The sequence below is a fragment of the Oceanobacillus damuensis genome (assembly GCF_001618145.1).
Taxonomy (GTDB): domain Bacteria; phylum Bacillota; class Bacilli; order Bacillales; family Amphibacillaceae; genus Oceanobacillus; species Oceanobacillus damuensis.
Genome location: NZ_LQNF01000026.1, coordinates 1 through 57671 on the forward strand (window position 1 = coordinate 1; position 57671 = coordinate 57671).

The window sequence follows — 57671 nt, forward strand, 5'->3', positions numbered from 1 at the left end:
GTTGCTTAATAAAACTCCAACTATTGGGGGTCACACCAAAAGCGCAGTGTATTTCCCCGAGCGGTCGCCGAGGTATCTCGCTTCCATTATTCGTGCCAACGTTCTAACACTAATAGTAGTTACGTCGCATTTTATGCAACAATAAAAAGCGGTAAATAACCGAAAAGAATTGGTGTCCAGTTATACCCAGTTAGCTAACAGTTTATCCAAGATCAAGCAGTATATCTCCCCCCCAGAAAGCTTATTTAACATTCTCCTTTTGATGAGTCTAATACCGAACACGTTACAGAGGTGGGAAATTATTATCTCACTCTTTTTTGATCAGAAATGATTCCAAGCTGTTACAATACCCTCCTCCCCCTTTTCTATTCCACCACTATCGGAAACAGCCGCAAATCTCCCATACACGCTAACTAGGAATTTCTTCCTATGAATGATTCACTAATAAGAATCAGAAGAAATGAGAACCACTGGTGATACACTTTTCAAGCCTGCTGCCTCAAAATAAGTATTAGACAATTCCAAAAAAACCAATGGGAGGTATGTAAAATGAAAAAGGCGTTTTTTCAAAGGGAAAAGGTGCCGGCTAAAACATTTCCGCCATATGAAACATCCAATATGGAACATAGTAATGAAAAAAGAAGCCATTTAAGAGATAGAAATATCCGGAAATTTACATCTCCGGCAAGACAACAAAAGGAATATTTAAATAAGATTAACCATTTAACACATTATGATTATTTAACGGATCTTCCAAATAGGTCATTCTTTAATGAAAAACTTGCTTCCCTGATTGAAGAAGATGAGGATTCTGGAAATGGTTTCTCAATTCTATTTATGGATTTGGACCGGTTCAGAGTTATCAATAATTCACTCGGAGACAAGGTCGGCAACCTATTATTAAGACAAATCAGCCAAAGAATAAATACATTCCTGAACTCCACATCCTTCCTGGCAAGAATCGATGGAGATGAGTTCGGCATTATACTTAAGGGTCATAATGAAGATACGAAATACCCTATTACCATTGCCAAGGCAATAAAAGCATCATTTGATGAACCATTTGTTGTTGATGGTCAGCAGCTGTTCATTACTGTAAGTATAGGGATTAGCTGTTTTCCAACACATGGAAATACTGCCGAAGAATTGACGAAGAATGCTGCCATTGCACTTTATACAGCTAAAGAAGATGGAAAGAACGCTTATATACTTTATTCACCTTCAATTAATGCAAGTTCACTTCATCTGTATTCGCTCGAGGGTGATTTAAGAAATTCCATTAAACATAATGAATTAGCGCTTCACTATCAGCCTAGAGTTGAAACAGCGTCCGGAAAAATAATCAGTGCAGAAGCTCTCATCCGCTGGGAGCACCCAATTCACGGTCTGATACAACCAAATCGGTTTATTCCATTCGCCGAAGAAACTGGTTTTATTAATGAAATTACGGATTGGGTTCTGAAACAGGCTTGTCTGCATTTAAAACAGTGGAAAAAGGAAAACATTTCTGTCGTTCCAATTTCAATTAATATCACTGCACAAAGGTTCCTGAAAGACGATTGGAAAGATATATTTACATCCATCCTACTAGAAACAAATACAGACCCTGCTTTAATTGAGTTGGAAATAACGGAAACAACCATGATCAAATATGAAAAAACAGCAGAATCATCCCTGCAATTTCTTAAAGAACTAGGCTTCAAGATTGCGTTGGATGATTTTGGAACAGGTTTTTCGTCACTTTCTTATATTAATAAGTTCCCAATCGATACGGTAAAAATCGACCGGTCCTTCACAAGAAATATCAACAAATCTGAAAGTACCGATGTAATTATTAAAACGCTTATTTTTATGACGAAGGGATTAAATATGAACCTGGTTGCAGAAGGCGTGGAAACCACGGAACAGTTAAAATTCTTAAGACAGCAGGAGTGCCAGGAAATCCAAGGTTATTTATTCAGTAAACCAGTGCCTGCTGATACGTACCGATCCCTTTTAAAAAAACCTATTCTGGAAATTGCAGCAACTGATGAAAAAACAGAAACTAAAGGAAGAAGAAAGCATTTTAGAATTCCTTTGAAATTCCCTTCCCGCGCGCAAATGACAATGACATCTTTGAAAGGAAGAAAAATGGATTTCAAAAATACAGAAGTATTAATTGAAGATATTGGTCCAGGCGGTCTAAAGTTTCTGTCAAAGATGCACTTACCTGTAAGACCTGACAATGTCTACCAATTTAATACAAAAATTATGAATCATAATATTTGCCTAGATGGAAAAATTGTCTGGAAGGAAGAATTAAATGGGGTTTTTGCATATGGACTTAACTTTTCTATCGAAGAAAAAGATAGAGAACATTTAATAAAGCTTTTAAATCAGTTCTTAATTCAATTACGTAAAACTCCCTTTGTTCCGAATTCTAATATAATTAAAAGTGATAGATTTGCCTATCTGAAAAATATGTAGTGTTTTGTTTAACCTGTATAAAGTTGAATTCAACAAAAATATAGTCCCTTTTTCCCATTGGATATGATAATCTAGAAATATGTCGAAATTATATCTTTTGGGAGAGAGGAATCCATTATGAGCATGAGCAAAGAGAAAAAAATAAATATACTCCTGGTAGATGACCGACCGGAAAATCTATTAGCTATCGAAGCTACCATCGAAAAAGATGAATACAATATAGTCAAATCTTCGTCTGGCGAGGAAGCACTTAAATATCTATTAAAAAATAATGTTGCATTAATATTGCTGGATGTCCAGATGCCTGGCATAGACGGGTTCAGTACTGCCAAAATCATTAAAACCCGCGAAAAAACCAAAAATATACCAATCTTGTTCATCACTGCTAACAACATGGAGTCTGAACATGTTTTTATGGGTTATTCATTGGGAGCAATGGATTATATATTAAAACCAGTAGACCCTATGATTCTAAAAGCAAAAGTGGAAGGTTTTGTCGGAATTCATAAGATGGAACAACAGCTTATTGAACAGGCTAATACACTGCTTGAAAAAACAGATGAGCTGAAAAGGGCTAACATAGAACTTTCCGAAACCACCTCCAAACTTCGTGTGTCGGAAGCTTTGGCCAATGTAATCAATGAGACCTCTCTCGATTCCATGTTTATATTGGATAAGTATGGATCAATTATCAAAACAAATCCATCCGTAAATAAAATGTTTTCCTATAGTAATCTGGAGCTGAAAGAAAAGAATATATTGACTTTATTCACGCACGAAGAGTCAAGAGAATATATGGAAAATATTTTATTGTCAGTCAAACATTTTGATACAATCTCCGGTTTCGAGAATCCGAAAGAAATTTATGTCACAAGGAAAAACGGTACGACGTTCATGGCAAATATTCAAATTGGCATAAAATCTGTCCAGGGTACTTTTCTTCTGGCATGTACGATCCGTGATATTACGGAGCAAAAGGAAAATGAAGGATTAATTGAGCATATGGCATACCATGACAGTTTAACAGAATTGCACAATAGAAGATCGTTTCATTTGCAATTAACCAAGCACTTATCACAGGCAAGAGAATTAAATACCCCATTGAGTGTTCTGTTTTTGGACATGGATCGTTTCAAATACATAAATGATTCCCTGGGCCATCAGATAGGTGACCAGGTCCTGCTGGAAATTTCAAAACGACTGACCTCAAGCGTCAGAAATGGGGATATAGTCTCCAGGGTTGGTGGAGATGAATTTAATATAATTTTGCCTAACACCAATCGGGAAGGCTCACTGGAAATTGCAGAGAAAATTATGGAAGCGATCCAACAGCCGGTAACAATTAATCATTATGAACTGTATATTACGACCAGTATAGGATTAAGCGTTTTTCCGTATGATGGGGAAGATAGTTCTGTACTGATTAAAAATGCAGCTACTGCATTATATCGGGCCAAAGAAAATGGAAAGAACAATTTTAATGTGTTTCATTCCGGAATGAATATGCAATCTTACCGTTCCTTTAACCTGCAGAATGATTTGCGGAAAGCTATCGAACAGGAAGAGTTTGAGATTTTCTATCAGCCCCGTGTAAATACGGAAACAGGCTCCGTAAACAGTGCAGAAGCATTGCTTCGTTGGAATCATCCAAACTGGGGCATTGTTTCACCAGGTGAATTTATTCCCTTGGCTGAAGAAACCGGACAAATTATTGAGATTGGTAATTGGGTGATCAAATCCGTGTGCAATCAAATTATTGACTGGAAAGAAAACCGAATAACCCCAGTCCGGATAGCCATTAATTTATCTGCCCAGCAATTTCTGCAGCATAATTTAGTTGAGAGCCTGCAGCAAATCATAGAGGAAAAAGAAATAGATCCCTCCTATCTGGAAATCGAAATTACTGAGTCTGCACTATTAAGAAACGAAGAAACTGCTGCTATTACCTTACGAAAAATAAGAGACATGGGAGTCCATATCAGTATCGATGATTTTGGAACAGGCTATTCTTCGTTACACTATTTAAATAGGCTGCCTGTCAATACGCTAAAGATTGATAAATCGTTTATTGATGGCGTATTTAATAAGACGGCAAAAGAACAATCCATCGTCACGATGATTATTTCATTGGCTAAAGCCTTGAATCTAACCGTTATAGCCGAAGGAGTTGAAACAGAAGAACAGTTCAATTTCATACGAAATCTCCATTGTGAAGAAATTCAAGGTTATTTATTCAGTCCCCCTGTTGAAGCCAGCAGATTTGTGGAGATTATAGAAATGGGAAGCTATCCATTAAATGAATCATCTGTCCCATCAAATATTGTTGCAATGCCCGTAAAGGAAGAACCGAAAAAACAAACCATTATAAAGACTGCTCTCGATCAGATTAGGGAACAATTTCTGATTTCCAGCAGGGAATTAGACGTTTTCGAACAGTTATTGGCAGGGCTAAGCAATAAAGAAATATCGGAAAATCTATTCATTAGTGAGCATACAGTAAAAAATCACATCTCGCGGATTTTTCAGAAGCTGCATGTTAATGATCGAGCGCAAGCGATGGCAATGGTCTATCAGATTTGTATTAATGAAGGAGAAAATATAGTCAGGTAGGCTTTAAATAATGACTTACCCATCTGGGAGGAAGAAATCTGTTGAAAATTAGAACAAAATTGTTACTTGTACTTAGCACATTGCCCGTTCTTCTAATTATTCTGATCGCTATTGGAAGATACCAAATTACTAATTTCAATGAAATTAATGATGCCTTGCAAAACAATTACGATCTTTCCGTCGTTTCCGAAGCAATTCATCGAGATATAAAAGATGAAGCGATCAGTTTACGAAACATTATTCTATTTACTGATGAAAACACGATTCAAAGTGAAATGGAAAAAATAGAAAGATATGATGAACAAATATCAGCAAATATTCAACTGCTGGGATCGACTGCTTATACGCAAGAGCAACAAGCTATCATTGAAGATCTATCAGATACCAATCTGGAATTCAATACCTATAAAGAACAGCTTATCGAGTCCATTAATGAAGGAAACCGGGAGGACGCCCTCGTATTAATGAACGAGAATTCTCTCGAAATCCAACAAGATTTCTTTGACTCCATTTCCCTGCTGACTGATACGTTTGAGTCAGATATGTTCACATCCTTGGATACGGCCAGAGAAGATTTTTCAAGAAATATTACTGTTGAATCAATTGTGTTAACGACCGTTGTTATTTTTATCATGATACTTATGTATAGAAGTATATGGTCACTCACATCAAGATTGAGCAAAGTTTCGCATGCCATGAGCAATATTGCAAATGGGCATAAAGATTTAGACACGAAAGTAGAAGTTATCTCCAATGATGAAATAGATGAAGTCGCCAAATCTTTTAATCAAATGTCCGAATCCTTAAAAGAACAAAGAAACAGAGAACAGGATCTGCTGTGGACAAAAACACATATTGCAGATATTACGACAAACTTAAGTGGTGCAAAAACGATAGAAACGCTCTCTGAAACATTCTTATCCAACCTGCTTCCACTCGTTGAAGGCAACCATGCTGTTTTTTATGTTAAGGAAGAAGAGGATGACAATCAGGACTCTATTTTTAAACTTCGCGCTTCCTATGCGTTTAAAGAGCGAAAACATATGACAACCCATTTTCGTGCGGGCGAAGGTCTAATCGGACAGGCAGTACTGGAGAAATCACCAATCATCTTATCGAAGGTTCCCGCCGATTATATAACCGTAAAATCCGGCCTGGGAGAAGCTCCCCCCTTAAATCTGTACGTGCTGCCAATCCTGTTTGAGGGAGATGTCAAAGGCGTTGTAGAAATTTCTTCATTCCAATCTTTTAATGATAATCAACGAGTTTTAATGGAAGAACTTATAAGTGATCTGGGCATTCTTCTTGAAAGTGTGATGGGAAGAATTAGACAGGCCAAACTGCTGGAAGAAACGCAGGTATTAATGGAAGAAATCCAAGCACAGTCAGAGGAATTACAATCACAGCAAGACGAATTAAAAGCAACGAATGAAGAATTGGAGCAACAAACAAATACCCTCCAGCGGTCAGAGGAAAAACTTCAGATTCAGCAGGAAGAACTGGAGCAAACAAATACAGAGCTGGAAGAAAAGGCTAAAAGTCTGGCAGAGCAGAATAAGATGTTTGTACAGAAGAACAATGAATTGGAAATCGCTCGTGCTAACCTTGAAGAGAAGGCTAAAGAACTGGCCATCAGTTCAAAATATAAATCTGAATTCCTGGCAAACATGTCTCATGAACTTCGAACTCCTTTAAACAGCATGCTCATACTGTCAAACCTATTATATGATAACAAGAATAAAAACTTATCCGAAAAACAAGTCAAATATGCAAAAACAATTAATTCTTCCGGAAAAGATTTATTAACGCTTATAAACGATATTTTGGATCTGTCCAAAATAGAATCTGGAAAAATGGATGTATACCCAAGCGAAGTACCCTTAGCAGCGTTGACTGAGTTTGTAGAGGCTAATTTCAGACCTGTTGCTAATGACAAAAATCTGCAATTCAACATTTCCATGGAAGATAATATGCCTGAGTTTATTTACAGTGATGAATTAAAAATTCAACAAGTATTGAAGAATCTATTGGCAAACGCCTTTAAATTTACAAAAGAGGGAAAAGTTACGCTTGAGATTGAAACGCATCACCGATCCGGCAAAAAACCTGGGGTCATATTCTCAGTAACTGATACAGGGATTGGCATATCGAGGGAGGACAAGAAGGTCATTTTCGACGCCTTCCAGCAAGCTGATGGGACAACGAGCCGCAAATTTGGCGGTACAGGTCTTGGTTTGTCAATCAGTAAAGAAATTGCTGCTCTCCTCGGCGGAACTATCACTGTAGAAAGTGAAGAAGAAATAGGAAGTACTTTCTCATTCTCTATCAGTGATTATGAAAAAGATACGTTAACTGACGTTACAGCATCTGTGACAGAAACAGCAGTGGCAGTTGAGAGCTCAGATAAAAGAAGTGATTCACCAATAATTACAATGAATGAACCTGTTTATACTGCCAGCAAGGAGATAAACGGCCATATTAAAAGACTGTTGCTTGTCGATGACGATTTGAATCAGCGGAACAGCCTGATGGAACTGGTCGGTGAAATGGATGTTATCATAAAAGCTGTGTCGACTGGAAAAGAGGCATTGGAAGAACTGAAAGGCAATCCATTTGATTTTATGATCTTAGACTTAGGTTTATCCGATACAACCGGTTTTGACTTATTGGATGAAATTATGGAGAATCAGGCATATGAAAACTTGAAGGTTTTTGTCTATACTGGCCGTGATTTGACGACGAAAGAAGAATATCACTTAAACCAGCATGCCCATACCATCATTATTAAAGATGAACAATCCCCACATCGGTTAAAAGAAGAGCTTGAGCTTCACTTAAACATTGAAGCGGACGATGACGATGTTCCGGAACAGCCGAGTGAAGAAGCGATCCAGGATTCAATAGCCCTTGATGGGAAGAAGGTACTTCTTGTAGATGATGATATTCGCAATGTATTTGCATTGACAAGTGCACTTGAACATTACGGAATGGATATTACCTTTGCTGAAAATGGAAGAGAAGGTCTTGAAGCATTACAAAGCAATCCAGATATTGATTTAGTTTTAATGGATATCATGATGCCTGAAATGGATGGATATGAAGCGATGCGCCGAATCCGGGAAATTCCTGCTTTTATCAACTTGCCTATTATCGTACTAACCGCAAAGGCAATGAATGAGGATCGTTTGAACTGTCTGGAAGCTGGTGCATCCGATTATATTGTCAAACCGGTCGATACTGATCAGCTTATCTCGTTAATCAAGGTTTGGTTGTTTCAGCAGGAAGGAATTGTTTTGGCATGACAAGGGAAACAGCTCCAAATTCTGCACGAAAGAGTTTAGAAGAAGTGGAAATTGAATTGTTTTTAAAGGGAATTTATGAGTGGTATGGATACGACTATAGAGAATATGCCTACAGTTCCATTAAAAGGAGAATATGGCACCGTGTGCATGCCGAAAAATCTGCAACGGTACTCAAACTTTTGGATAAAGTATTGCATGATCCGGAATGTTTTCAAAGACTGCTGGAGGATTTTTCAATTAATGTAACGGAAATGTTTCGGGACCCCCTGTTCTTCCTGCAATTCCGGGAAGAGGTCGTACCATTATTGCGTACGTACCCTTCTATCCGAATCTGGCATGCAGGTTGCTCAACAGGCGAGGAAGTTTATTCAATGGCAATATTACTTCATGAAGAAGGACTATATGACAAAACTAAAATATACGCGACAGATATCAATGCCAATGTGTTAAAAATTGCCAAAAATGGACAGTTTCCATTGGAAAACATGAAAAAATATACGAGTAATTACTTGCAGAGCGGGGGCAAAAAAGCCTTTTCCGAATATTATACCGTAACAAATCACGGTGTGAAGTTCCATCCTTTTCTCACTAAGAATGTAGTCTTTGCCCAGCACAATCTTGTTACAGACCGTTCATTTAATGAGTTTCATGTCATTTTATGCAGAAATGTTTTGATCTACTTCAATAAACCGCTACAGCAAAAAGTGCACGATCTCTTTTATGAGAGCTTGGGCAGGTTCGGGATTCTTGGTCTCGGGGATAAAGAGACAATATCGTTCACAGAGAAATCTGCCTGTTATAAAGAACTAAGCAGAAAGCAAAAGCTGTATCAAAAGTTAAAATAGGCAACTAAAAGAGTGACGTTCTGTTCTGACACACGTCACTCTTTTAATTAGGTAGCTTCCAAATTTAAAATGAACCTATCAGCTGAAGCATCGCAGGTCCCAACAGGATGATGAATAACGTAGGAAAGATGAATAATACCAATGGAAACATCATTTTTATAGGAGCTTTCATTGCAGCTTCCTCTGCCTTTTGCCTTCTATATTCTCTTATATCTTCTGTCTGGACGCGTAAAACAGAGACCATGCCAATACCAAGCTTTTCTGCTTGCACAATATTATAAATCAATGTTCTTAATTCTTCTGAGACGAGTCGTTCATTTATAGCATTCAATGCTTCTTTTCTTGTTTTTCCAAGACGCATTTCCTCAAGCGCAGCCTTAAATTCCTTGATCACTTCTCCATTTTTCTTGGAAACAACCTGACTTAACGCCGCATCAAATCCTAGTCCTGCCTCCAAACTTATTGTTAACAAATCAAGAATATCCGGCAACTCTTTCCCTGCAAGTTGGCTTCTTTTCTGAATTTTCTTTTTTAAGAATTGCTTCGGTAATAGTATTGCTGTACCTATGCCAAGTAATAAAATCAGTAGGATATATGTTGTCTGTAGGCCGGCGAGAAGTCCAATCGCCAAACCAAGTAAAGGCACACCGACGAGTAATACTGTCTGCACCATTTTAAATCCCACCGGACTCAGGCCAAATGGCTGACCGGCCTGCAAAAGCAAATGCTCAAGCTTGGATGCTTTTTCTTTTCCCAATCTTTTTGTATATTTTCGTTTAAACGAAATCCAGAAAGGCTTAACAATCCGCTGGTGGAAAGAAAGCTCTTCTTCCATATCTGGATGATTCGATGGTTTATTATTAATGAAATAAGCCTGAATTCTCTTTTGGATATGCCCTTTTCTTTCAGCCCGTATTCCGACTACACCGTAAGTCAACAAGCTGATAAACATAAAAAAACTAACATATAAAGCCATCAAATCACACCTCGATTGTCGTAATTTTTCGTATCATCACAAAGCCGATAATGCCGCCTATGACCCCGGCAATCAGCATACCTATTCCAATTGGATCCGTAAAAAGTGTTCCAATATAACCCGGGTTCATTAAATAAATAATAAATCCAAGTCCAACCGGCAACAGACTAATAATCACGCCGGATAGACGTCCTTGTGCAGTAAGTGTCTTAATCTGATTTTGAATTTTAGTTCGTTCCCGGATGGTGTCAACAATCTTATTCAATAGGAAAGCCAAGTTACCGCCAACTTGCCTTTGGATGATGATAGCCTCTACCATCAGCTCCAAATCTTCACTCGGTATTCTTTCCTTCCATTCCACCAGTGCATCCTCAAGGGAAGTGCCATATCGCATCTTTTTTAAAACAAGCTCGACTTCTTCCTTTATCGGTGAATAAGATTCCTCTGCGACCATCGTCAATGATTGCGGCAAGCTGAACCCTGCTCGTAAGGAACCGATCATCGAAGTAACCATCCCTGGCAATCCCATATTAAATTTCTTTATCCGCTTTATTTCTTTTGATTTCAGCCATACAGGAAGAGTTTTAAAACCTATAATAATACCTAGTAATGCGAAAAGTAAATTGCCTGTTAATAAATGGAAGAGTCCGCCAGTGAATACTGCTGCCAGCCACTGAAAGGCAATGAATTCTTCTGGTTTGACAGGAATTGCCGCAACACTCAGCTTTTGTTCGAGATTCTTTTTCTTCTTGCTCTGCTTTTTATTTTTCATTAAAAGCTGGGATAATTTATTATTCATTTCCTTGAGCACTTGTTTAATGGGTGTTTTTTTCTTTGTTACTTCCTCGTTATGTTCCTTTTGTGAATGCCTCATCTGACTAACGGCAATAAGAAAAGTGAAAATCGTTGCAAACATGGTGATCAATATAACGTACATCATACTATTTCCACCTTTTCCGTAAAGATCGAGGAAGGAAGATGAATCCCTTCGTTTTCCATTCGCTCATAAAATTTCGGCCGGATTCCTGTTGGTACAAGCTTGCCGATGATTTTTCCATTGTGATCAAGACCGGATTGCTTGAATTTGAAGATGTCCTGGAGCACGATAATATCTCCTTCAAGTCCTTGCACTTCCGTAATATTCGTTATCCGACGAGTGCCATCCTTCAGTCTTGACTGCTGGATAATCAAGTCCAATGCCCCTGCAATCTGTTCACGGATTGCTTTTACAGGCAATTCCATCCCAGCCATCAGGACCATCGTTTCAAGTCGGGCTACCATATCTCTTGGGCTGTTCGAGTGTCCGGTTGCAAGTGATCCATCGTGTCCGGTATTCATTGCCTGCAGCATGTCCAATGCTTCTCCGCCACGAACCTCCCCTATTACAATCCGGTCTGGTCGCATACGAAGCGAGTTTCTCACGAGATCACGAATCGAAATCGATCCTTTTCCTTCGATATTGGGAGGTCTTGTTTCGAGCGAAACGACGTGCTCCTGTCCGAGCTGAAGTTCAGCTGCATCCTCAATCGTCACGATTCGGTCTTTATTGGAAATAAATGAGGAAAGCACATTCAATGTGGTCGTTTTACCAGAACCCGTTCCCCCACTTACAAAAATATTCAATTTCGCTTCCACACTTGCTTTAATGAAATCGGCCATCTCTTCTGTCAGCGTACCGAAACGGACCAAGTCATGGATGGTGAAAGGATCTTTGGAAAATTTCCGGATGGTAATTGTCGGTCCATTTAATGCCAGTGGAGGTATGATTGCATTCACCCGTGATCCATCCATTAACCGGGCATCCACCATTGGACTGCTCTCATCGATTCTTCTGCCAAGCGGAGCTACAATTTTTTCCAGTACTGCCATTACATGATCATTGTCACGAAACTGTATAGCTGTAAGGGAAAGTTTCCCGTTACGCTCCGCATATACCTGCTTCGGTCCATTGACCATTACCTCTGACACATCATCATCCAGTAGCAGTGGATTGATAGGTCCATAACCTGTAAGATCGTTTTTAATTTCTTCTTTAAGAATTTTCCAATCCTTGACATCCTTGATGCCTTCATTGTCGTTTAGAATTTCAGTAATGATGGAATCGAGATCGGCAACGATTTCTCCTACTTCCTCATCATTACGTTCTTTTACGATATACTTGAATATGAGATTTTTTAATTCTGTAAAGTCCTCGGAAGGTTCTTGTGGGTAGAATAGCTCGGTTACAGGAGAAGAAACCTCTGCCGATATGATTTCTTCTTTTTGACTTATTTCCTCTTTTGGAGTACTGTCAGTTGTTTGTTCCTTCATGTTTTCCTGACTTTTTGACTGAATTCTGGCTAGTAAACTCATTCCTTATCCTCCTTGGCCTGTTTCCTTTAATCGTAAGCTTTGAAAAAAACCTGTTTTGTCTTTTGGTTTTGTCTTTTTATTTAAATTAAGGAATTGGGAAGCAGCTTTTTTTAGTTCCTTGGAGAATGCTGCTTTCGGATGGGTTGTTACAAAAGGCTGTCCCACGTCCAGTGAATGATCGATTTGCTTATCTGTAAAAGGCAAATAGATCGCTTTTTCCATGCTTGTCAGTTCTGGTATTTCTTTTTGGCTAATCATCGTTTGTGCTGTGAATTTATTGATTAATATATGGGTTTTATCTTTCAACCCCAGTAACTCAAGGGTTTCAATCATCAGCTTGGAATTTTTTAGTGCCGCCATTCCTGGTGTGCTGACTACTAAAATTAAATCTGCTGTTTCCATCAGTTGGATATTTAAATCATTTAACCCTGCTTGTGTTTCTATTAATAAAAATTGCGTTTCTTCCTGCAGTTTTTCACTGATCGAAATAAGAAAATCCGTAGTAATCAATTCGGCATACTCCGGTCGGTCCGGAGCTGGTAATACGTTCACACCTGATTCATGATTCATTGTATAGAAAAGAATATTCTCTATATCCTTACGTTCCGCCGCATCTTTCAGAGTACGCGTTGGGTGAAGATCAAACGCCATGGCAATATCTCCAAATTGAAGGTCTGCATCAAGGACACGAACGTTTAAATTTTCCTTTGCCAAAAGTGCTGCAAGATTGACTGTTATCGTTGTTCTGCCAACTCCACCTACAGCACTGCAAACTAAAATTCGTTTGATGTCATGTGTCTCTGTCATACTAATCCCTCCGTATTTCTACTCCTGTTCGCCTTTTATAATTCGGCTGCTGATCCAGCCTTTTTGTTCATCCGTTGTCTCTATCTCTAGCCAGATACGGCCATCCTCATCCGTTTCCTGGTTACCCAAAAGAGAAAGTGTCGTTTCTTCCTTCACAATTTCTATTGGGTCAGCCTTAAGGCTCGGAGACTTTCGGATAACGGATTCAACTGGAAGCGTCACAACTTTACCATTCGTTGGCGAAGCTTTTTCTTCCGTTTCTATTTCTTCTATTTCTTCTGCTTCTTCTATTCCTTCATTTAAATCCGATTTGCTGTAGAGAGCCAGATGCAGTTCACCATGAGCTCTTGCGTTAATCAGCTTTACCGTATCCTCCTGGTTCAATTCCAGAGTGACAGATTGATACAAAACTGGTTCCGCACCTTCAGCTTTTTTCTCGGTCATCCGCTCACCAACAGCAAGCACATGGACTTTTTCCAGGATCATTTCCGTTTCCAGATTTTCACCAGAGGTCAAAACGACATCCACGAAGTCCTCTGGCTGAATAAGGTTTGAAATACCTGTCACATAAGTTACTTCAGTAGAAACCGCTCTGTACCCCTCATTAATCTTGCGGGATATCACTTCTGCTTCTTCTTCTTTTTTCTGCATCCGATGATTCATCAGAATTTCACCCTGTTTGATATCAGTTATTGTGTACTGATGAAGTACGTTGTTGATATCTTTCACCATTTCCGGGTGTATTTGTTCCAGCGGTATTTCTTTTACCGTAATCTGTTCCTGTAAAATCTGCTGATCCTTTGGTATATCTGCAGCGGCTATAACAACTTCCGCCATTTCTATCTCTGGACCCGTTGCGCTCGTTTCCGTCGCCTGATTATTGATAAACATAAAAAATAAGAATGTTGTTATGACCCCTGATAGGATGGCCAGAAGGAGTACCTTTTTTGGTTTCATCTAAAACACCTACTCTACTAATTTAATTGCATATGCACCACGGTCTGAAGGACTGTTTTCACCTGTAATTCCTGTTCCAGTGCGTTTTATAAATATACCTTTAACTGAGTCATCATTATTACTCATTGGCTGGTTTATATAAAAGTAAGCAAACCCTGTAATTTCGACACTTTTCATTTGATTTGTAGTCTTCTCATGTGGCTTATAGACAACAACGAGCATCACTCTTGTACAATCTCTGCCCTCATAGTCACCATCTGGATATGGGCAGTTGGAAATTCGGTAGTTTATTCCGTCCCTTGTTGGGCCAGCTATATTCCCTGTTTGTGTATTTACAATGTCTCCAACTTTTAAAGGTTCATCGAAACCATTAATCAGCGTTTCCCCATAGGTTTTTGCTCCTGGTCCATCCAATGCAAGAACACCGAAGTTCCCGATCACGGAATCACCATCATCCACCTTCAATTCATAGATTTGTCCAAATACAAGATTTACAGATTCATCGATGCCAAGGGGGACAGCACCTTTCGCTTCTCCCATCGGATTTAGGCCCGCCTTTGCATCTGCCTTGATTGGTACAGTGTCGATGCCAAATAAAGTGGCAAAGAAAAGCGGCACATCTTTTGCAAGTTCTACATGCAGTTGACTGTCTGTTTCAATATTCACCTGTGACAGACTGTCCGTTTCATCATGTGATTCCAGTATTTTACTAACTACTTCATTTACATTAGCTTCTGAATTTACAATTTCCTGTGCACCTGACAATGCTGCTGCATTTGCCGTTTTCTGAAGGTGGCTTTTTGATACATATATATTGCCGCCATCAATCACAAGACCGACCATGGAAATGATCGCCCCCATTGCAAGTGCGATAAGAATAATAGCATTTCCATCTTCGTTTTTCTTTAATTTTTTATAAAAAGAATTCATCTGTTCACCTCATTCAACCCGGATGGTAGAATCTGTTCGTAAGGTATATGGAATGGCAGCCTCTCCAAGTACGTTCATAAATTCCTCTGGATAACTTAATGTGACAGTTATATAGTCGCCGGCCTTACGTGTACTATCCTCAGGAGTTATCGTTACTTGCAGCTTCGATTCCTCTCCATGAAACTGATTCATCGCATAAATCCGGATTTCCTCATCACTTTGACCCAAACCACCAATTCTGACCGATTCCTGAGCAACCATTTCAAGGTGCAAATGTGTATACAGTATCCTTCCAAAATCGAATATTAGTACCAATAACATTAATAAAATTGGTAGAATCAAAGCGAATTCTACCAATGATTGACCGTCTTGCTTCCTGATCATAGGAAGCTCCCGCCTTGTAAGAACAATCCGAGAAATGCTCCTCCAACAATGGCTACACCGTATGGATAGGTTGCAGTCAATGCCCCTTTTGTTATGACTCCTTGAACCTTATTTCCACCTTTGAGGCTTGAAAAATAGTAAGCAAGAGATTTAAACATGTTACCGCGGAATAAAATGATTAAAACGGCCATCAGGCCACCTATAATTGCTATATATAAAAATGACTGGAAGACAAATGCTCCACCCTTCATCGCACCAATCAACGCAAGCAGCTTCACATCTCCTGCTCCCATACCGCCCATAAAATAAGGAATAAGCAATAATCCAAAACCTATCAAAAAACCAATGAAAGAATGGCTAAGTGCTTCCAAGCCGCCTGTTGTAAACTGGTAGATAAACGTAATTAATAATGCGGGATAAATCACTTTGTTGTAGATCATTCTATTTTTAATATCCGTAATTAAGCAAATTAGTAATATTATAATAAGGAAGATATTAATCATCTGGTCCATCCTTTCATTCGTTGTTTGATATTTTGTAAAAGGACCCTATTAAATAGGGTCCTAACTTCTTTAACTGTTACACTGTAGGTTCAGTTGTATTGGCACCAGGTAATTCTTTGCGTAAATTCTCAAATAATCCTTTGAGATCGCCGCCTAAAAATCCTAATACTCCAATAATCGCTACAGCTATCAATCCCAAAATCAACCCGTACTCAGTCATTCCTTGACCTTTTTCTTCTATAAATAATCCTTTGATTTTGTTTAACATTAAAATCTCTCCTTTTAAATTGATTTAAACGGTAGTCTATTAACTAATAAATATTAAGTCTTGTTAAAAGATTAGTAGCTTTATCCATGTTAAATTTAAGTAGCTGGTTGTTAATTTACTGTTCCAGCACCAGGTAATTCAGTACGTAAATTTTCAAATAGTGCTTTGAGATCGCCGCCTAAAAATCCCAATACTCCAATAATTGCCACAGCTATCAATCCTAAAATCAACCCATACTCAGTCATCCCTTGGCCTTTTTCTTCTATAAATAATCCTTTGATTTTGTTTAACATTCAAAATCTCTCCTTTTAATATATATTATTTTTTAATTTGACTTTGTTATAAAACCTGGTCAGCTAAGTCTACCTTTTGTCCAACTACGGTAGAGGTGTTTCGAATCGTACCGGCTGGAAGCTCAATGACTGATTTTACGTTCATAAATTTCTTACCTATTTTTCCCGGCTCCAGGTATTCCTCGATCCCCACGATCTCTTTTTCTTTATTAAGATAGATAATATCAATACTGTATTTCATAAAAAACGTATGAATCGCTGTACAAGGAGATATATGAAGGGCTTCGTTTTCCGGCATGCTCTCCGTGAGCATCAATCCTTTAAACCGAGACCAGAATGTATAGGCTCCTTTTACACGTTCAGCAATCGCTTCATCTGTATCTATATTTACCAGTTTGATTTTCAGCACCTCCTGCTCATTTTTGAATTTGGTGTAACTTGTTGACCAACTTACAATCCCTATTATGCATTGCTGGAGCAATAAAAAATATCCCCCACCGTTCCTGTTATTCATTGGCAGTTTTTAATAGGAATGCATTCCTATTCCTACCGTTTAGTAATCGTTTGATAGGAACAACTGAAAATGAGAGTATAAGAAAAACCCCTCATTCCTGAGAGGTTTAACTAGAGTGATATTTTAACTGATATACTTTGGAAATAGCATGGGCACGGTCAGGCACATCAAGCTTTTGAAAAATCTTCGTCACATGGTTTTTTACCGTATGCCCGCTAATGTATAGCTCCTGGGCAATTTCCTTGTTATTGAGCCCCTGAATGACAAGATCAAGCACCTCTTGCTCCCTCGGGGACAGATCCATTTCCTTGATTGTACTTGTCACAGAATCAATCTTCCGTTCTGTTGAAATTCCATCCAAATCGATTTCTTCTTCAATAACCCGACTATCCATAACGAATGATATAAACGCTTGAACGGTTTCATTACCAATAATCTCCTTAGGTATTGCCTCAATCGAATCACTCCGACTATACATCATTGCCAATGCAAATACCTGTCCTCCGACACTTGCCTCTTCCCAAAGTAATGGACTGCCTTCCACTAATGCTTTGCCTTCTTTGACAATCAAATCGATCCTTTTTTCTGGAAAGGTTTCCCGGATGAATTCCGGCGTATAGCATGATAATTGACATGCATAAATGATTTCCTTTATTACCGCTGCATCCAAGCCGAGATTCATAGCATACTTGCCAGCAAGATTCGCGGTATTTTCCGCTTCGGCATACGCTTCTTTGTCGAATTGTGCGATTGCCCGAGAAAGCATGTTAACTTGATTCTCCTCATATTGCTCTTCTTCTTTGCCGGCCAGCTGCAGTGAAGCTCCGCCCATAATTGAAAGCGTCTCTAAATAGTTGATATGTTCCTGGAGCTGCGCTTCCGATTGATTGGACAAGCCAACACAGAGTATTCCAACTGCCTGTCCCCTGTTAAACAGCGGACATTCAACCACACGATCTCCATCTTCCGTTACTTGGACCGTTGGCGTTTGCGGTTCACGAGAATTTCCGTCAAAAAAGCGTTTTGCCACGTCTTTTGCATACTCTCCAATACTGTCTGGAGCCTTCCCTCGGGATATCAGCTTCACTTTATCATTTTGGATATCTTTTAAAATAAGGCAAGAAAAAGTGCCTTCAACTAAATTAAGACCAATATCCACTAAGATATAAACGATTCTTTTTAGATCTGGAGCTGCCACCATCAGTTTAGATATTTCAATCAGTGATGATAACCGTCGGAGCTGATTGTCGTTCTCACTTTGCAGATGATGGATGACCGAATGAGCTTCCAGCATAATCGCCAATGTCTTCACTAATTCCAATTCACTACTTGAAAAACCGTCCTTATTGATATTTCCGCCAAACAATAATTTCGTTGAACCATCATGCTGCTTCATCGGGTAGCAAAGAAGTGATTTGGGCTTGAATTGATGCCTTTTAAAAAAGATCGATCTTGGATCCTTATCAATATTCTCCCAGAAATCAAATTCACCCGTTAACAGCACCCTTCCTAAAAAACCTTCCCCTGGAGAGAATTGAGCCCCCTGAAAAGCGTCTATTCCATCCCCAATCACTTCGGTTACCACATAGGAATTTTCCTGTTCTTCTGCCAGACCGAGAAATTCAAATACCTGTTTATGCTGGAAAAAATCATGTAATAAATGGGTGATATTTCGATCCCTTTCCTGCACGCCCTGATGAAACAGTTCATTTTGTAAGGCGGAAAGAGAACTGTCGGTCTTTTCCGAAAGCAATTGGGAAACGAGCATGCCGACTTTTTTCATCCAATCTTTCCATACCTTTTTTCCTGAGGGGGTAATGAGAGGTGTCTCAGCTAATATCGCTTCCCAGTTTATATCATCTTGATATGCAGTCTTCAACTGTTCTATTATGAGTTCCTCTGTTCCATCCTCAATCATGAAACCTGCGAATATATTATATTTATCTGCATTCTCCAGTGGAATGGAAATTGTCAATACATAAACTCCCGGAAGAATATCATAAAAGAAAGGTGTATGGATTGGCCACGCTTTTTGTGCACCCTGCTTTATTTTTGTAAGTATATTCTCCTGTTCCTTGTTTAGGATTACATTACATAATTCATTGTTACCAGAAGGCGGTAGAACGATTTCTCCGTTTTCGTCTGTTAGCCATATCGTGAAGCCATACTTCGCTGCATATACGGATTGGATTTCCTCCAAAAGCTCCCGATTCACATTCATATGCTATCCACTTCTTCTGAAAAGTCGATATCCTGAATGATCTTCGGCTCCTTATAGCGGTACAGTGGGGAAAATTCATCGCCAAGCATCTGCAGAATCCCTTGATTCTCTAACTGATCGATAATCGGAAGAATGTCATCCACTTTTCTTCCCAGCTTCTTGCTTATCCCTTCAGCCGTTTCAATCATGTATGGATTGGATTGAAACAGCAATGTGCATTCCATTTGCAACGGTACCAGTTCTTTACTGACCATATGTTCTTACCTCCTTCTATATTAAACGTATATAAGGGAATTCCTGCATGTTTTCCAATAAGTAAGGCTTTGATATATCCCCATTGGATGCTTTCGTTATCTGCAAATATTGATACGATCCATCCACCCACGTTTTTAAAACGCCATTGCAGGAGCGTTCCAGAAATGATGCTACATTGATTCCTACTTCCTTAAAATTACACAGCACCAGCACGGTCATCCCTTTTGACCTTGCACTTGCTGTTTCTGTTGCGAAATGTCTTAAAACATAATCTGTTCCTCGTTCATTAATAATCGCATTCAAATCATAATAGATAAACCAGCTGCTATCTTTTTTCATATCTGAATTTATCTTTGGATATAACTCGTATTTCAGGAAATGATTATATTTTTCATTATCCAAACCTTTCACATGAAAGACCGCATTCCTCCAGCTTTCTGAGATCGGACGATTATAATGTTCAATAAAGAACATTTTCCTTTCTTCTATCACTTTATCCAAGTCTACTTGATGAAGTCTCAGAAGTGCTGCCAGTTCCTCGATAGATTGTATGCTTGAAAGAATCGTCAGTAATTGATCCCCTGCTTTTATTCGCTCAGCGAGAATGGACGTGATGATATTTCGGTAATTTGCTTTACTGTTCGTATCAAGCATATAAATATTCCCTTTATCCAAACCACCACCTAAAATATTGTCAAGTGAAGCAATACCTGTTTTCAAGCGCAAATCTGATTGCGAATCCTGTATGTCAGAAACTGTTCTGCTAGCAAGCACGACATAGATCCCTTCTTCGGTAATACGATAAATATGCTCCCCTTCAAGAATGCTGCTTCCTCTCATTTTTAAAACTTCCAATGTTCGTTGACGAAATAACTGCAAATGCTCTTTTAAAGATAAGCGAATAAGCCCATCAAAAATAAAATGCTCAAATGGTACATGCTCCACATTAAGGTCGGATTGCTCTTGGATAAGCAGTGAAGTGAGATTGAATTTTCGTAAAATATTACGTAGCGTATATAATATTTCTCTGCCTTTGACCTCACTATTCTGGTTTAGAAACTTTAAAAGACTTATGCTATCAATTACGATACGCCTGCAATCAACTTCATTTACCATTTGCTCGAATAAGCCGTTTGTCAGCAGCATTTGCTGAATTAATGTATCTGGCGAAAGTGAGATAACCCGTAACTGGTTTTTTCGCTCCAGCTCCTGTAAATCCCATCCGAATCTCTGCATATCTGCATATATTTGTTCAGGAAATTCCTCAAAGGTTATAAATATCCCATTCTCATTATATTGCTTGATCCCATTGTAAAGAAATTGAACACCTAATGTCGTTTTGCCTGTGCCGGGCGCTCCTTCAACAATTATTGCTGATCCTGCAGGAAGGCCGCCTCCTAAAATAGTGTCTAAACCGTTTATTCCTGTAGCTGACAGCATTACGATCCCCCTTATTTATTTTCCAGCATATTATTATGTACTAGTAAAGGAATAAGGATGATATTCCATATCTTATACCAGGAATATACAAATACATATCCCCTACCATTCCTATTTATTTCTATACCCTTATTTAAAGGACTTTAACTGCTTATCTACGAATCCATACAAACAACTTTTATCATGTATGCTATAATTAATTGGAAAATAAGCTATAAAAAGGAGTTCAAAAATGATTAAAGTAAAAATGAACGTGCAAACTGCATATCACGGAGAATTGCTTCGGGCAGGAAAAGTTTATGAAGTTGATGAAACGATTGCTAAACGTTGGATTGCCAGTAAATTAGCGGAAGAAATAAAGGAAGAAAATTAACGACAAAACACTCCAATTTTTGTATATCCTAAACTGTTGAAATGGGATATATTATAAATAAAAGGAGATGAAATAATGAGTCAAGCGGAATTTAATCAGCTGATAAAACGGTTCGACAAGCTCGAAGACATGATGGCACAGCTTATTAATACTGTCGGAAATGTCATGGAAGAACAGACTTCTATGAAAAATGAAATTAACTCTATCAAAGATGGGCAAACTTCTATGAAAGATGAAATCAGCTCCATTAAAGATGGGCAAACTTCTTTGAAGGATGAAATCAGCTCCATTAAAGATGGACAAGCTTCTATGAAAGCAGAAAATGAAACCCGGCATCAGGAGGTCATGGAACAATTAAGCAGACTTAAAGCTGATCAAGATCTCATTTGGGATAAATCTACAAAAAATGAACGGGAGATTGGAATTGTAAAAAAGCTATATGATTTTTAAACTACGTGAAACTAAACCTTCTCATTCTTCCATAGCTCATCGAAACTAACTTCATCGTTTTCCCATAAAAACGGATGTCCTTTTATAGTACCGCAGAAAAATCGGTTGATAATAGCAGGGGATTAATTACCTCTAAATTATCAATTCCTGAATAATTTTCTAATATTAGATTGTGTTCTACCATCGAATAAAAATAAGGCTACCTTAATTTAATTAAGGTAGCCTTATTTACGCTATCTATTCGCAAAGAATTCCTCTGCTTCCTCCAAGTATTTCTCCTGGGAAGGAGCCAGGTCATATTCTTCCTCTATTGCGGACACAGGACAAACCGCTTTACATGCCCCACAGTCGATACAAATATCGGGATCTATGTAAAACTGGTCCGGACCTTCTTCTATACAATCAACCGGGCAGACGCTGACACATTCTCCAGCTTTTTCACCACGGCAAGGATCCAATATTACAAAAGCCATCTATACGTTACCCCCTTATAAGCTAAAACATCATTCAACTAAATGATAATGCTTTCGCTTCGTGAAGTAAACCATTTGACTCCCATTTCTTAGTTTTTACACATGCACACTTACTCCAGGTCCAAATGGAATTCCAAGGAAGTAAAACACCAATAACATAATGGTAAAAGAAATCAGGAAGAAAATGGTGTATGGAAGCATTAAGGCGATTAATGTACCAATACCAGCCTTCTTATCATACTGCTTTACAACACCAAGAACAATAATCAGATACGGGTTCATCGGTGTGATAACGTTGGTAGATGAATCCGCGATACGATAGGCAGCCTGAACAAATGCAGGACTGTAACCCAAATAGTAAAACATCGGGATAAATATTGGTGCTTCCAGTGCCCATTGAGCTGATCCACTAAAAATAAACAGATTTAAGATTGCCGTAAATATCACAAAACCGATAATGACAAGGATGCCTGTCAACCCTATGGATTCAAGGATATTTGCTCCACTGATGGCAATCCATGCTCCCATATTGGTCCAGCCAAAATAGGCAATGAACTGAGAAGCTGCAAATACGAGTACGATAAATCCGGACAAGTCCTTCATCGCTTCTCCCATATAGGAAGCAACATCTTTGGAACTAGTAATTTTCTTTATTGTTACCCCATAGGCAACACCTGCAATAATAAAGAGAAATAGAATTAGCGGAACAATTCCGGATAAGAATGGTGACGGAACAATTCCCCCTTCTTCATTTGTCAGTGGGGAATTAGGAATTAGAATCGCTGCAACCAGTACTGCAATATATGTCAGACTGGCTATTACAGCATTACGTAACCCTCTCATCTCCAATGAAGTTGTTTCTTTTACAATTTCCCCAATGGCGCCTTCATATTTGCCAAGTCTAGGCTCGACAATTTTTTCCGTTACCAACCCTCCAACGATGGTTAATAGAACAACACAGGCAAGCATAAAATACCAGTTATCAACCGGAGTAACAAAAAGCTCTTCGTTGACTGTTTGTATTACTTCGGTAGATACACCTGAAAGCAATGCATCTGTACCGGTAATCATGAAGTTTGCGGTAAATCCGGCACCAACACCGCCAAATCCAGCAGCCAGACCTGCCAAAGGATGACGACCAATATTATAGAAAACCATGGCTGCAAGTGGCGGTACAATTACAAACGCAGCATCTGAAGCAATGTTTCCCAAAATACCAGTAAATACGACAGCATATGTTACAAGAGATTTGGGAGCCTTTAATATTGTACTCTTAATCCCGGTTTCCAGGAGTCCCACTTTATCAGCAAGTCCGATTCCAAGCATCAAAGCAAGTATTACTCCCAACGGTGTGAAACCAACAAAATTATCAAGCATCGATGTCAGAATGTATTGCAGGCCTTCTGCGGAAATTAAACTCTTGATTGCAAGTTCTTCTGCTTCTCCCGGTAATGTGAAAGTAACATCAAATAAAGAGATGACCCATGAAGCAACAATTACGAGTCCCGCCAATAATATAAATAATATAAATGGATCCGGAAGTTTATTCCCTACTGTTTCAATTCCATTTAAAAATCGGGTCATTCCATTCTTTTTTTCTTTAGCTGCCATTTTTTTCATCCCTTTCTTTTTCCAATAGTTTAATGATCTGTTAAAAAAACTTGGTTGCCACCATCCTTTCGGTGACAGCCGTCGTTTCCCATATGCAGATACAAAATTTTGATGCTTTACTTGCTAAAACAAAACACTCTTCGTGGCCTTCCGCGAATCCCGGATTGTATTTCACCGCATTGTTCGATAATTCCGGCCCTTTCCAGAAGGGTTACAATTCTCCGGCCGTTTCTATCTGTACTTTGCAGCCATCTTGATACATCCTGTGAGGTGAACTCGGGACGGTTGTATTGCCTCGAGTAGGCTGTTATTTTTGACACTACTCCTGGACTGACGCCACTATCCTGTATTTTTTGCTTCCACTCATCTCCAAGCTCAATCGTTTTATAAGCTATCGTTTCATTGCATGCATTCTTTGTAGTTATTTTCTGATCTTCATCAATGATGATGATCGATGTTGTTTCTTCTTCTCGCTGATTATGGAATCCATTTCTCACATTCTGCTCAGCCTGTGATACTGATTCACCGAAACCGATGGAAATCGTCAGCTGGATATCTTCCTGTCTCTTGATATCATCTATACTTGTAAATAGCTCGGATTCCACATGTTCATCTATCTCTCCACGGGTCGTGAATATGAAAAATAATCCATCACCCATCTGCATTAATGAACCATTAACCTTTTCAGTCACGTGCAGCAGAGATCTTCTTAATTCCAGTTCTTTATGCTTTGTCTTAAACGAATAAGTTATGTCTTCTTCATTCGCATTGAATTCCACCTTACATCCAATTACTGCCATTTGAGCGTTTTTATAACGTGAAGATCGTGCACGCTCAATTAATAGTCGAAAGGACTGTTCAATAGATAAATAGGAAGGAGTCACCCGATAGACTGGAATTCCAAGCTTCTTCAATGCGGAATAGGTTGCATTTATAAACGTTATGGCAACTTCTGATTCTCCCTTTTCGTACAGCGCTTGATGGAAAGCTACCTGTTCCTCGTAATCCGAATAGCTTTGAAAAGGACGATTTCGATATTTTATATCATCCAGCTTGTAATAGGATACTATTTTCTGGATTTCCTCATTTGTGATTGTATCCATGCTTATTTTTTTATACACCGTGTTTGCTTCCAGCTGGGCTTCCAGCAATGTGCCAAAAAACGTTGAACCATTCATATTCGGGTAAATGGCATTGTCAGGAGAAATCAGTTTTTTTTCGAGTGCATAGGAATAATTCATTATTCCCGAAAAAAACCATTGATCAAAGCTAAGGGAATTGTTCTTTATAATTACATGAATATCTTCCAGCTTTTCATAAACGAAAGGAACGATATGTGTATCGCCAAATTCCTTGGCAACCGACATAATTTGCTTAACAGAGTCAGCTGGTCCAATAACGCCAATTCTCACTTTCATATTATTCCTCCATTTCCCTCTTGAGGAATTCTGCAATAACCTTCGTTCCATTTTCGAGGTTTTCAATGGAAGTATACTCGGATGGATGGTGACTGATGCCGTCTTTACAAGGGATAAAAATCAGTCCTGCTGGCCATTTGGAGGCCATATTCATGACATCGTGTCCAGCGCCGCTATTCATGGAAAGGCTTTTGTAACCAATTGATTCACTCGCCTTTAGCAATTTATCATGCATGGCGTCATCCAGCATGACAGAGTCGTTGTCGACAAGTGTGGCAACTTCAATCTCCACCGCTGCTTTAGTTGCCGATTCCATACAATAGCTTTTAACATTTTCAGCAAAATTTCGTTTCAGTCTATCATCAACACTGCGAATATCAATTCCAAGTTCAACTTCACCCGGAATAACATTCATCACATTCGGCTTAAGACGAATGGTACTTACTGTTGCAACCAATGGATGCTCGCTATGTTCATTTACCTTTAAAGCTTCTTCCTGAACAAATGTCACGAGTGGAGCAATTGCTGCAAAAGCATCTTTTCTTCTATACATTGGAGTGGTTCCAGTATGATTTGCCATCCCTTTTGCCGTTACTTTTAATCTGACTGGACAGGCAATTCCTTTAACAATGCCAATCGATGCGCCAGCGTTTTCCAATTCCATGCCCTGCTCAATATGCAGTTCCATAAAACTTTCCAGCTTTTCTGCTGGAACGGCAGCCTGATCGATTGTATTAAAATTAATTCCATACGCTGTAATAGCCTGTTCGATTGAAATTCCGTCGCGGTCTTTTATTGCCGCCAGCTCTTGCTTATCCAGTATTTCGGAAATGGCTTTGCTCCCAATGGTAGAGACACCGAAGCGGGCTGACTCTTCTGAGATAAAACATATCACTGCTATATTCTTGGTTGGTTCAAACTTACTTGCCTGCAATTCTCTTATGGCTGCCAGAGCGGTTAGGACTCCTGCAGTGCCATCATAACCTCCACCCGAATCAACTGTATCCAAGTGGGAGCCTAAAGCAATCGTAGGAGCCAAGTCATCTACTTTCCACAGGGCCCACATATTTCCTGCAGCGTCCTGGTGTACATGCAAACCAAGTTCAGTGGCAACTTTCTCGAATTGAATATGTGCATCCTTTTCCTCTTTTGTATAACTGAGTCTGCTGAAACCTGCTGGTAATTCCATTTTGTCCGTTACATTCAGCTGAAGCAGTTTTTCTTCAAGCCAGGAACTCAAACTAGTCAATTTGCGATCCTCCTTTAATTATTTTCACAAATGTCTCCAGTGCAACTGGTAAAGCATCTTCCTGAAAATCGAATGCTGGATTATGATGCGGGTATTTTAGTTCTGTTCCAAATAACATGTAGGTTGCTTTCCCGCCATGCTGTTGCACCCGGTTCATCATGAAGCTTGCGTCCTCTGAACCGGAAACCTGTGCTTCCGGAATAACTTCCTTTACATATTCACCTGATTGACAGGCATGTTGAATGAACGGGATAAGCTCTTCACTGCAAACCATTTCTTCGGTAACACCAACAGGAGTTATTTCACATTGAACGTTATGCATATCTGCTGCCGCTTGGATAATTCGTTCAGCTTCACGCAGCATATAATCGTTGATTTCCTGTGTTTCTCCACGGGTTTCAATTTCCATATATGCTTCCCCCGGGATAATATTCCTTCCAGTGCCAGCAACAAGTTTCCCTACATTTATTCGGGTAATCCCGCCACTGTGGCGGGGGATGGCATAAAGATTCGTTGCTGCCGCTGATGCTGCCAATAATGCATTCTTGCCTAACTCAGGATGCATTCCGGCATGAGAGGCGAAACCCGTTAATGCTACGTTTATTTTTGAAGAGGCGAGAAAGCCTTTTGTCGTTGCAGCTATCGTACCAACTGGTAAGGATTGAATCCCGATATGACCACTGTAAAAATAATCGACTTCATCCAGCCAGCCTTTTTCAGTCATTGCCTTGGCTCCTCTGCCGCCTTCTTCTGCCGGCTGGAATAACAAGGTAAACTTTCCTTTTAATTTATCCTGATTGACTGCAATAAAGGAAGCTACTCCAAGCCCTATCGTCATGTGACCATCATGCCCGCACGCATGCATCACACCTTCGTTCGTTGAAGGAAATGCTTCACAGTAAGGGATATGCATTTCATCGGTTGATTCCTTAATTGGCAGGGCATCAATATCAAAACGAAAAGCGATATGATCGCCTGTTCTTCCAGTATCCCATGTAGCTATAAGTCCAGTGAGCCCTCCACGCATTTTTGTCAGCCATGACTCCTCGACACCAGCTTCTAAAGCTGCATTTTCCTGTGCGATGAGATCTTTTGCTTCCGGGACGCCCAATCTGGCTTCTCCATCCATTGCATCCTCCCCGAGATGCAACGTAAACCCAAGCTTCTCCAATTCTTTTCCAAGCCGATAGGTCGTAACATATTCCATAAACCCGAGTTCCGGATACTGATGAAAAGAGCGTCGCCATAAAACCAGCTGTTCTTCCAGGCGCTTTACAAAATCAGACATGTCAGCCCCTCCTTATTCATTATTCAGTTCATGTAAAGCATCGATTGCAATTTGTACGAGAAGCTTTGTTCCTTCAGGCAATGCACGTTCATTCAATTTAAAATTCGCGTCATGCAGTGGTGCCTGATTTTCCTTGTCTTCCAATTGTGTACCAAGCCAAACAAATGCTCCTGGATATTGTTGCAAAAAGCGGCCAAAATCTTCCCCTGCCAGGGATGGTTTATATGGCGGTGTTGCCTGTTCTCCAATTACCTTCTTTGCCGATTTTCTTGCAAGCTGCGCCCATTTTGGCGTGTTGATTGTAGCCGGATAACCATCTATATATTCGATAACAGCTTTTGCTCCAAAGGCCTCTGCAATTTGTGTGGTGATGTTGAAGAAACGGTCCTTCAATTTCTCCCTGATTTCCAGATTGTACGTACGGATTGAACCTTGTAAGGTGACCTCTCTCGGAATAATATTTGGTACACTGCCTGCCTCCAGCATACTGATCGTAACTACCGATGCTTCCATTGGATCGAGATTTCTGCTTACGATTGTTTGCAGTGCCGTGATCAAATGTCCTGCCGCTACGACAGCATCACTTGTTTGATGAGGCATGCTCGCATGTCCGCCTCTGCCCTCCAATGTTATTTTAAAACGATCGGATGCACCCATTACTTCCCTGTCATGAACACCAATTGTGCCTGTCGGGATATATGGCCATACATGCTGGGCAAATATGGCGTCCGGTTTATATGTATCAAACACACCGTCTTCCATCATGACGCTTGCACCACCAACAGGGGATTCCTCTTCAGCAGGCTGAAACACCAAAAGTGCTGTTCCATGGATTTCATCCTGCATTTGCTTCAGTATCTTCCCTGCTCCAAGAAGCATTGCTGTATGGGCATCATGTCCACAGGCGTGCATTACGTTCGGGTGTTTTGATACGAAATCGTGATCGTTTAATTCCTGAATCGGTAAGGCATCAATGTCTGCCCGTAACGCGACAGTTTTACCCGGATTTCTTCCTTTAATGATTCCAAGTACGCCATGTACAGCATATCCGGTTTCAAATGGGATTCCGTATTCCTTTAACTTTTGCTGAATGAATGCAGAGGTCTTTTTCTCCTGATTGCTTAGTTCTGGATATTGATGCAAATGGCGGCGCATCGCTATCACTTCTTCTGTTATTTCCTCTATGCAAGTTGTCAGCTCATGCTGCATGTAAAACCCTCCAAAAATTTAATGCCTTTATTAACGGAAATATTCCTTAAATGGTCCTTAAAATGGATTATACATAAAACTTCTTATTTTGTACACCATTTTTAGAAAATTTGTTATATGGAAATATAAGTAAACTGATAAGGATTAACTTTATGTTTTATTAAATAATAAGGTGGGAAAAATAAAATATAAAGTTAAAAAGGAGTTTTTCAGATGAGAACCTATAGTGTTACACCAAATGTAGATGCATCCGCATGGTTTGTTAAATTGGAGGATGTTGTCCCTGAAGATGTTTATGATACAAAATCCGAAGCAATTGAAGTTGCTGAACAACTGGCAAAGGAAAATACGCCAAGTATTGTGGAAATACTCGATAAAGACCATCATGTAATCGAAGAAAGAAGATTTAAAGGCTTATAAGTTGCCTCTGGAAGGTGTTCCTTTTAATTGCAGTGGTCAACGAAACGCGAACTATGGCAAATAAATTGTGAACTATGGTTTTTTCATATAAAACTATGGGTTATTTTCTGTGAACTTTGGCTATTGCCGCATAAACTATGGCATTTCAGGAAAACAGGGAAAACCTCATCAAGTTGATGAGATTTCCCCTGTTTTAATTATTTCTTCAATTTGGCCAATGCATCTGCCAGTGCATTATTTTTAAAGCCATCATCCTGTTTTTTCAAATATTTATTCACATCTTTTTTCGATACCTTATGTTTCTTCTCATTCTGTTTGCGGGCGTTGAACGCGGATAGTTTTTCCCTGTGTCCGCATTTACACATAAACATTTGGCCTTCTCCTTCACCACGGAGTTCCAGACGCTTATGGCAATTTGGACAGCGGGCATTCGTTTGTTTGGCAATATTCTTTTTCGTGCCGCAGGATCTGTCCTGGCAAACGAGTTTGCGGCCGTGTTTATTTTTGATTTCCAGCATGAGTTTTCCACAAGATGGACATTTCGTGCCTGTCATATTGTCATGTTTGAATTTTTCATCACTATTTTTAATTTCATTGACCGCTGCTGTCGTATAGGCTTTAATTTCCGAGATGAATTTTTCTTTTTTCAGTTTACCGTCCGCAATCAGCGCAAGCTTCTGTTCCCATTCAGCGGTTAATGCCGGTGAACGCAAATCTTCCGGCACAAGATCAAGCAGCTGTCGGCCGGTTGAGGTCAGGTAAATATACTTGCCCTTCTGCTCCATGTACATGTTATTAAAAAGCTTTTCAATAATATCGGCACGCGTTGCCACTGTCCCAATGCCACCTGTTTTATTGATTGTGCTTGCCAAATGCTTCTCCTCTGTATTCATGTAACGGACAGGGTTTTCCATTGCCTGTAGAAGTGCACCTTCCGTAAATCGCTCCGGTGGCTTTGTTTCTCCCTCTGTTATGGAAATACGGACATCTGTAAATTCATCACCTTTGTTGATAATCGGTAAACGTTGATCATCATGCTTATCCTCATCTGTAATGTTGTGATAGATTTCCTTCCAGCCCTGTTTTTTGATTACTTTTCCTTTTGCAGTGAAACGTTCTTTGCCAATTTCGGCAGTGATCGTTGTTTGCTCGTATTCATAAGCATCGGACAATACAGCGAGGAATCGTTTGACAACAAGGTCATAAATTTTCCGCTCCCTGTCATCCAAATCGGCCAAAATTACGGACTCCTCGGTTGGGATGATTGCATGGTGATCGGAAACTTTCGCATTATCGACAACAGCTTTGGAAAGCTTTAAGTCTTTTCGCAAAATCTTCGCTGCACTCTTGGAATATTCATCCACACCACATGCGCTTACACGGTCCTTTAAAGTAGGAACGATATCCGTGGAAATCACACGGGAGTCGGTTCTTGGATATGTTAATACTTTATGCTGTTCATACAGCTTCTGCATAATGGACAATGTCTGTTTTCCGGAGAAATTGAAAATCCGGTTGGCATCACGCTGAAGCTCTGTTAAATCATATAGCTGCGGTGCAAATTTTTTCTTATGGGTCTTATCAACCTGAATAACTTTTGCTGATTTGTTTTTCAGTTCACCGATTAATGCATCCGCTTTTTCCTTGGAAAAGATGCGAGAATTATTTTTTCCATCCTGCCAGATGAGTTTGAATCCTTTATTCGTTTTTGCTTCAATACCGTAAAATTTCTTCGGCTTGAATTCCTTGATTTCTTGCTCCCTCGCAGCAATCATAGCAAGTGTCGGAGTCTGTACCCTACCACTGGAAAGCTGGGCATTATGCTTTGTCGTCAGTGCTCGTGTTGCATTCAAACCTACATACCAGTCTGCTTCGGAACGGGCGACGGCAGATTCATAAAGATGAATGTAGTTAGATCCTTCTTTAAGATTTTTAAACCCATCACGGATTGCTTTATCTGTAACAGAGGAGATCCATAAACGTTTGACCGGCTTTTTCACGCGCGCTTTTTCCAAAATCCATCTGGCTACCAGTTCGCCTTCACGTCCTGCATCCGTTGCGATGACAATTTCTTTGACATCGTTACGGCTCAGCTGGGTCTTAACCGCACTGAATTGTTTTCCTGTCTTTTTAATAACGACAAGTCTTAAATCACGTGGTAGCATGGGCAGGTCTTCCATACGCCATGTTTTGTATTTATCATCATATGACTCCGGGTCTGCCAGTGTAACCAAATGTCCAAGTGCCCATGTGACAATGTATTTTGAACCTTCCAGATAGCCATTTCCTTTTTTATTGCATCCAAGCACTCTCGCAATATCACGGCCAACGGAAGGTTTTTCTGCTAAAACAACGATTTTACTCATTTCTTTAAAATCCTCTCTTTTCATCTTAAAACTTCTACTGTTACTTTAACACATCCTGTGCATACAGTGCAGTATTGCATTCCCGATTACAGGCACAACAGATGTTCAAATACCATACACTATAATCTAGAATCTCATAAAGAGGATGTTTAGGATGCTCTATTATACTGGGTTGCTATTATTAGTTACAGCAGTTAGTCTGGATGGTTTCGGTGTTGGAATTACGTATGGTATCCGTAAAATAAAAGTACCTGCCATCGCTTTACTGATTATCATGTTATGCTCAGGCCTCATTGTATACACATCGATGGTTGTCGGTGACTTCATCAGTATTTTTATTTCACAGAAATCAGCAAAAATCCTTGGAGGATCCATCTTAATAACATTAGGTTTATTTTCTCTTATAAATATTATTAGATCCAGATTGGAAGAGCCTCAAATGGAGCTTCCAGAAAAAGGTTCTACGACAAGAATCCATGATATAAAAACGGTGATCACGACACCTGACAATGCCGACTTGGACCGTTCTGGAATTATATCTGCAGGTGAAGCGTTTCTGCTCGGGCTTGCTTTGGCACTGGATGCATTTGGAGCCGGAATTGGTGCTTCCATGCTAGGTTATCCCCCATTAATCACAGCCTTCATGACAGCATGCATGAGCGGTTTTTTCTTGAATTTCGGTATGAGACTTGGGATTTTCCTTTCACGGAATGAAAAGCTGCAGCGCTTGACCTTTCTGCCGCCAACGCTGCTGATCGGCATTGGAATACTGAATTTGATGTAAAACGTTCAACTCAATTTTCACAGACCTGGGTTGGTAAATAAGCATGAGTGAATTAAGAGGGCTAAGTTAACCGGGAATTAAGTTCATACACAGTCTGTACACTAGGCTGTTTCATTCATTTTGCTGCTTTTTATCATCGGATTTAATATAAAATGCGAAGTAACTGTAGATTTATTCCCGAAAAACGTGCTTATGCTGCCGTCCGGGATCACTCCGGGCGGAGGCTTTCCGCGGGCACGGCCTCAGCCTCCTCGAGCAAAACCACTCTGCGGGGTCTTCGGACACGTGCTATTCCCGCAGGAGTCACCGCCCGGAGCGATCCCGGACTGGTGTAGTTGTAAGATGTTATTTTAGCTGTTATATATGAAATAATAATAAGCAATCTTCTAACCAGCTCGGGGAAATACACGGAGACTCCTGCGGGAAGAGAGGCATAGGTGAGACACTGAAATGCGTTAGCATGAAGGGGCTCACCAGCCGCCCGTGGAAAGCGCAGTGTATTTCCCCGAGCGGGCGCCGAAGACGCTTATCTGACTTTGCATACTTCATAGTTTACATAAACTTCGACTAATCTAAAGAAACCAACTTTTAGAAAGTAGCCTTAGAAACGTCCTTATTAAAGACTTAGATTATTCCCGTTAAATATGGAAAATCTGAAAAGGATCAGGCTGCATCTTACAGCCCGATCCTTTTATAAAGCTTTAACCTGTCCGCCATCCACGATTAATGATTGACCGGTAATATACGTATTCGCTCCGGACGCTAAAAAGACAATCGCCTTGGCAAATTCTTCAGGCTGGCCCAAACGTTTCATTGGTATCTTTTTTTCCGCTTCTTCAATCAAGCTTTCAGTCGGGACATTTAGCTTCTTGGCCCTTACTTTATTCAATTCGAGAATGCGCCCAGTTTCAATCGTACCGGGACCTACCGTATTCACTAAAATATTGTCAGCACTCAATTCCTGGGATAAAGTTTTTGCGAGCCCCACAATGCCAGGACGCATTGTGTTGGACAATACTAATTGGTCCAGGCTTTGTTTAATGGAAGACGATGCGAGATTTACGATATGTCCCCGATTCTGTTTTTTCATGATTGGAACTACTGCTCTTGTTGTACGTATAAAGCTCAGTAAATTTAACTCAAACGCGTGATACCAGTCTTCATCGCTCATGTCCATAAAGCTTCCTGCCGGTGGGCCGCCTGCATTATTAATAAGTACATCCACAGTCCCATTCCATGCCACAGCTTTTCTGACGAGCTGATCGATATCACCGGCATTTTTCATATTACAAACAGCATAATCAACCTGTTCATTTCCTGTCTCCTGTCTGATCTCTTCAACAGCCTGAAGAAGCGCTTCTTCCGTTCGGCTGCTGATTAAGACATGGGCACCTTCCTTGGCAAATTCTTTAGCTGTCGCCTTTCCAAGTCCCTTGCTCGCTGCTGTGACAATGACTGATTTACCTTTAAGCTCCAATTCCATCTCTATTCCCCCACCTCTCACCTATTTTGCCAATTATAGCAAAAAATTCAGAAAAACTCCTTCCTGGAGATTTTGTTATGATTACCTATAATGTGCCCTGTAAAAATACAAAAACCCGAAGCCTCACGACATCGGGTTTTTGTATTTATTTAAACCTTTTTAATTTAAAGCATGGAAACAATTAAGGAAATAACAACGATGGCTCCGATAATCATTAAAATCGTACGTAACATAAAGTTCATCCTTCCTGCATAATTGATTGCAATGAGTATAGTTATAAAATACCCAAATTATCTTCATTAAAAACATATACCGATTCAGGAAATCAGATTCAGCAGGATGGTGAGTGTCACGATACTGATTAAAGTAGATATAAATGTAATACTTGAAACGAGCTCCGGCTCCGTATCAAACTCAATTGCATACATCGTTGTTGTTGCAGCAGTCGGCATTGCTGAAATGATAATAAGAACTGTAGCAATAAGTGGTTCCACGTTGAAAACCCACACAAAGATAAAAGCAATAATTGGTGCGATTACCATTTTTAGCGTAACGGCTGATATTACTACCTGCCAATTTAGTTTTAGTCCTGTGATGGAACCTAGCTGCATGCCAAGCATAATCATCATTACCGGAATGGCGGCTTCTCCAACCATCGATAATGTAGAATGCACAGAATCCGCCACACCGATTGAAAAGAACTGAAATATGAATGCTAGGATTGCCGCATAGGTCGTTGGCATTTTCAGGACATTCTCAACTGCCCGTTTCATTCCACTCGTACTTCTTGATGCATAATACACGCCAAAAAAATTATTTTGCAATGCCTGCACAACCATAATGAAAATCGCATATGGAAGTGCTGCACTACCGACACTGAACAGGACGACAGGCAACCCATAATTTCCCGAATTCATAAATCCGGTAGCCAATATGGACGCACTTTCTGTGTTCGGCTCCCATTTAAATATTTTAGCCAATACCTTATTGATCAGCACCATTATGTAAAACAACACAAACATATAGATTACAATGATTAGAAATCCCATATCAAATTCCGCATCGTATAATGTAACAAAAACGAGAGCAGGAGATAATATGTATAAACAGACAGCCGATACTGACTTCACATCAAGCAGCCTGATCCTTTGCAAAATAAACCCAGAAGCAAAAACCGCCATAATCGGGATAATGACGTTCAAAAATAAGCTCATTCCAACATCTCCAAACTAGTAAACTATCTTTAAGTTTACCATATGAATCCTTCAGACTGGAAACATTATATTCTGTATGAAGATATCCCAGCATACAAATTTGACAAAGATGTAAAAATATGAGATTATTAATTAGTTATTAAAGTAACAGTAAGTGATCTGGCATTCTGCAATGTTTTTGAAGATGCTTATTCACACTGGCGCGACTAAGGGGTCGCAAGGACGTAAGAGCAGGATGGGCTTACGTTGCTTAAGTTAGAGAACAGTGAAAGGTGTAAGCGACCGACTAGTGACAGCAAGACTGCACTCCACAACACGTGGAGGGTTTGACATGCCACTTAATATGGCTGCCCATGTCGAACATTCCTTCAGAGGAGATTAGATGAACGTAATGTGTTGCGTATCATGTGGTTATAGAAGTCTCGCAAGTCACGGAAGCTGAAGCTGGACACCCAGTGGAACATGTACCGCGGTTAAGTGAAATGGATGATAAAGAAATTTCCCACCCGAAAAAATCGGGCTTAAAAAATAATATCTTATGTGTTACTTTTAAAACAAAGGGGTACTCTTTTAAGTAGGGGTACTCCTTTTCCAATCTGCTGACCTGGCTGTAGACCAGTCAAATACATATTATTATGGAAGAAAGAAGGTTGAAACATGAATACACTTGCAACCGGTACAGTCGAAACAATGACCGTCTCCCGCAAAATTGATACAGGTTATGTACTTGTGAAGGATGGACAGGAAGCATTGCTGCATCATAACGAAACAGAAAACGACCTTGAGATGGAGCAACAGATAGACGTTTTCCTTTACAATGATAAAAAAGGTAATACTGTCGCAACAACCAAGCTTCCTTCAATTCAAATGGATGTTTACGGCTGGGCCGAAGTGGTCGAAGTAATACCTCGACTCGGAGCATTTGTTTCCATCGGTACGACAAAGGACATGCTCGTCTCCAAAGACGATTTGCCACTATTTGAAAGCGTTTGGCCAGAGCAGGGTGATAAATTATTCGTGACTCTTGGCAGAGACCAAAAAGGGAAGTTGCTTGCAATTCCGGCTACAGAAGGTATCGTAGCAAGGGAAGTTGAAGCCGCTCCATCAGAGTTACTCAATAAGAAGGTGAGTGGAACGGTTTATTTAACCGATAAACAAGGGTCTGCAATCATTACAACGGATAATCACAGAGGATTCATTCACCATTCCGAGCGAAAAGCTGAACCGCGAATCGGCGAATTTGTTGAAGGTAGAGTTATTGACGTAAAAGACGACGGGTCGATTAACGTTTCACTTCTTCCGCTCAAACAGGACAGCATGGCGACAGATGCTGAAGCAATTATGCATAATCTCCAAGAAAATGGCGGTGTCATTCCATTCAGTGATAAGAGCGATCCCGAAGATATCCGCGGCACTTTCCAAATGAGCAAAGCTGCCTTTAAACGCGCATTGGGTAAACTTTTAAAAGAAGGTAAAATTGAACAACGGGAAGGAAATACGTATTTAAAATAGCTTATGTTAGAAACTTGGCATGCGCCAAGTCTTTTCGGCGAATGCCTTAGTTGCACTTATGCAAGTAAGAAAGTTTATACTTTCTTACTTGCCAATGAAAAAAGCAAAATCTGCTGGCAGATTCTGCTTTTTTTCATTAAACATTTACGTTTCTGTAAGAATCCAAAATCGAAGTAATAATAAATCCGATTGCCGCTGCGAACATGATTGCGATTCCCCAACCGCCAAATCCAGCTCCAAGCAAATCCACTTTTGGAGCAAGAGAAGCAACTGCCAATAATAATAATCCGACAATTACTAAAAAGACATTTGGATAGTATGGAGAATGCGATTCTTTTGTAGACAATCTAACAAGAACAATATTTGCAGCAACGGTTATTGCTGTCAAAATTGCAGCAATTGTAATAACTGCCTGTATCATATCTATCACCCCAATTAAATTAAATTACAATACCTATAGTCTACAGTTGAAAAGTCCCAAAGTCAATCAGATTATCACTTTTCAACGTATTGTTTCTGCTTTGTACAAAGTCCTCTGAAGCTGTCAAAACAGTTATCTACCGGCAATTCTGCCAACTTGTCCATCCTCAAGTCTGACCTTTATTCCATGGGGATGGAATTCAGATTTGGTGAGTAAATCTTTTACTATTCCCTCTGTTGTCTTACCGGTTCGCTGATCTTTTTTCAATACGATTTCAACCTTTTGTCCTGGTTGAATATTTTTTCGGTATCTGCCGTCAATCGTCATTTTTCTGTCCCCTATCATTTTTGAATTATTTCTATCATAACAGGTAGTACCCAATTATTGTATCGTTTACAGGCCTGATCGATCATTATATACGGAGATAAAATCAAGCACGAAGACTGAAAGGGGTTAAAAAATATCCTGTTGATAAAGGAATAAACCCCTGGTAAGTCGAATTAATGGTAGTATGATATAGATATTAAGGAGGTATCAGAATAATGAAATTTCAAGATTATCCATACGAAAGACCTGTCCTTCAAGAGGAACAGGATAAATTTAAACAACTATTAAAAACATTTACGGAAGCGGATTCATTAAACAAGGCGACAGAAGCAATAAAAGCGATCAATACTTTCCGCAACAGACTGTCAACTCTTTTCAATCTGGTTTATATTCGCGCATCCATTGATACAAGGGATGAATATTATCAGGCTGAACGAGATTACTTCGATGAAATAGAGCCGGAAATCAAAGCGATGAATACCGAATTTTATAAGAAACTTGTCAAATCACCTTACCGTGTGGAACTGAAAGAACAATTCGGGGAGCAATTATTCCAGATCGCCGACTTTGAAATCAAGTCCTTCTCTCCGAAGATTATCGATTTGCTGCAGAAGGAAAACAAGCTCTCTTCCCAATACTCGAAACTGGTTGCTTCTGCAGAGGTTGAATTCCAGGGTGAAACCTATACGCTTGCACAGCTTGCGCCTTTTGCTCAAAGCCAGGACAGGGATATCCGCAAGCAGGCTGTTGAAGCCAGCGCAGGTTTTTTTGAAAGTCATGCGGAAACGTTCGACTCCATTTATAATCAGCTCGTTAAAACACGTCATGAGATTGCGTTAAAACTCGGTTATAAAAACTTTATTGAAGTCGGTTATCTGCGCATGCTGCGAATCGATTACAATTCGAAAATGGTAGACGTGTTCCGCAAACAGGTTCTTGAATTTGTAGTACCACTAGCAACAAAGCTTTATGAAAAACAGGCGGCTCGTATTGGAGTAGATTCTCTAAAATTTTACGATGAGAACTTTAAATTCAAAAGTGGAAATGCAAAGCCGAAAGGGTCACCAGAATGGATTATGGAGAACGGCAAAAAAATGTATCAGGAACTATCTAAGGAAACAAACGAATTTTTCCAATTCATGCTTGATAGAAACCTATTGGATCTGGAAGCTAAAAAAGGCAAGGAAGCTGGTGGCTATTGCACATTTATAGAGGACTATGAAGCACCATTCATTTTTGCTAACTTTAATGGGACGTCAGGTGATGTCGATGTCCTGACACATGAAGCAGGACATGCATTCCAGGCTTATTCCAGTCGTGATATCGGCGTTCCGGAGTATATATTCCCAACCAGCGAATCAGCTGAAATTCATTCCATGAGCATGGAGTTTTTCACATGGCCATGGATGGAGCTTTTCTTCAAAGAAGGCGCAGATAAATATAAATATGCCCACTTGGCGGATGGGCTGCAGTTCCTGCCATATGGTGTTGCGGTCGATGAATTCCAGCATCTAGTATACGAGAATCCGGAGTGGACACCCACACAGCGGAAGGAAGCGTGGAGAAAGCTTGAAGAAATCTATTTGCCACATCGGGATTATGATGGAAACGCGTATTTGGAATCTGGCGCTTACTGGCAGCGCCAAGGACATATATATGAAGATCCTTTCTATTATATCGATTATACACTTGCCCAAATTTGCGCTTTCCAATTTTGGAAAAAATCCCGCGAAGATCATAAACAGGCCTGGGAAGATTATTTGAACCTATGCAAACTCGGAGGCTCAAAACCATTCCTTGGACTGGTAGAAGCTGCCAATCTTCGTTCACCTTTTGAAAAAGGCTCTGTTAAAACAGTCATCAATACAATTGAAACCTGGCTCGAATCTGTCGATGATGCAGCATTATAAAAAATCCCGGCAGCTGTCTAAGTTGTTGGATTAGTTACTTCTTTCAGCGTATGTAAGCAAGGTTTATGCTTTCTGCAAAAGTAAACAGGAGCACTCGGAGTTGAAGTGCTTCTGTTTTGACCTATCCTCTTAACAAAGCAATCTTAAGACCTAGTTAATAGAACCTCTATTCCTTATATGCTAAAATGAGGATAAACTGGCATAAGTAAAGGAGATCAACATGACATTTAAAGTACTTTTTTTGGATATAGATGGCACGATACTCAAACCTGATCATACATATACCGAAACAACCAAGACAGCGATTGAGCAAGTAAAAGAGAATGGTGTGGAGGTTTTTATCGCCACCGGCAGACCTCTTATTGAGGTAAAAGACCTTGCACAGGAATTAAATGTCGATTCATTTATTGGTTACAATGGCGCCTATGCTGTCTATCAGGAACAAACGATTATCAATGAACCAATCGACGAATTACTTATCCGGAAATTTCTGGACATAGCCAAAGCGAACAATCATGAAATGGTCCTTTACACGAAAGACAGAAACTACTATACATCACTTGACCATCCGTTTGTAAAACAATTTAACGATATATTTCAACTGAAACAAAACTCCTTGTTCACTTATGATGTTGCCGATCAAATTATTGGAGTAACTGTCATGAATATTGCACCTTCACAAGCCTATTTATATGAAATTGAGGATAATATCCGTATGTCACAAGTAAACATTGAAGGGGCAACGATGGCGTATGATGTTATCCGTAAAAATGTGAATAAAGGAGAAGCCATCACAAGAATCCTTAAACGATTGAATATACCGAAAGAACAGGCGATTGCTTTTGGGGACGGAATGAACGATAAAGAAATGCTGCAGGCAGTCGGAGAAGGATTTGCGATGGAAAATGCCCATCCAGACCTTTTCCGTTTTGCAAAACATCGAACTACCTCCGTATCTGATTCAGGTATATTCAATGGTTTGAAAGTGCTCGGGTTAGTAAAATAAAAAGTGAATTAATGTTAAAAGCAAAGCCTTTATCATACAAGGCTTTGCTTTTTTTTCGATATATTTATCTACGTTCATCTATGGAATGCTCAAATAGCTCGATTACGTCATTAATGCCCCTAAAGAAAGAACCCTCCATACAGAAGCGCACCTGCAATTACGAAGGCAGGATGGACATTTAATCTTTCAATCAGAAAATAACTGAGAAATACAATAATTGCAGTTGGAACGAACCCGATCCCAATATAGGATTCACTCAAAAAGTTCCATGCCATGACACCAAGCAATATGGCAATAACCGGCTGGACGAAAAGCGTCAGCCTTTTTACCTTTGGGGACTGCTTATATTTTATTAGAATGCCGCCAAGTAGTATCATCAATATCAAGGAAGGGGCGACATTTGCAAACACACTGACAATCGACCCGAACACCCCGCCAACTTCATAGCCGATATAGCCGGCCATTTTTGTAGCGATTGGTCCTGGAAGTGAATTTCCGAGGGCTAATACTTCTCCAAACTCCTGTACGGTCATCCATTCATATCTCTTTACAACTTCATTTTCAACGAGCGGGATGGATGCAGGCCCACCACCATATCCGAGAATACCAGGAATAAAGAAAGCTAGAAACAGTTGAAAATAGATCATGCCTTATCACCTTCTTTACTACCAACATCTTCGTTTCTATTATTTACCGGAAGTGACAGAGCTAGTATCAGTAACACAGCGATTACAATTCCCGGGTGAATGTTCAGTACTTGCAGGAATAGAAAGACAATGATAATCATCAGAAGTGCTTTTCCCCATCCGAAGCCTCTCCCTGCCTTTTTGGCAAATTGCCAAGTAAGTACAACCATCATCATTCCGACGACTGGAACAACAGCTGCTGTCATACCCTGTACCCAGTCAAAGTCACGAATACCGGAAAGTGAAGTCAGCAAAATAATCATCAAAAGGATGGTAGGTAAAACCGAAGCTACTAAGGCATTAATCATCCCGATCGCCCCCGAGACCCGATACCCTACGTACCCCGCCAATTTAGTCGCTATTGGGCCAGGTAATGTATTCCCAATCGCAAGAATTTCACCAAATTCCTCGTTATCCATCCATTTAAAATTTTCCACCACTTCTTTTTGAATAAGCGGGATGGATGCAGGCCCACCACCGAACCCAAGCATACCAACCCGAAAGAATGCAATAAATATATTCCATTGAGTTTTCATGCGTCACAAACCTTCTTCATTTATTCTGTCAGCTGTCATTACCAAGCTGCTACGGTACCATCTGTTCTCGATTCTGTCCCGCCGACCAATACACCGGTTTCGGGATTCCTCCATATAATCTGACCACGACCGAAGCTATTCGGCTCATGCTGTATTTTGACATCGTGACCTTTAGCTGCCAATTCCTGGGTAATATGATGTGGGAAGCGATTTTCCAATTCTACGGTTTTCCCTTTCATCCATTGCCACCTTGGTGCATCAAGAGCCGCCTGCGGATTTAATTCGAAATCCACCGTGTTCATCACTACCTGTACATGTCCCTGTGGCTGCATAAAGCCACCCATTACTCCAAACGGACCTACAGGCTGTTTACCCTTTGTAAGGAATCCAGGAATAATTGTATGGAACGTTCTCTTCCCTCCTGCCAGTGCATTCACATGAGCGGGATCCACCGAAAAATTATTCCCTCGGTTCTGTAAAGCAATCCCAGTACCTGGCACAACAATTCCTGAGCCAAATCCCATATAATTACTTTGGATAAAAGAAACCATATTTCCTTCCTTGTCTGCAGCAGACAAATAAACCGTACCACTTGCTGACGGGTCTCCTGCTTCAGGGAAAAGTGCTTCATCTCCGATTAATGCTCTGCGTTGCTTGGCGTAGGATTCATTCAAAATTTCTTCTGTAGATCGTTTCATATATTTTTCTTCGGTCACATGCTTGAGACCATCGGCATAAGCAAGTTTAATTGCCTCAATCTGTTTATGATATGTATCCGCCGAATCTTTCGTTTGAAACTCAAAACCTTTTAAAATATTCAACGCCTGCAGCGCGACAATCCCCTGACCGTTCGGAGGAATTTCCCACACATCGTACCCACGATAATTAACATGGATCGGATTGACCCATTCAGGCTGATACTCTTCCAAATCTTCTTTTGCCAGAAAACCGTCATTTTCTAATGAAAAAGCAGCTATTTTATCTGCGAGCCTTCCACGGTAAAATGACTCTGCACCCGTGTCCGCAATTTCCTCCAAGGTAGTTGCATGATCTTCAGATGACCAGACTTCCCCTACTTCAGGTGCTCTTCCCTCTGGAGCGAACGTTTTAAACCAATTTTCAAACGCTGCATCTGTTAACTTTTCTTTAAAGGAACGATAGGAAGCTTCCCAATACCTTCCGAGTGTAGGGGATATCGGAAAACCTTCTCTTGCATATGTAATCGCAGGCTCAAGAATCTCCTTAAATGGTAACTTTCCGAACCGCTTGGAAAGTTCTGCCCATGTTCCCGGTGCTCCTGGAACCGTAACCGGAATTAATCCGTGCGTTGGAATTTCATCTAATCCTTTTTCTTTAAGAGCATTAATCGAAATACGTTTTGGAGATTTCCCACTCCCATTCAGTCCATGCAGCTTGCCTTTTGTCCAAACGAGGGCAAAGGCATCGCTGCCAATTCCATTTGATGTAGGTTCTACTACAGTGAGACAGGCAGCCGTTGTAATTGCAGCATCAATGGCATTTCCCCCTTTTTTTAAAATTTCCAATCCCGCCTGGGCAGCCAATGGCTGGGATGTGGCCACCATCCCGTTTTTGGCATAGACCGGTTTTTGCGATAAAGGATATGGGTTTGATTGATTTGTACGAAACATTGTATTTCCCCCTCTGTTTGTATGATCCATTTATTATGGTGTCAGACAGATTACACCTGCTTAATTCTCCCCAGTCGCTGTAAATCACTCACAGCACTCTCTAATTTCTCCCACTTGCTAGCAAACTATTTAAATACTCTTGTTGCCTCGACAGCTTTCTGCCAGCCGGCATACAACTGATCTCGCTTTTCTTGTTCCATTTTATGAGTGAAGGTTTTCTCATTCTTCCATTGCATTGCTATCTCCGCTTTGTCCTTCCAATAGCCAACAGCCAAGCCGGCCAAATATGCAGACCCCAATGCTGTCGTCTCCTGTACGATTGGCCTTTCCACAGGCACCGATAGAATATCGCTCTGAAATTGCATCAGCAGATCATTTTTCACTGCGCCACCATCCACCCGCAATGTTTTCAATTCAATCCCAGAGTCAGCAATCATGGCATCAAGGACATCTTTTGTCTGGTATGCAAGTGCTTCCAATGTCGCCCGGATAAAGTGATTATTTGTGGTACCTCTGGTGAGACCAAAGACGGCACCTCTTGCATCGCTGTCCCAGTACGGTGTACCGAGTCCGACAAATGCGGGTACCATATAAACACCGTCCGTCGAATCCACTTTTGAGGCAAAAACTTCAGCCTGTGGTGCATTTTCTATCAGCTTTAAGCCATCCCGCAGCCACTGTACCGCTGACCCAGCCACAAAAATACTGCCTTCCAAAGCATACTCCACTTCCCCATTGACTCCCCAGGCCAATGTTGTAAGCAATCCATTCTCAGATACAACACCTGTTTTACCAGTATTCATCAGCATAAAACATCCTGTTCCATAGGTGTTTTTGGCCATTCCTTTTTCAAAGCACGCCTGTCCAAACAATGCCGCTTGCTGATCTCCTGCAATCCCTGCTATCGGAACTTCGTAACCAAAGAAATGGTAGGGCTTTGTATCTGTATAGATTTCCGAGGAATCGCGGACTTCCGGAAGCATACTTTTCGGAACAGTTAGGATCTCCAGCAGTTCATCATCCCACTTCAAATCGTAAATGTTAAACATTAATGTTCTTGAAGCATTGGAATAATCCGTAATATGAGTGGTTCCACCTGAAAACTTGTACACTAACCAGGAATCGATTGTGCCGAATAGGAGGTCCCCGTTATCGGCTTTTTCTCTTGCTCCTTCGACATTGTCCAGTATCCACTTTACTTTTGTGCCGGAAAAATAAGGATCAATCAGAAGACCGGTTTTATTGCGGAACAATTCTTCATACCCATTTTCCCTTAATTCCTTACATATCCCCTCTGTCTGGCGGGATTGCCACACAATCGCCTTGTAGATTGGCTTTCCTGTCGTTTTATCCCATACAACTGTCGTTTCTCGCTGATTCGTAATTCCGATTCCAGCTATCTGATCCGGGTTAATATCCGATTTCCTTAAAACTTCCGCAATACATGCAAGCACAGAATTCCAGATTTCATTCGCATCATGCTCAACCCAACCAGGCTGTGGAAAGAATTGTTCAAATTCTCGTTGGGCTGTCTCGACAATCATGCCATCATGATTAACAATAATTGCTCTGGAACTTGTTGTACCCTGATCAATCGACAAAATGTACTTTTTCCCCATAATAGCAACTCCTTTTAAGTCGTGCTAGATTACTAGTTTCTATTATACTTTATTTAGTGATTATTTTTAATTATTCCGTCTATTATTTCTTCGGACGCTCGGGTGCAATGACCTATAGCAGGCATTTCCAATCGGATTCTCCGGGTTTAATTATTAAAGATTATATTTCCCTTCTTACAGGCTTTTGGGGCAGTTTTATGGTCAGAAAACTTGGCATTCGCCAGGCTTCTAATAGAAAAACAGCCTGGATTGGTTCCAGACTGTTTTTGGTTGTTCGTACTGTTCTTATTTTTTCGGTAATACCGCATCGGTCGTCATGACCCACTCATAAATTTCATAACCTCTTGCACCCTGCACAACATACGGATCATTTTTTACAATAGCTTCGACCTCATCATAATTTTCAGCAATATAGATAACCATGCCACCAGTGCCATCCGCAAAACGGCCTTTGGCGAAGACTCTGCCTTCTTTTCCCAAATTCTCCAGATAATCCAAATGATCCTGACGATACTTCTGGCTTTTCCCCTCATCAAGCATCGGTGAAAACGCAGCAAAATATTTCATATGTAACATCCTCTCCTCTATCAATATACCCCATTATACCGCTTACATGAGGTGCCTGTCACTCCCCGGGTTTTGTCGAAATTTGTCTTTTTTGAGATGCGGGTACTGATATTGCACTCTTATGGAAGATATTTCTTCTCAATGGCTTATATCGCCCTCCTACGACACATTAAATACCAATTCAAACCTTCTCCCATCCCACCTACAACAAAAGCCCTGCCACTATCCCGGCAGGACTGCAACAAAGGCATCATTCACTAACCTTAATATCATATTTCCTGAGCCAGTAATCAATCTGGCACAGGTGGGCAATAAGCTGTGGTCCGCGCATGAGCTGACCATACCATGGATCTTTAAACTCTTTTCCTGCACTTTTTACGATAGCTTCCACCTTTGCTCGCTTCATAAATTCAAAGAGTCTTGCATCGGGATCATCCAAGATTACTTCCATCCACTTAACCACTTGCTCGGTATACTTCGGCTGGAACGTCCGTGGATATGGACTTTTCTTCCGATACAGTATTTCATCTGGCAGGATCCCTTCCATTGCTTTTCTTAGAATGCCTTTTTCCCTGCCTTCCAGGTTTTTCATCTTCCATGGAATATTCCATACATATTCGACAAGTCGGTGATCCGCATACGGCACACGGACTTCCAGGCTCGCTCCCATACTCATCCGGTCCTTACGATCAAGCAATTGAGCCATAAACCATTGGATATTCAAATAAAAAATTTCTCTTCGTCTAGCTTCTTCCGGATCTTCACCGTCCAGTTTGGGTGTTTCCGCTACCGTTTCCTCATACCGTTGCTGCACATACGATTTGAGGTCCAGCTTCTTTCGCCATTCCGGGAGCAGTAAATCGATCCGCGAATCAAGGGATCTCATCCATGGAAATCCATCTCCTGCCGCAATTGGATCATGAAACCATGGATACCCACCGAAAATCTCATCCGCACATTCGCCGGACAATGCGACGGTAGTATCTTCTTTAATACGCCTGCAAAACCATAATAAGGAAGAATCAATATCCGCCTGCCCCGGCTGATCCCTTACATCAACAGCTTCTTTTAATAGCGCTGCAAGCTGATCTCCCCGAATGATTTCATCGTGATGATCTGTTTTAAACTCCTTCACCATTTTTTCAATCCATGGCCTGTCACTGGAAGGCTGGAATTTGCTTGACTGAAAATGCTCATCATTACCTTCATAATCGATGGAAAAAGTCGCTAATGATCGACCATTGATTTCTTGAAAATAATTGGCAGCTATCGCGGTGATCGCACTGGAATCCAAACCACCGGATAAAAAGGTGGACACTGGAACATCCGCGACTAATTGACGCTGAACCGCATCAACAAATAACTCCCTCACCTTTTCAGAGGTTTCCTCAATTGAATCTATATGTGGCTTGCTGACCATGTTCCAATAGCGCCAAACCTTCAGACCATTTGTTGAAAAAATTAATGAATGTCCGGCACGCAGTTCTTTTATCCCTTTAAACAACCCATGCCCTGGAGTTCTGGAAGGTCCAAGTCCAAAAATTTCCGAAAGCCCATCCCGGTCGATTTCAGCATCCACATCAGAATGTGCCAGGATTGCCTTCAGCTCAGATCCAAAAACAAATTGACTTTCTTTTTCATAAAAAAATAATGGTTTTACACCAAGACGGTCCCGTGACATATATAACTGATTCTTTTCTTCGTCCCAAATACCGAATGAGAAGATTCCATTCAGATGGTCTACACAGTCTTCCTTCCATTCGATATAGGAGGTCAGTAACACTTCTGTATCCGATGCAGTATGAAATTGATAGCCTTTTTGCAGAAGTACTTTCCTTAAATCATCGGTATTATATAACTCTCCATTGTAGACAATTGTATAAGTACTACCATTCACTTCCTTGCTCATCGGCTGTTTTCCCCCTTCTAAATCAACAACCGATAGACGCTTATGTCCAAATCCCGTATGCCCATTCAGCCAATATTGTGTTGCATCAGGACCCCGCAAAGCCAAGGTTTCCGTCATTTTTTCCAATACTTCCTTTTGTGTGTCTGCCTTCCTGTTCCAGTCAACAAAACCTGTAATTCCGCACAAAAACTATCACCCTTTCTGATGCAACCTAGGTCTCCATCACATCGTATGCAAAAAGTGGGCTCGAGGTGAATCCTTCAAGTCTTAGGGTGCGTTGGATGTATACAGCCCGGTAAGTTTATGCTTTCCTGGCTCCAAAGAAAAAAACACCTCGGGAGAGCTAATCCTTCTCCAAGGTGTCAACCATTGACAAATCATCTATTATTTTGTGACAGATGAAATCAGATGGAAAATTTGTTTCGTTTGTTCAAACAGTAACTGCCCTGCTTTTTCCATACTCTCTTCCAATGTAGTTGGTTTATTGATAATTGAAAAACAACCAGCGAAGCTTTCTCGTAACGCTTCGCTGTCTCCCATTAAACTTCCGGAAATAAGAACCGCCGCCACGTTGTATTTTTTCGCAAGAGATGCTACAGAACCAGGGGCTTTTCCGTACAGCGTTTGTTCATCACTCTGCCCTTCACCTGTAATGACGAAATCGGCATTTTTGATTGATGTTTCCAAGTTCATCGTATTACCGATAAGTTCTGCACCTGATACAAGTTCTGAACCTATCACGAGAAAAGCGAATCCTAAGCCTCCTGCAGCTCCTGCACCAGGGATCTCTTTAATGGTTCTATTAATCTTGGATTCTATCAATTTTGAATAGCAGTCAAGAGCCTCGTCATATTTTTCAACCTGTTCTCGAGTTGCCCCTTTTTGTGGCCCATAGACTATACTGGCCCCACGGTTGCCGCAAAGAGGATTATTAACATCACATGCCACTTTAATAGTGACCTTGGATAAGCGACTATCCAAGTTTGTAAAATCAACATCTTTTATATGAAGCAAGTCTTTGCCGTAAGGGCCGGTAAGACAGTTGCTAGAATCCATTGACTTCATTCCTAAAGCTTGGAGCATTCCCAGTCCTCCGTCATTTGTTGCGCTTCCTCCGAGACCGATGATAAATTTTGTACATCCTTTATCCAAAGCGTGCAAGATAATTTCGCCAAGTCCAAAGGAGGTTGTGACATCGGGATTGCGCCTTTTTTTGGCTACCTGGAAAAGTCCGGCAATTTTTGCGTATTCAATAACTGCATTGTTCCCATCAATTATTCCATAGGCTGTTGGGATTTGGTCTCCCAATGGACCTGTGCAAGTCGTAGTAACAGTAACTGCCTTTGCAGCAGTTACCAGTGCTTCCAAAGTACCTTCCCCGCCATCTGCCATCGGTTTAGGAAGTATATTGGCATCAGGGTAAATCTCCATTATCGCTTTCTTCATTATGCTAGATGCCTCAATAGATGTAAGGCTACCTTTATATGAATCTGGTGCGATGACAATTTTCATAGCTGCCTCCCAATCATGATATCGCTTTCATAACAAGACACTTAAGAAGACCGCATTTGCAGCACTTCTCAATACTAAATATAGTTCTACCCGACGATATTAATTTCCTCACTATCACCAACAATGATTTTATCTGCCATTCCGATAAATAACCCGGTTTCCACTACTCCAGCAATTTCTTTTATATTCGTGTTTAACATAGCTGGATCAGTGATTACATCAAATGGGCAATCAAGTATGTAGTTTCCATTGTCCGTAATTAAAATTTCTCCATCCTTCTTTCTGAGCTCTGGAGAACAACCAAGCTTCGATATTTCATTTGCTGTGCGTTCCCAAGCAAAAGGAAGGACTTCAATCGGCAACGGATATTGCCCTAAATTTGTTACCATTTTTGATGAATCAACGATAATAATCAATTTTCTCGCCGCTTGGGCAATTATTTTCTCCCTGAATAAGGCTGCACCCCCACCTTTGATCAAATGGAGATTCTCATCCACTTCGTCTGCACCGTCAATCGTAATATCCAATTCTTTGACTCTTGCAAAATCTGTCAATGGTACTCCAAACTCATTTGCCCATTGTTCTGTTTGCATTGATGAAGGGATTCCTTCCACATCAAGACCGTTTTCCACCAGCTCTCCAAGCTTCCGAATCATCCAATAGACAGTCGATCCAGAGCCGAGACCTACCTTCATTCCGTCCTTCACAAACGTTGCAGCCTTTTCTCCAACCGCCTTTTTCATCTTTTCCTGTTCACTTAGCACCCAATCCCCTCCTACATTTTCTATCACCATTATAGCTTATTGATCCGAGTCAGCAAAATGGAAAAGGTCATGAAAAAAGGACTCGCTAGTCAGGCGAGCCCTTTTCCAAATACCTTTATTCTGGTAATACAGGATCTTCTTGTGTTACTCCAACCTCATGGAATGAATTATTCAAAATCCACTCTGCTTGGATAGACCAATCTGTTACACGGTTGTTGACCGGTACCAACTCAGCACGATAAAGAGTTGGGAAAACAGGAATCTCATCAACCATTAGTTGCTGCCACTCTTTATAGACATCGACACGATAATCAATATCCATCGCTTCCGGAGAGGCACCTTTTGCTAGCAATTCATCGTTTTCCTCACTAGCATAACGTGTATAGTTATAAGCAGCGGAACGTCCGTATAAACCATTTTGGTCTACGTCAGTACCAGTACCCCAAGCACCTTGATAAATATCAATGTCAGGATCGTCTGCTTCTACACGGTCATAGAAACTGTTGAATTCCATCAAACGTCCATCAACAAGTTCAACCTTAAGTCCTACTTGTTCCCATGCTTGAATGTAATAGTTTGCAATCGGCTCTGCTACATCGCCACCTGACATCGATGCAAAATTTATAACGAGCTCTTCACCATCTGGGTTTTCACGAATGTTATCTCCATCAACATCAACGTAACCAGCTTCATCTAAGAGACGGTTTGCTTCTTCTTGATCATAACTTGGAGTTTCAATTGTCGGATCATGATAATCAGGGAACGCAGGGATGATTAAAGTTGTACCAGCCCAGCGAAGTCCATTATAGAACCTTTCACCAACTGTATCATTATCAACCGCATGCCACATCGCACGACGCAAATTAACATCTGCCATTTTCGCATTTGGATCCGGTACTACTTCACCAGCTTCTTCATCCCATGAACCTAACTTAAATCCGATATAGGTATATGCTGTATCAATTTGTCCCAAGAACTCGACATTTGTTAAGTTTTCCTCAACATCTGGATATTGATCAGTTGGGAAACTATCTACAACGTCGACGCCACCTGTTTCCAACTCATTTGCTACCACTTGTGGTGCAACAACTTTAAGTGTAATACCATCAAGCTTTGGCGCCCCTCGCCAGTAATCTTCATTGGCACTATATGTCACTGACTCACCAGGAGTAATTGTTTCTACTTTAAATGGCCCAAATCCAATCGGGTTAACACGTACCGCATCTGATTCTGCCATCTCTTCGATAGGAATCTCTTCAAAGATATGCTTTGGCAGTGGTGATGTCCACAGCCCACTTGCAAGTAGTGAAGGGTTTGCATTGGTGAATGTAACACTTAGCGTCTTATCATCAACAATTTCAAGCCCTTCGATTGCATCTGCTTCACCGGCATTATATGCTTCCATTCCTACAACATCTTCAATGTAGTAATAACGTACACCAGTATACTCTGGACTTCCAATAACTTCATATGCAAAAGCTAAATCTTCCGCTGTAACAGGTTCACCATCATGCCAGTTAACATTATCACGAATCATGAAAGTTACTGTTACAGTACCGTCATCATTTTCTGTCAATTCCCACTCAGCCGCTCCGTCTTGGGTATAGTTAAAGTTATTATCTATTGCTAATAGGTTCTCGTCAAAAAACTTTAGAACTTCATAGTCTGGATTACCTTCATAAAATACACGGTTTAAAACACCTTCAAAAACCGTATCGGAAACTAAACCATAATTTAGTGTACCGCCTTCAATTGCTTCGCCTTCATTAGTTTTATCGACATTAAAATCATCGATCGAGTACAAACCATCAGTGTCTTCTTCCTCTTCTTCTGCTCCTTCTTCTGTACCTTCTTCTGTTTCTGTATCAGTACCCGTGTCTTCCTGTTCATCATCTGAACCGCTGCATGCCGCTAAAACTAGCAGGAAAACTAACATAAGAGCCAGTAAAAGCTTACTTAAACTTACTTTCTTCATCCTTATAACCTCCCCTTTTTTATCACTTCTTTTTCTTCTGGCAATCAGTTCATTTCAACTGATTGATATATACTCAACACCAATACAAGGATATATATTGATGTAGGTACCAATCATGGGTATTGCTTTAAACCTGCCATAAGCATTCATGCTAACCCCTTCTTTGACGCGAATCGGTTGCACGTCGTAATGCTTCGCCAACATTTCTTACTGCAAGCATCAATACTAAAATCAATACTGCTGCCGGTGCCCAAATCCACCATCTGAATTCAAGTGTTTGTGGATTTCTTGCATAGCTTAGTAAAGTCCCCAAACTTGGGGTTGTCTCCGGAAAACCGAAACCTAGAAAAGAAAGCCCAGATTCCAAACCAATGTTTGCTGCCAAATTCAATGTCATGGTTACAATGATAAGTGATGTTATATTCGGCAGCACTTGTGTAAAAATAATCTTGAAATCTGATGAACCAAGTGTTTTTGAGGCTTGAGCATAGTCCAGTTCTTTCTCCTGAAGCGCTTTTGAACGTATCAGCCTGGCTATTCCCATCCACGAAAAGGCCGTCATGATTAATGAGAATGTCAGCGTGTTATAGCTTGGGACTAACGATACAAACACGATAACGATCATAATAAACGGTAATATTAGGAAAAAATCTAAAATACGCATCATTATATTATCAATGTGACCACCGAAATACCCGGCAACGAGACCAAATGTCACCCCAATCAATCCGCTGAATAATGTTACGAGAAAGCCAATCAGCAAGGAATTTCTCGTTCCTATGATCAACTGACCAAACACATCCCGACCACCATAATCTGTTCCCAATATAAACTCATCAGAAGGCGGCTCGTTAATCGCGAACAAATCTACTTTAACGATTTCACGCTGGTCTAATACTAGTGAAATACCGAATACCGCAACTGTAATTAAAACTAAAAATATCAGAGAAACGAGTGCTAATTTATCTCGAACAAGTTCACGCCAGAGGACACGTAGTGCTGATGGACTTTTCATGTGATCCTCCACGATTCTGTTATTGATTTCCATTATTTTCACCTCAGAGTCTATCGAGTTTCTATTTAATCCGGATACGTGGGTCCACAAGGCTTAAAATTATATCGGATAACAATGCTCCTAATATAGAAGCTATCCCGAATAAAAGAACGAGGGCAGTTACAACACTATAATCACGCAATAAAATTGTTTCAAGGAACAAAGCCCCCATGCCCGGATAGCCAAATATCTGTTCGATAAAAATTGTCCCCGAGATTAAAGACGTAATCTCCCATCCAAAAAATGCCGCAATCGGTAATAATGAGTTTCTTAGAATATGTCTATTGTAGACCCGAGATTCAGAGGCTCCTTTTGCTCTGGCAGTAACAATAAAATCCTTCTGCTTCGTATCGACAATCTCACTTCGTAAATATTGCACAGTAGAAACGGTTGCAATTAATGCCATCGATAAAGCCGGTAACAGTAAATGGTTAAATTTGCTAATTACATACTCCATCGTACCTGGCGTCAGTCCTGGCTGAACACTTCCGCTCGTCGGAAACCATCCAAGCTGGTACCCAAACACCCAAACCATAAACAATGCAAAGATGAACAATGGTGTTGCAAATCCTAAATACGTATAACCAGTAATTCCCTGATCCAATAATGTATCATTATAACGTCCACTTGTAATACCTAGTGGCACTGCAATGATATAAGTGAAAATTAATGTAACTAATGAAAGCCAAAACGTATTAGCGATTCGTTGACTCAATAGTTCCGTAACATCCATCTTAAATCGGAACGACTGGCCCAGATCACCTTGCAAAATACCGGCTACCCAGTCTCTATATTGGATATACCATGGATTATTCAGTCCCAATCTTTCCCTTATTTGTTCCTTAATCTCAGGACTGACATTCGGATCAACCTGGCCTGTCAGAGCATCCCCTGGCATCATTTGTGCCATGAGAAACACTAAAACACTTAATAGTATAATTTGAGGTAATGTTATCAAAAGTCGTCTTACTATGAATTTCCACATATACTTATCAACCTTTCCCCGGAAGAGCAACCAGATGAGTATCAGATATGGGCTGCAATCCGTAAGCTAGACCCTCGCTGTCAAAGTAGTCATCATAAGAATGCTCATATTCCTTCTGTACTTCTTGGCGGAACTTAAATTGATCCGCACGATTTCTCGGATTAATGTCAGGTATGGCAGCAATCAGTCGCTTCGTATAAATATGCTGTGGATTATTGAAAATATCTTCCTTTGTTCCCTGTTCAACATATCTGCCTTTATACATGATCGCTATGTCATCACACATATGTTTTACGATTCCAAGATCATGACTGATGAACAAATATGTCAGGTTTAATTCCTTTTGAATATCCTGCATAAAATTCAAAACCTGGGCCTGTACCGAAACATCGAGTGCTGATACGGGCTCATCGGCAATAATCAATTTTGGCTTTAAGGCGATAGCCCTGGCAACACCGATCCGCTGCCTTTGTCCGCCTGAAAATTCATGTGGGTATTTTAAAATGCTTTCTGGGCTCAACCCTACCATTTCCATCAATTCTTGAATGCGCTTTCTTTCCTCAATTTTAGAAAGGTTTTCGTAATTACGGAGTGGCTCAGCAACAATATCGATAACCCGTTTTCTTGGATTTAATGAAGAGTAAGGGTCCTGGAATATCATTTGAATATCTTTTCTGACATTTTTTGTCTTGCTTTTTTTGGAGGTGATATCTGTCCCTTCAAATAAAACCTTGCCTGATGTAATATCATTCAGCCCGATTACCGCTCTTCCGGTTGTTGTTTTTCCTGATCCAGATTCTCCAACTAGACCATAGGTTTTCCCTTGTTCAACCGAAAAGGTAACACCGTCAACTGCTTTAATATAATCTACCGTACGATTAAAAATTCCACCTTTGATCGGGAAGTGTACCTTTAGATCTTCAACTTCAAGAAATCCCATTTGTTTGTTCCTCCTTGCTCTCTTCAGGGAAGTAAAAATGTGCATGACACGTACAGCGCACAAAGTGACCCTGTGAAACCTCATGCAACACAGGATTCTCTTCATGTGCAGACTCATCAATCCATGGTATGCGTGCTGCAAAACGACAACCCTTACGAGGGAGGTTTTTCAATGATGGCACAATTCCCTGGATAACGTGAAGTTTGTCCTGCCCCTCTGCAGGGACGGAATTCAAGAGTGATTTTGTATAAGGATGCAAAGGATTCTCAAACAATGTCGTAACATCGGCAATTTCAACAATTTGACCTGCATACATGACAGCAACCCTGTCAGCCATCTCAGCGACTACACCCAAATCATGTGTTATCAGGATAATTCCAGCATGTATATCTTCCTTCAGCTTTCTTATCAGATCCAGAATTTGAGCTTGGATTGTAACATCCAATGCTGTCGTCGGCTCATCGGCAATTAACAGCTCCGGTTTGTTGGCAATCGCGATTGCAATTACAACGCGCTGTCTCATCCCCCCGGATAGTTCATGTGGAAATTGTTCATACACATACTCCGGACGAGGGATTCCAACCATGTTTAACAATTCAATTACACGTGCCTTACGTTGTTTCGAAGACATATCTAAATTATGAAGCAGTAACGCTTCCGCAATTTGATCGCCAATTTCCATTAATGGATTCAGCGCTGTAAGTGGGTCCTGAAAAATCATTGCCAAATCGTCGCCACGGAGATTGTTCATTTTGGAAGGAGCGAGTTTTACAAGTTCCTGATCTTTCAGTTTGATGCTTCCCTCAATTTTTGCCCGATTGTGTAAACCCATTATGGAAAAAGCGAGCGCACTTTTACCTGAACCGGATTCACCCACAATACCTAAAACTTCATTTTTATTTAAAGTTAATGTCACATCATCTACAGCAGCGTGGTATTCGTCACCAATTCTGAATGATGTAGTTAGGTTTTTAATTTCTAATAATTCGTTACCCAAATTAATCCCCCTAAAGATCTTAGTTAGTTGACTATGGAATACCTTCTCGATTTTTGGAAAGGTTACAATTTTTCATCAGGAAAAACGGTTGGCGCCATAACAGGCACTTTTTATGGGTTTTTTTACCATAACTGAACGTTCTGAAATTTATGGCTATAAATAAATTCTTCTTGAGAATAGTTCCAAATTAAAGATGAATTTATCAATCTAGTATATCTGATTTGTGATTTTTCTAAAAATTTAATATAGGATATGTTTTGCTGCTACTGCCTATTTTTGCTCTGTATTTACATATTTCCTGTATTTTGCTTCCAAGTCTCGATCATTTCCCGGATTTTTTTACTAGAAAAAAATTGAAACATCCGAAATCTAATCGTAAATAAAACTTAATATATGAATAAATTATAATTGAGGGTTTTTATAAAAGCAATACGTTTTCATAAAAATTAACAGTAGTGTATTCAAACAAATGACGCTAATTATTTAAAAAACAGGGAGAATCCTTATTTTAAAAGGCTTTAGCAAAATGGAAAATTTTATATTTTTTTAAAAAATTTTTCGCAATTTGGGAAATCCTTGTTTGATATTATCGTATTTTGTCATTTGCACATTGCTCTATTATTCTATTTTAATGCACAACTCTGATACAAACCTTGGGAATACTGCCCCTCCCTTCAATCCCCTTTTTCTTCCTATGAGAAAAGTGAGCGTTATTTGTATGGCTTTTGGCAATGCAAAAATAAAAAAACCTCCCATTTTTCTTCTTAAAAAATGGGAGGTTTTCATATTAATCTACAAAGCCACAAAGGTTTTTTTTCTTATAGGATTTACACTTTCAGCAAGTTGCTGAATATTGGACATCGTACCAATATCCAGATTTCCACCACTTACGACGATTCCACAATGCCGTGATTTTATCTTGTCATTGTGGGTAAATAAGGCTGCCAATGCAGCTGCTCCAGCGCCTTCCATCAATGTTTTATTGCGTTCCAGCATATAAACAATGGCAGAAGCAATCTCTTCATCCTTTACCGTAATGATATCATCGACATATTCCTGAATAATCGGCAACGTCAGCTTCCCAGGTTCTTTCACCGCAATTCCCTCAGCAATTGTAGAAACTTTTGATAGGCTCTTTACAGTGCTGGTATGAAAGCTTTCATACATTGCAGTAGCGCCCTCTGCCTGAACACCGATAACTTTCATATTCCTGTTTACATGCTTGGCTGCAACAGCAATTCCACTGATCAATCCGCCACCGCCAATTGGTACGAGAATCGTATCGATCCGGTCTTCCTGGCGAAGCATTTCCATTGCAATTGTTCCCTGTCCTGCCATAATATCGTAGTCATCAAAGGGATGAATATAAGTTGCTCCGGAAATTAACTGATGTTCGATGGAGGCCTGATAAGCTTCCTGGAAGCTTTCTCCTGTAAGCACCACTTCCGCACCATAATTACGGGTTGCATTTACTTTTGCCAATGGGGTACCTTCAGCCATAAATATGGTTGCTTTTACCCCTAACTTGGCCGCTGCATGCGCTACTCCCTGGGCATGATTTCCTGCCGAAGCGGTAATCACCCCTTTGGAAAGTTCCTCCTCCGTTAGCTGCATCAGTTTATAGCTTGCTCCTCGAAACTTGAATGCACCGGTTTTTTGCTGGTTTTCCATTTTGCAGTATACATTTTTACCTACTATATTATCTGTCGTATGTGATGTTAATAATGGTGTACGATGAACAATGGGTGCAAGCCGCTTCATTGCATGGTATACCTTATCACCCGTTAAGCAATCCCCAAGACAAGTCACTCTCCTTTAATGGTTAAAACATTAGATTCTAT

Annotated in this window: 51 protein-coding genes (1 of these 51 running past the window's edge); 11 read left to right on the plus strand and 40 right to left on the minus strand. The window is 40.3% G+C overall.

All coding sequences use genetic code 11. From position 1 onward, the window contains the following. Nucleotides 1-549 precede the first annotated feature (549 nt). From A4245_RS13890 to A4245_RS13905, 4 genes are all read left to right on the plus strand, one after another. Complete coding sequence (locus A4245_RS13890; protein WP_067728934.1) at nt 550-2466, plus strand: EAL domain-containing protein; 1917 nt, start codon at nt 550-552, stop codon at nt 2464-2466. Between the two features lie 117 nt (nt 2467-2583). Continuing rightward, a complete protein-coding gene (locus tag A4245_RS13895; RefSeq protein WP_067728936.1) occupies nt 2584-5076 on the plus strand; it encodes an EAL domain-containing protein in 2493 nt (830 codons plus the stop codon). Between the two features lie 41 nt (nt 5077-5117). Continuing rightward, complete coding sequence (locus A4245_RS13900) at nt 5118-8378, plus strand: response regulator (protein ID WP_067728938.1); 3261 nt, start codon at nt 5118-5120, stop codon at nt 8376-8378. Further along, on the plus strand, nt 8375-9223 hold the full coding sequence (locus tag A4245_RS13905) for a CheR family methyltransferase (protein ID WP_067728940.1): 849 nt from the start codon (nt 8375-8377) through the stop codon (nt 9221-9223). The genes A4245_RS13900 and A4245_RS13905 overlap by 4 nt, the downstream gene beginning before the upstream one ends. Before the next feature lie 64 nt (nt 9224-9287). Here the strand turns inward: A4245_RS13905 and A4245_RS13910 are convergent, their stop codons facing one another. The 14 genes from A4245_RS13910 to A4245_RS13975 form a co-directional block, all read right to left on the minus strand. Next, on the minus strand, nt 9288-10199 hold the full coding sequence (locus A4245_RS13910) for a type II secretion system F family protein (protein ID WP_084268810.1): 912 nt from the start codon (nt 10197-10199) through the stop codon (nt 9288-9290). 4 nt (nt 10200-10203) lie between these two features. Next, a complete protein-coding gene (locus tag A4245_RS13915; protein ID WP_067728944.1) occupies nt 10204-11139 on the minus strand; it encodes a type II secretion system F family protein in 936 nt (311 codons plus the stop codon). After that, nucleotides 11136-12551, minus strand: coding sequence for a TadA family conjugal transfer-associated ATPase (locus A4245_RS13920; RefSeq protein WP_084268811.1), 1416 nt, complete (start codon nt 12549-12551; stop codon nt 11136-11138). Before A4245_RS13920 ends, A4245_RS13915 begins: the two co-directional genes overlap by 4 nt. A gap of 3 nt (nt 12552-12554) precedes the next feature. Further along, on the minus strand, nt 12555-13358 hold the full coding sequence (locus tag A4245_RS13925) for a CpaE/TadZ family protein (RefSeq protein ID WP_067728946.1): 804 nt from the start codon (nt 13356-13358) through the stop codon (nt 12555-12557). Nucleotides 13359-13376: 18 nt separating this feature from the next. After that, the gene (cpaB, locus tag A4245_RS13930) at nt 13377-14315 is read right to left on the minus strand and encodes a Flp pilus assembly protein CpaB (protein WP_067728948.1); all 939 of its coding nucleotides are present in this window, start codon (nt 14313-14315) and stop codon (nt 13377-13379) included. A 9-nt stretch (nt 14316-14324) separates the two neighbouring features. Continuing rightward, complete coding sequence (locus A4245_RS13935) at nt 14325-15245, minus strand: pilus assembly protein TadG-related protein (protein ID WP_067728950.1); 921 nt, start codon at nt 15243-15245, stop codon at nt 14325-14327. 9 nt (nt 15246-15254) lie between these two features. Then, the gene (locus A4245_RS13940; RefSeq protein WP_067728953.1) at nt 15255-15629 is read right to left on the minus strand and encodes a TadE/TadG family type IV pilus assembly protein; all 375 of its coding nucleotides are present in this window, start codon (nt 15627-15629) and stop codon (nt 15255-15257) included. Next, nucleotides 15626-16132 (minus strand): A24 family peptidase, encoded by a 507-nt coding sequence (locus A4245_RS13945; protein ID WP_067728955.1) that lies wholly within the window; start codon nt 16130-16132, stop codon nt 15626-15628. Before A4245_RS13945 ends, A4245_RS13940 begins: the two co-directional genes overlap by 4 nt. 76 nt (nt 16133-16208) lie before the next feature. Beyond that, a complete protein-coding gene (locus A4245_RS13950) occupies nt 16209-16400 on the minus strand; it encodes a Flp family type IVb pilin (protein ID WP_067728957.1) in 192 nt (63 codons plus the stop codon). Nucleotides 16401-16510: 110 nt separating this feature from the next. Continuing rightward, nucleotides 16511-16693 carry a Flp family type IVb pilin gene (locus A4245_RS13955; protein ID WP_067728959.1) on the minus strand — a complete coding sequence of 61 codons (183 nt, stop codon included), beginning with the start codon at nt 16691-16693 and terminating at the stop codon, nt 16511-16513. Between the two features lie 46 nt (nt 16694-16739). Beyond that, nucleotides 16740-17174, minus strand: a complete 435-nt coding sequence (locus tag A4245_RS13960) for a DUF192 domain-containing protein (protein ID WP_234402421.1) — start codon at nt 17172-17174, stop codon at nt 16740-16742. A 139-nt stretch (nt 17175-17313) separates the two neighbouring features. Next, nucleotides 17314-19428, minus strand: a complete 2115-nt coding sequence (locus tag A4245_RS13965; RefSeq protein ID WP_067728961.1) for a LuxR C-terminal-related transcriptional regulator — start codon at nt 19426-19428, stop codon at nt 17314-17316. Beyond that, nucleotides 19425-19682 (minus strand): hypothetical protein, encoded by a 258-nt coding sequence (locus A4245_RS13970; RefSeq protein ID WP_067728963.1) that lies wholly within the window; start codon nt 19680-19682, stop codon nt 19425-19427. The genes A4245_RS13965 and A4245_RS13970 overlap by 4 nt, the downstream gene beginning before the upstream one ends. 16 nt (nt 19683-19698) lie before the next feature. Beyond that, nucleotides 19699-21123 (minus strand): ATPase domain-containing protein, encoded by a 1425-nt coding sequence (locus A4245_RS13975; RefSeq protein WP_067728965.1) that lies wholly within the window; start codon nt 21121-21123, stop codon nt 19699-19701. A gap of 232 nt (nt 21124-21355) precedes the next feature. Here A4245_RS13975 and A4245_RS20400 point away from each other — a divergent pair, with 232 nt between their 5' ends. Together A4245_RS20400 and A4245_RS13980 are read left to right on the plus strand one after the other, a co-directional pair. Continuing rightward, the gene (locus A4245_RS20400) at nt 21356-21496 is read left to right on the plus strand and encodes a hypothetical protein (protein ID WP_199860691.1); all 141 of its coding nucleotides are present in this window, start codon (nt 21356-21358) and stop codon (nt 21494-21496) included. A 75-nt stretch (nt 21497-21571) separates the two neighbouring features. Beyond that, a complete protein-coding gene (locus A4245_RS13980; RefSeq protein WP_067728967.1) occupies nt 21572-21946 on the plus strand; it encodes a hypothetical protein in 375 nt (124 codons plus the stop codon). 233 nt (nt 21947-22179) lie between these two features. Here the strand turns inward: A4245_RS13980 and A4245_RS13985 are convergent, their stop codons facing one another. The 6 genes from A4245_RS13985 to A4245_RS14010 all read right to left on the minus strand — a co-directional run bounded on the left by A4245_RS13985 (nt 22180) and on the right by A4245_RS14010 (nt 29194). Beyond that, on the minus strand, nt 22180-22419 hold the full coding sequence (locus A4245_RS13985) for an indolepyruvate ferredoxin oxidoreductase subunit alpha (protein WP_067728969.1): 240 nt from the start codon (nt 22417-22419) through the stop codon (nt 22180-22182). Between the two features lie 96 nt (nt 22420-22515). Continuing rightward, nucleotides 22516-24030: an AbgT family transporter gene (locus A4245_RS13990; protein WP_067729044.1), complete on the minus strand. Its 1515-nt coding sequence runs from the start codon at nt 24028-24030 to the stop codon at nt 22516-22518. A 116-nt stretch (nt 24031-24146) separates the two neighbouring features. Beyond that, on the minus strand, nt 24147-25448 hold the full coding sequence (locus A4245_RS13995; RefSeq protein ID WP_067728970.1) for a hypothetical protein: 1302 nt from the start codon (nt 25446-25448) through the stop codon (nt 24147-24149). Between the two features lies 1 nt (nt 25449). Further along, a complete protein-coding gene (locus A4245_RS14000; RefSeq protein WP_084268812.1) occupies nt 25450-26697 on the minus strand; it encodes a M20 family metallo-hydrolase in 1248 nt (415 codons plus the stop codon). Next, the gene (locus A4245_RS14005) at nt 26690-27985 is read right to left on the minus strand and encodes an amidohydrolase (RefSeq protein WP_067728972.1); all 1296 of its coding nucleotides are present in this window, start codon (nt 27983-27985) and stop codon (nt 26690-26692) included. Before A4245_RS14005 ends, A4245_RS14000 begins: the two co-directional genes overlap by 8 nt. Before the next feature lie 12 nt (nt 27986-27997). After that, complete coding sequence (locus A4245_RS14010; protein WP_067728974.1) at nt 27998-29194, minus strand: M20 metallopeptidase family protein; 1197 nt, start codon at nt 29192-29194, stop codon at nt 27998-28000. A 213-nt stretch (nt 29195-29407) separates the two neighbouring features. Here A4245_RS14010 and A4245_RS14015 point away from each other — a divergent pair, with 213 nt between their 5' ends. Continuing rightward, the gene (locus A4245_RS14015; protein ID WP_067728975.1) at nt 29408-29614 is read left to right on the plus strand and encodes a DUF2188 domain-containing protein; all 207 of its coding nucleotides are present in this window, start codon (nt 29408-29410) and stop codon (nt 29612-29614) included. A 197-nt stretch (nt 29615-29811) separates the two neighbouring features. Here the strand turns inward: A4245_RS14015 and A4245_RS14020 are convergent, their stop codons facing one another. After that, nucleotides 29812-31980, minus strand: a complete 2169-nt coding sequence (locus tag A4245_RS14020; protein ID WP_067729048.1) for a DNA topoisomerase III — start codon at nt 31978-31980, stop codon at nt 29812-29814. A gap of 154 nt (nt 31981-32134) precedes the next feature. On the opposite strand from A4245_RS14020, the gene ytaF reads away from it, so the two are divergent. Continuing rightward, complete coding sequence (gene ytaF, locus A4245_RS14025) at nt 32135-32764, plus strand: sporulation membrane protein YtaF (protein ID WP_067728977.1); 630 nt, start codon at nt 32135-32137, stop codon at nt 32762-32764. A 691-nt stretch (nt 32765-33455) separates the two neighbouring features. On the opposite strand, the gene A4245_RS14030 is transcribed toward ytaF, so the two are convergent. Next, the gene (locus A4245_RS14030; protein ID WP_067728978.1) at nt 33456-34247 is read right to left on the minus strand and encodes an SDR family oxidoreductase; all 792 of its coding nucleotides are present in this window, start codon (nt 34245-34247) and stop codon (nt 33456-33458) included. Between the two features lie 317 nt (nt 34248-34564). After that, a complete protein-coding gene (locus tag A4245_RS14035; RefSeq protein WP_067728979.1) occupies nt 34565-35461 on the minus strand; it encodes an AEC family transporter in 897 nt (298 codons plus the stop codon). 657 nt (nt 35462-36118) lie between these two features. Between A4245_RS14035 and A4245_RS14040 the strand changes: the two genes are divergently transcribed. Continuing rightward, nucleotides 36119-36973, plus strand: a complete 855-nt coding sequence (locus tag A4245_RS14040) for a CvfB family protein (RefSeq protein ID WP_067728980.1) — start codon at nt 36119-36121, stop codon at nt 36971-36973. A gap of 136 nt (nt 36974-37109) precedes the next feature. On the opposite strand, the gene A4245_RS14045 is transcribed toward A4245_RS14040, so the two are convergent. Continuing rightward, nucleotides 37110-37394, minus strand: a complete 285-nt coding sequence (locus A4245_RS14045) for a hypothetical protein (protein WP_067728981.1) — start codon at nt 37392-37394, stop codon at nt 37110-37112. Nucleotides 37395-37526: 132 nt separating this feature from the next. After that, entirely contained in the window at nt 37527-37721 is a 195-nt protein-coding gene (locus A4245_RS14050) for a YwbE family protein (RefSeq protein WP_067728983.1), read from the minus strand. 212 nt (nt 37722-37933) lie between these two features. Between A4245_RS14050 and A4245_RS14055 the strand changes: the two genes are divergently transcribed. Continuing rightward, nucleotides 37934-39631: a M3 family oligoendopeptidase gene (locus A4245_RS14055; RefSeq protein WP_067728985.1), complete on the plus strand. Its 1698-nt coding sequence runs from the start codon at nt 37934-37936 to the stop codon at nt 39629-39631. 220 nt (nt 39632-39851) lie between these two features. Then, nucleotides 39852-40637, plus strand: coding sequence for an HAD family hydrolase (locus A4245_RS14060; protein ID WP_067728986.1), 786 nt, complete (start codon nt 39852-39854; stop codon nt 40635-40637). 119 nt (nt 40638-40756) lie between these two features. Here A4245_RS14060 and A4245_RS14065 read toward each other — a convergent pair whose 3' ends face one another. From A4245_RS14065 to leuD, 15 genes are all read right to left on the minus strand, one after another. Beyond that, nucleotides 40757-41284 (minus strand): chromate transporter, encoded by a 528-nt coding sequence (locus A4245_RS14065; protein ID WP_067728988.1) that lies wholly within the window; start codon nt 41282-41284, stop codon nt 40757-40759. Further along, nucleotides 41281-41859, minus strand: coding sequence for a chromate transporter (locus A4245_RS14070; RefSeq protein ID WP_067728990.1), 579 nt, complete (start codon nt 41857-41859; stop codon nt 41281-41283). Before A4245_RS14070 ends, A4245_RS14065 begins: the two co-directional genes overlap by 4 nt. 38 nt (nt 41860-41897) lie before the next feature. Beyond that, nucleotides 41898-43508 carry a gamma-glutamyltransferase gene (ggt, locus tag A4245_RS14075; RefSeq protein ID WP_067728991.1) on the minus strand — a complete coding sequence of 537 codons (1611 nt, stop codon included), beginning with the start codon at nt 43506-43508 and terminating at the stop codon, nt 41898-41900. A gap of 125 nt (nt 43509-43633) precedes the next feature. Then, entirely contained in the window at nt 43634-45127 is a 1494-nt protein-coding gene (gene glpK, locus A4245_RS14080) for a glycerol kinase GlpK (RefSeq protein WP_067728992.1), read from the minus strand. Between the two features lie 285 nt (nt 45128-45412). Continuing rightward, the gene (locus A4245_RS14085) at nt 45413-45694 is read right to left on the minus strand and encodes a YciI family protein (RefSeq protein ID WP_067728993.1); all 282 of its coding nucleotides are present in this window, start codon (nt 45692-45694) and stop codon (nt 45413-45415) included. A gap of 250 nt (nt 45695-45944) precedes the next feature. Further along, the gene (gene asnB, locus A4245_RS14090; RefSeq protein ID WP_067728995.1) at nt 45945-47789 is read right to left on the minus strand and encodes an asparagine synthase (glutamine-hydrolyzing); all 1845 of its coding nucleotides are present in this window, start codon (nt 47787-47789) and stop codon (nt 45945-45947) included. A 198-nt stretch (nt 47790-47987) separates the two neighbouring features. Then, complete coding sequence (locus tag A4245_RS14095; protein ID WP_067728997.1) at nt 47988-49115, minus strand: glycerate kinase; 1128 nt, start codon at nt 49113-49115, stop codon at nt 47988-47990. 86 nt (nt 49116-49201) lie between these two features. After that, nucleotides 49202-49879 carry a ribose-5-phosphate isomerase RpiA gene (gene rpiA, locus A4245_RS14100; RefSeq protein WP_324609862.1) on the minus strand — a complete coding sequence of 226 codons (678 nt, stop codon included), beginning with the start codon at nt 49877-49879 and terminating at the stop codon, nt 49202-49204. A 115-nt stretch (nt 49880-49994) separates the two neighbouring features. Continuing rightward, nucleotides 49995-51854: an oligopeptide ABC transporter substrate-binding protein gene (gene opp4A, locus A4245_RS14105; RefSeq protein WP_067729002.1), complete on the minus strand. Its 1860-nt coding sequence runs from the start codon at nt 51852-51854 to the stop codon at nt 49995-49997. A 151-nt stretch (nt 51855-52005) separates the two neighbouring features. Then, nucleotides 52006-52902 (minus strand): ABC transporter permease, encoded by an 897-nt coding sequence (locus tag A4245_RS14110; RefSeq protein WP_067729003.1) that lies wholly within the window; start codon nt 52900-52902, stop codon nt 52006-52008. 28 nt (nt 52903-52930) lie between these two features. Then, complete coding sequence (gene opp4B / locus A4245_RS14115; protein ID WP_067729006.1) at nt 52931-53893, minus strand: oligopeptide ABC transporter permease; 963 nt, start codon at nt 53891-53893, stop codon at nt 52931-52933. A gap of 7 nt (nt 53894-53900) precedes the next feature. Beyond that, nucleotides 53901-54833: an ABC transporter ATP-binding protein gene (locus A4245_RS14120; protein ID WP_067729010.1), complete on the minus strand. Its 933-nt coding sequence runs from the start codon at nt 54831-54833 to the stop codon at nt 53901-53903. Further along, nucleotides 54820-55830 (minus strand): ABC transporter ATP-binding protein, encoded by a 1011-nt coding sequence (locus tag A4245_RS14125; RefSeq protein WP_067729013.1) that lies wholly within the window; start codon nt 55828-55830, stop codon nt 54820-54822. Before A4245_RS14125 ends, A4245_RS14120 begins: the two co-directional genes overlap by 14 nt. Before the next feature lie 792 nt (nt 55831-56622). After that, nucleotides 56623-57591, minus strand: a complete 969-nt coding sequence (gene ilvA, locus A4245_RS14130; protein WP_067729014.1) for a threonine ammonia-lyase — start codon at nt 57589-57591, stop codon at nt 56623-56625. A 69-nt stretch (nt 57592-57660) separates the two neighbouring features. Continuing rightward, nucleotides 57661-57671: the 3' portion of a 3-isopropylmalate dehydratase small subunit gene (gene leuD / locus A4245_RS14135; protein ID WP_067729016.1), read on the minus strand. It continues 574 nt past the right edge of the window; only the last 11 of its 585 coding nucleotides appear in the window; its start codon lies off the right edge, out of view; the stop codon is at nt 57661-57663.

What these genes read in the sequence shown, in the direction of transcription:
- A4245_RS13890 (WP_067728934.1), top strand. Translation starts at nt 550, where the DNA reads ATGAAAAAGGCGTTTTTTCAAAGGGAAAAGGTGCCGGCTAAAACATTT.
- A4245_RS13895 (WP_067728936.1), top strand. Translation starts at nt 2,584, where the DNA reads ATGAGCATGAGCAAAGAGAAAAAAATAAATATACTCCTGGTAGATGAC.
- A4245_RS13905 (WP_067728940.1), top strand. Translation starts at nt 8,375, where the DNA reads ATGACAAGGGAAACAGCTCCAAATTCTGCACGAAAGAGTTTAGAAGAA.
- A4245_RS13910 (WP_084268810.1), bottom strand. Translation starts at nt 10,199, where the DNA reads ATGGCTTTATATGTTAGTTTTTTTATGTTTATCAGCTTGTTGACTTAC.
- A4245_RS13915 (WP_067728944.1), bottom strand. Translation starts at nt 11,139, where the DNA reads ATGATGTACGTTATATTGATCACCATGTTTGCAACGATTTTCACTTTT.
- A4245_RS13920 (WP_084268811.1), bottom strand. Translation starts at nt 12,551, where the DNA reads ATGAGTTTACTAGCCAGAATTCAGTCAAAAAGTCAGGAAAACATGAAG.
- A4245_RS13925 (WP_067728946.1), bottom strand. Translation starts at nt 13,358, where the DNA reads ATGACAGAGACACATGACATCAAACGAATTTTAGTTTGCAGTGCTGTA.
- cpaB (WP_067728948.1), bottom strand. Translation starts at nt 14,315, where the DNA reads ATGAAACCAAAAAAGGTACTCCTTCTGGCCATCCTATCAGGGGTCATA.
- A4245_RS13935 (WP_067728950.1), bottom strand. Translation starts at nt 15,245, where the DNA reads ATGAATTCTTTTTATAAAAAATTAAAGAAAAACGAAGATGGAAATGCT.
- A4245_RS13940 (WP_067728953.1), bottom strand. Translation starts at nt 15,629, where the DNA reads ATGATCAGGAAGCAAGACGGTCAATCATTGGTAGAATTCGCTTTGATT.
- A4245_RS13945 (WP_067728955.1), bottom strand. Translation starts at nt 16,132, where the DNA reads ATGATTAATATCTTCCTTATTATAATATTACTAATTTGCTTAATTACG.
- A4245_RS13950 (WP_067728957.1), bottom strand. Translation starts at nt 16,400, where the DNA reads ATGTTAAACAAAATCAAAGGATTATTTATAGAAGAAAAAGGTCAAGGA.
- A4245_RS13955 (WP_067728959.1), bottom strand. Translation starts at nt 16,693, where the DNA reads ATGTTAAACAAAATCAAAGGATTATTTATAGAAGAAAAAGGCCAAGGG.
- A4245_RS13965 (WP_067728961.1), bottom strand. Translation starts at nt 19,428, where the DNA reads ATGAATGTGAATCGGGAGCTTTTGGAGGAAATCCAATCCGTATATGCA.
- A4245_RS13970 (WP_067728963.1), bottom strand. Translation starts at nt 19,682, where the DNA reads ATGGTCAGTAAAGAACTGGTACCGTTGCAAATGGAATGCACATTGCTG.
- A4245_RS13975 (WP_067728965.1), bottom strand. Translation starts at nt 21,123, where the DNA reads ATGCTGTCAGCTACAGGAATAAACGGTTTAGACACTATTTTAGGAGGC.
- A4245_RS20400 (WP_199860691.1), top strand. Translation starts at nt 21,356, where the DNA reads ATGATTAAAGTAAAAATGAACGTGCAAACTGCATATCACGGAGAATTG.
- A4245_RS13980 (WP_067728967.1), top strand. Translation starts at nt 21,572, where the DNA reads ATGAGTCAAGCGGAATTTAATCAGCTGATAAAACGGTTCGACAAGCTC.
- A4245_RS13985 (WP_067728969.1), bottom strand. Translation starts at nt 22,419, where the DNA reads ATGGCTTTTGTAATATTGGATCCTTGCCGTGGTGAAAAAGCTGGAGAA.
- A4245_RS13990 (WP_067729044.1), bottom strand. Translation starts at nt 24,030, where the DNA reads ATGGCAGCTAAAGAAAAAAAGAATGGAATGACCCGATTTTTAAATGGA.
- A4245_RS13995 (WP_067728970.1), bottom strand. Translation starts at nt 25,448, where the DNA reads ATGAAAGTGAGAATTGGCGTTATTGGACCAGCTGACTCTGTTAAGCAA.
- A4245_RS14005 (WP_067728972.1), bottom strand. Translation starts at nt 27,985, where the DNA reads ATGTCTGATTTTGTAAAGCGCCTGGAAGAACAGCTGGTTTTATGGCGA.
- A4245_RS14010 (WP_067728974.1), bottom strand. Translation starts at nt 29,194, where the DNA reads ATGCAGCATGAGCTGACAACTTGCATAGAGGAAATAACAGAAGAAGTG.
- A4245_RS14015 (WP_067728975.1), top strand. Translation starts at nt 29,408, where the DNA reads ATGAGAACCTATAGTGTTACACCAAATGTAGATGCATCCGCATGGTTT.
- A4245_RS14020 (WP_067729048.1), bottom strand. Translation starts at nt 31,980, where the DNA reads ATGAGTAAAATCGTTGTTTTAGCAGAAAAACCTTCCGTTGGCCGTGAT.
- ytaF (WP_067728977.1), top strand. Translation starts at nt 32,135, where the DNA reads ATGCTCTATTATACTGGGTTGCTATTATTAGTTACAGCAGTTAGTCTG.
- A4245_RS14030 (WP_067728978.1), bottom strand. Translation starts at nt 34,247, where the DNA reads ATGGAATTGGAGCTTAAAGGTAAATCAGTCATTGTCACAGCAGCGAGC.
- A4245_RS14035 (WP_067728979.1), bottom strand. Translation starts at nt 35,461, where the DNA reads ATGAGCTTATTTTTGAACGTCATTATCCCGATTATGGCGGTTTTTGCT.
- A4245_RS14040 (WP_067728980.1), top strand. Translation starts at nt 36,119, where the DNA reads ATGAATACACTTGCAACCGGTACAGTCGAAACAATGACCGTCTCCCGC.
- A4245_RS14045 (WP_067728981.1), bottom strand. Translation starts at nt 37,394, where the DNA reads ATGATACAGGCAGTTATTACAATTGCTGCAATTTTGACAGCAATAACC.
- A4245_RS14050 (WP_067728983.1), bottom strand. Translation starts at nt 37,721, where the DNA reads ATGACGATTGACGGCAGATACCGAAAAAATATTCAACCAGGACAAAAG.
- A4245_RS14060 (WP_067728986.1), top strand. Translation starts at nt 39,852, where the DNA reads ATGACATTTAAAGTACTTTTTTTGGATATAGATGGCACGATACTCAAA.
- A4245_RS14065 (WP_067728988.1), bottom strand. Translation starts at nt 41,284, where the DNA reads ATGATCTATTTTCAACTGTTTCTAGCTTTCTTTATTCCTGGTATTCTC.
- A4245_RS14070 (WP_067728990.1), bottom strand. Translation starts at nt 41,859, where the DNA reads ATGAAAACTCAATGGAATATATTTATTGCATTCTTTCGGGTTGGTATG.
- ggt (WP_067728991.1), bottom strand. Translation starts at nt 43,508, where the DNA reads ATGTTTCGTACAAATCAATCAAACCCATATCCTTTATCGCAAAAACCG.
- glpK (WP_067728992.1), bottom strand. Translation starts at nt 45,127, where the DNA reads ATGGGGAAAAAGTACATTTTGTCGATTGATCAGGGTACAACAAGTTCC.
- A4245_RS14085 (WP_067728993.1), bottom strand. Translation starts at nt 45,694, where the DNA reads ATGAAATATTTTGCTGCGTTTTCACCGATGCTTGATGAGGGGAAAAGC.
- A4245_RS14095 (WP_067728997.1), bottom strand. Translation starts at nt 49,115, where the DNA reads ATGAAAATTGTCATCGCACCAGATTCATATAAAGGTAGCCTTACATCT.
- opp4A (WP_067729002.1), bottom strand. Translation starts at nt 51,854, where the DNA reads ATGAAGAAAGTAAGTTTAAGTAAGCTTTTACTGGCTCTTATGTTAGTT.
- A4245_RS14110 (WP_067729003.1), bottom strand. Translation starts at nt 52,902, where the DNA reads ATGGAAATCAATAACAGAATCGTGGAGGATCACATGAAAAGTCCATCA.
- opp4B (WP_067729006.1), bottom strand. Translation starts at nt 53,893, where the DNA reads ATGTGGAAATTCATAGTAAGACGACTTTTGATAACATTACCTCAAATT.
- A4245_RS14120 (WP_067729010.1), bottom strand. Translation starts at nt 54,833, where the DNA reads ATGGGATTTCTTGAAGTTGAAGATCTAAAGGTACACTTCCCGATCAAA.
- ilvA (WP_067729014.1), bottom strand. Translation starts at nt 57,591, where the DNA reads ATGAAGCGGCTTGCACCCATTGTTCATCGTACACCATTATTAACATCA.